The 57,179-nt window shown below is 59.4% G+C and carries 49 protein-coding genes and 4 tRNA genes (2 of these 53 only partly in view); 28 read left to right on the top strand and 25 right to left on the bottom strand.

Going from position 1 to position 57,179, the window contains the following annotated elements:
- The 4 genes from sdhA to RDK48_RS03320 all read right to left on the bottom strand — a co-directional run.
- A protein-coding gene (gene sdhA / locus RDK48_RS03335; RefSeq protein ID WP_298997873.1) for an 8-methylmenaquinol:fumarate reductase flavoprotein subunit crosses the window boundary here: on the bottom strand, positions 1-1,697 show its 5' portion. The gene continues 136 nt to the left of window position 1, outside the view; the window shows 1,697 of its 1,833 coding nt (coding positions 1-1,697); it begins with the start codon at positions 1,695-1,697; its stop codon lies off the left edge, out of view.
- Between the two features lie 347 nt (positions 1,698-2,044).
- Positions 2,045-2,719, bottom strand: coding sequence for a phosphoribosylglycinamide formyltransferase (purN, locus tag RDK48_RS03330; RefSeq protein WP_298997875.1), 675 nt, complete (start codon positions 2,717-2,719; stop codon positions 2,045-2,047).
- A 3-nt stretch (positions 2,720-2,722) separates the two neighbouring features.
- Positions 2,723-4,240, bottom strand: a complete 1,518-nt coding sequence (gene cobA, locus RDK48_RS03325) for a uroporphyrinogen-III C-methyltransferase (RefSeq protein ID WP_298997877.1) — start codon at positions 4,238-4,240, stop codon at positions 2,723-2,725.
- Entirely contained in the window at positions 4,240-5,742 is a 1,503-nt protein-coding gene (locus tag RDK48_RS03320; RefSeq protein WP_298997879.1) for a leucyl aminopeptidase, read from the bottom strand. Before RDK48_RS03320 ends, cobA begins: the two co-directional genes overlap by 1 nt.
- Positions 5,743-6,042: 300 nt before the next feature.
- Between RDK48_RS03320 and hemW the strand changes: the two genes are divergently transcribed.
- Both hemW and RDK48_RS03310 read left to right on the top strand, forming a co-directional pair.
- Positions 6,043-7,332 (top strand): radical SAM family heme chaperone HemW, encoded by a 1,290-nt coding sequence (gene hemW, locus RDK48_RS03315; RefSeq protein ID WP_298997881.1) that lies wholly within the window; start codon positions 6,043-6,045, stop codon positions 7,330-7,332.
- A gap of 378 nt (positions 7,333-7,710) precedes the next feature.
- Positions 7,711-8,394, top strand: coding sequence for an Mpv17/PMP22 family protein (locus RDK48_RS03310; protein ID WP_022659083.1), 684 nt, complete (start codon positions 7,711-7,713; stop codon positions 8,392-8,394).
- A gap of 120 nt (positions 8,395-8,514) precedes the next feature.
- Here RDK48_RS03310 and RDK48_RS03305 read toward each other — a convergent pair whose 3' ends face one another.
- From RDK48_RS03305 to RDK48_RS03275, 7 genes are all read right to left on the bottom strand, one after another.
- Positions 8,515-8,817: a hypothetical protein gene (locus RDK48_RS03305; protein WP_298997884.1), complete on the bottom strand. Its 303-nt coding sequence runs from the start codon at positions 8,815-8,817 to the stop codon at positions 8,515-8,517.
- Positions 8,818-8,820: 3 nt separating this feature from the next.
- Positions 8,821-9,981, bottom strand: a complete 1,161-nt coding sequence (locus RDK48_RS03300) for a glycerate kinase (RefSeq protein WP_298997886.1) — start codon at positions 9,979-9,981, stop codon at positions 8,821-8,823.
- Positions 9,982-10,076: 95 nt separating this feature from the next.
- Positions 10,077-11,438, bottom strand: coding sequence for a gluconate:H+ symporter (locus RDK48_RS03295; RefSeq protein WP_298997888.1), 1,362 nt, complete (start codon positions 11,436-11,438; stop codon positions 10,077-10,079).
- 151 nt (positions 11,439-11,589) lie between these two features.
- The gene (gene pdxA / locus RDK48_RS03290) at positions 11,590-12,585 is read right to left on the bottom strand and encodes a 4-hydroxythreonine-4-phosphate dehydrogenase PdxA (RefSeq protein WP_298997890.1); all 996 of its coding nucleotides are present in this window, start codon (positions 12,583-12,585) and stop codon (positions 11,590-11,592) included.
- Between the two features lie 48 nt (positions 12,586-12,633).
- The gene (locus RDK48_RS03285; RefSeq protein ID WP_298997892.1) at positions 12,634-13,965 is read right to left on the bottom strand and encodes a four-carbon acid sugar kinase family protein; all 1,332 of its coding nucleotides are present in this window, start codon (positions 13,963-13,965) and stop codon (positions 12,634-12,636) included.
- A gap of 37 nt (positions 13,966-14,002) precedes the next feature.
- Entirely contained in the window at positions 14,003-14,773 is a 771-nt protein-coding gene (locus tag RDK48_RS03280) for a DeoR/GlpR family DNA-binding transcription regulator (protein WP_298997894.1), read from the bottom strand.
- A gap of 359 nt (positions 14,774-15,132) precedes the next feature.
- Positions 15,133-15,438 (bottom strand): hypothetical protein, encoded by a 306-nt coding sequence (locus RDK48_RS03275; RefSeq protein ID WP_051135428.1) that lies wholly within the window; start codon positions 15,436-15,438, stop codon positions 15,133-15,135.
- A gap of 192 nt (positions 15,439-15,630) precedes the next feature.
- Here RDK48_RS03275 and mutL point away from each other — a divergent pair, with 192 nt between their 5' ends.
- Entirely contained in the window at positions 15,631-17,649 is a 2,019-nt protein-coding gene (gene mutL / locus RDK48_RS03270) for a DNA mismatch repair endonuclease MutL (protein ID WP_298997897.1), read from the top strand.
- Positions 17,650-17,735: 86 nt separating this feature from the next.
- Here mutL and RDK48_RS03265 read toward each other — a convergent pair whose 3' ends face one another.
- A complete protein-coding gene (locus RDK48_RS03265) occupies positions 17,736-20,552 on the bottom strand; it encodes an FAD-binding and (Fe-S)-binding domain-containing protein (RefSeq protein WP_298997899.1) in 2,817 nt (938 codons plus the stop codon).
- 367 nt (positions 20,553-20,919) lie between these two features.
- Between RDK48_RS03265 and RDK48_RS03260 the strand changes: the two genes are divergently transcribed.
- Both RDK48_RS03260 and RDK48_RS03255 read left to right on the top strand, forming a co-directional pair.
- Positions 20,920-22,668 carry a dipeptidase gene (locus tag RDK48_RS03260; protein ID WP_298997901.1) on the top strand — a complete coding sequence of 583 codons (1,749 nt, stop codon included), beginning with the start codon at positions 20,920-20,922 and terminating at the stop codon, positions 22,666-22,668.
- Between the two features lie 17 nt (positions 22,669-22,685).
- Positions 22,686-24,170 (top strand): L-serine ammonia-lyase, encoded by a 1,485-nt coding sequence (locus RDK48_RS03255; RefSeq protein ID WP_298997903.1) that lies wholly within the window; start codon positions 22,686-22,688, stop codon positions 24,168-24,170.
- Positions 24,171-24,319: 149 nt separating this feature from the next.
- Here RDK48_RS03255 and RDK48_RS03250 read toward each other — a convergent pair.
- The 4 genes from RDK48_RS03250 to RDK48_RS03235 all read right to left on the bottom strand — a co-directional run bounded on the left by RDK48_RS03250 (position 24,320) and on the right by RDK48_RS03235 (position 27,079).
- Positions 24,320-24,409, bottom strand: a tRNA-Ser gene (locus RDK48_RS03250).
- A gap of 132 nt (positions 24,410-24,541) precedes the next feature.
- On the bottom strand, positions 24,542-24,817 hold the full coding sequence (locus tag RDK48_RS03245) for an HU family DNA-binding protein (RefSeq protein ID WP_022659096.1): 276 nt from the start codon (positions 24,815-24,817) through the stop codon (positions 24,542-24,544).
- A gap of 349 nt (positions 24,818-25,166) precedes the next feature.
- On the bottom strand, positions 25,167-26,009 hold the full coding sequence (gene murI, locus RDK48_RS03240; RefSeq protein WP_298997908.1) for a glutamate racemase: 843 nt from the start codon (positions 26,007-26,009) through the stop codon (positions 25,167-25,169).
- Positions 26,010-26,158: 149 nt separating this feature from the next.
- Positions 26,159-27,079, bottom strand: coding sequence for a sulfite exporter TauE/SafE family protein (locus tag RDK48_RS03235; RefSeq protein WP_298997910.1), 921 nt, complete (start codon positions 27,077-27,079; stop codon positions 26,159-26,161).
- Positions 27,080-27,369: 290 nt separating this feature from the next.
- Between RDK48_RS03235 and hisH the strand changes: the two genes are divergently transcribed.
- The 12 genes from hisH to RDK48_RS03175 all read left to right on the top strand — a co-directional run bounded on the left by hisH (position 27,370) and on the right by RDK48_RS03175 (position 40,082).
- The gene (gene hisH, locus RDK48_RS03230) at positions 27,370-28,008 is read left to right on the top strand and encodes an imidazole glycerol phosphate synthase subunit HisH (RefSeq protein WP_240823335.1); all 639 of its coding nucleotides are present in this window, start codon (positions 27,370-27,372) and stop codon (positions 28,006-28,008) included.
- Entirely contained in the window at positions 27,998-28,777 is a 780-nt protein-coding gene (gene hisF, locus RDK48_RS03225; RefSeq protein ID WP_298997913.1) for an imidazole glycerol phosphate synthase subunit HisF, read from the top strand. Before hisH ends, hisF begins: the two co-directional genes overlap by 11 nt.
- 49 nt (positions 28,778-28,826) lie before the next feature.
- Entirely contained in the window at positions 28,827-29,708 is an 882-nt protein-coding gene (locus RDK48_RS03220) for a PP-loop family protein (RefSeq protein ID WP_298997915.1), read from the top strand.
- Positions 29,709-30,103: 395 nt separating this feature from the next.
- Positions 30,104-30,496: a zinc ribbon domain-containing protein gene (locus tag RDK48_RS03215; RefSeq protein ID WP_298997917.1), complete on the top strand. Its 393-nt coding sequence runs from the start codon at positions 30,104-30,106 to the stop codon at positions 30,494-30,496.
- Between the two features lie 7 nt (positions 30,497-30,503).
- Complete coding sequence (purB, locus tag RDK48_RS03210; protein WP_298997919.1) at positions 30,504-31,820, top strand: adenylosuccinate lyase; 1,317 nt, start codon at positions 30,504-30,506, stop codon at positions 31,818-31,820.
- 9 nt (positions 31,821-31,829) lie between these two features.
- Positions 31,830-32,411 (top strand): orotate phosphoribosyltransferase, encoded by a 582-nt coding sequence (gene pyrE, locus RDK48_RS03205; protein WP_374042246.1) that lies wholly within the window; start codon positions 31,830-31,832, stop codon positions 32,409-32,411.
- Positions 32,412-32,547: 136 nt separating this feature from the next.
- The gene (locus RDK48_RS03200) at positions 32,548-34,680 is read left to right on the top strand and encodes a L,D-transpeptidase family protein (protein ID WP_298997921.1); all 2,133 of its coding nucleotides are present in this window, start codon (positions 32,548-32,550) and stop codon (positions 34,678-34,680) included.
- A 139-nt stretch (positions 34,681-34,819) separates the two neighbouring features.
- Positions 34,820-35,596 carry a hypothetical protein gene (locus RDK48_RS03195; RefSeq protein ID WP_298997923.1) on the top strand — a complete coding sequence of 259 codons (777 nt, stop codon included), beginning with the start codon at positions 34,820-34,822 and terminating at the stop codon, positions 35,594-35,596.
- Between the two features lie 105 nt (positions 35,597-35,701).
- Entirely contained in the window at positions 35,702-36,745 is a 1,044-nt protein-coding gene (locus RDK48_RS03190) for a glycosyltransferase family 10 domain-containing protein (protein ID WP_298997925.1), read from the top strand.
- A complete protein-coding gene (locus tag RDK48_RS03185; protein WP_298997927.1) occupies positions 36,742-37,692 on the top strand; it encodes a glycosyltransferase family A protein in 951 nt (316 codons plus the stop codon). The genes RDK48_RS03190 and RDK48_RS03185 overlap by 4 nt, the downstream gene beginning before the upstream one ends.
- 60 nt (positions 37,693-37,752) lie before the next feature.
- The gene (locus RDK48_RS03180) at positions 37,753-38,928 is read left to right on the top strand and encodes an iron-containing alcohol dehydrogenase (protein WP_298997929.1); all 1,176 of its coding nucleotides are present in this window, start codon (positions 37,753-37,755) and stop codon (positions 38,926-38,928) included.
- 143 nt (positions 38,929-39,071) lie between these two features.
- Complete coding sequence (locus RDK48_RS03175; protein WP_298997931.1) at positions 39,072-40,082, top strand: glycosyltransferase; 1,011 nt, start codon at positions 39,072-39,074, stop codon at positions 40,080-40,082.
- Between the two features lie 239 nt (positions 40,083-40,321).
- On the opposite strand, the gene RDK48_RS03170 is transcribed toward RDK48_RS03175, so the two are convergent.
- Positions 40,322-40,909, bottom strand: coding sequence for a hypothetical protein (locus RDK48_RS03170; protein ID WP_298997933.1), 588 nt, complete (start codon positions 40,907-40,909; stop codon positions 40,322-40,324).
- A gap of 181 nt (positions 40,910-41,090) precedes the next feature.
- A tRNA-Arg gene (locus RDK48_RS03165) sits at positions 41,091-41,167 on the bottom strand.
- Between the two features lie 186 nt (positions 41,168-41,353).
- On the opposite strand from RDK48_RS03165, the gene RDK48_RS03160 reads away from it, so the two are divergent.
- The 4 genes from RDK48_RS03160 to cysK all read left to right on the top strand — a co-directional run bounded on the left by RDK48_RS03160 (position 41,354) and on the right by cysK (position 44,363).
- Positions 41,354-41,932 carry a UbiX family flavin prenyltransferase gene (locus RDK48_RS03160; RefSeq protein ID WP_298997935.1) on the top strand — a complete coding sequence of 193 codons (579 nt, stop codon included), beginning with the start codon at positions 41,354-41,356 and terminating at the stop codon, positions 41,930-41,932.
- Positions 41,933-42,037: 105 nt separating this feature from the next.
- A complete protein-coding gene (locus RDK48_RS03155; RefSeq protein ID WP_298997937.1) occupies positions 42,038-42,724 on the top strand; it encodes a metal-dependent hydrolase in 687 nt (228 codons plus the stop codon).
- Between the two features lie 43 nt (positions 42,725-42,767).
- Complete coding sequence (locus RDK48_RS03150) at positions 42,768-43,205, top strand: Rrf2 family transcriptional regulator (protein WP_298997939.1); 438 nt, start codon at positions 42,768-42,770, stop codon at positions 43,203-43,205.
- A 201-nt stretch (positions 43,206-43,406) separates the two neighbouring features.
- Entirely contained in the window at positions 43,407-44,363 is a 957-nt protein-coding gene (cysK, locus tag RDK48_RS03145) for a cysteine synthase A (protein WP_298997941.1), read from the top strand.
- Positions 44,364-45,197: 834 nt separating this feature from the next.
- Here the strand turns inward: cysK and RDK48_RS03140 are convergent.
- Both RDK48_RS03140 and gmhA read right to left on the bottom strand, forming a co-directional pair.
- The gene (locus RDK48_RS03140) at positions 45,198-46,871 is read right to left on the bottom strand and encodes an acetolactate synthase large subunit (RefSeq protein WP_298997944.1); all 1,674 of its coding nucleotides are present in this window, start codon (positions 46,869-46,871) and stop codon (positions 45,198-45,200) included.
- A gap of 102 nt (positions 46,872-46,973) precedes the next feature.
- Positions 46,974-47,546, bottom strand: a complete 573-nt coding sequence (gmhA, locus tag RDK48_RS03135) for a D-sedoheptulose 7-phosphate isomerase (protein WP_298997946.1) — start codon at positions 47,544-47,546, stop codon at positions 46,974-46,976.
- 153 nt (positions 47,547-47,699) lie between these two features.
- On the opposite strand from gmhA, the gene RDK48_RS03130 reads away from it, so the two are divergent.
- Positions 47,700-49,043 (top strand): deoxyguanosinetriphosphate triphosphohydrolase, encoded by a 1,344-nt coding sequence (locus RDK48_RS03130; protein WP_298997948.1) that lies wholly within the window; start codon positions 47,700-47,702, stop codon positions 49,041-49,043.
- A gap of 123 nt (positions 49,044-49,166) precedes the next feature.
- On the opposite strand, the gene RDK48_RS03125 is transcribed toward RDK48_RS03130, so the two are convergent.
- The gene (locus RDK48_RS03125) at positions 49,167-49,760 is read right to left on the bottom strand and encodes an adenylyl-sulfate kinase (protein WP_298997950.1); all 594 of its coding nucleotides are present in this window, start codon (positions 49,758-49,760) and stop codon (positions 49,167-49,169) included.
- 260 nt (positions 49,761-50,020) lie between these two features.
- A complete protein-coding gene (locus RDK48_RS03120) occupies positions 50,021-51,010 on the bottom strand; it encodes an MBL fold metallo-hydrolase (protein ID WP_298997952.1) in 990 nt (329 codons plus the stop codon).
- 213 nt (positions 51,011-51,223) lie between these two features.
- Here RDK48_RS03120 and RDK48_RS03115 point away from each other — a divergent pair, with 213 nt between their 5' ends.
- The 5 genes from RDK48_RS03115 to RDK48_RS03095 all read left to right on the top strand — a co-directional run bounded on the left by RDK48_RS03115 (position 51,224) and on the right by RDK48_RS03095 (position 55,262).
- On the top strand, positions 51,224-51,571 hold the full coding sequence (locus tag RDK48_RS03115; RefSeq protein WP_298997954.1) for a helix-turn-helix transcriptional regulator: 348 nt from the start codon (positions 51,224-51,226) through the stop codon (positions 51,569-51,571).
- Positions 51,572-51,800: 229 nt separating this feature from the next.
- Complete coding sequence (locus RDK48_RS03110; RefSeq protein ID WP_298997957.1) at positions 51,801-52,397, top strand: TetR/AcrR family transcriptional regulator; 597 nt, start codon at positions 51,801-51,803, stop codon at positions 52,395-52,397.
- Between the two features lie 78 nt (positions 52,398-52,475).
- Entirely contained in the window at positions 52,476-53,600 is a 1,125-nt protein-coding gene (locus tag RDK48_RS03105) for an FtsX-like permease family protein (protein WP_298997959.1), read from the top strand.
- A gap of 10 nt (positions 53,601-53,610) precedes the next feature.
- Positions 53,611-54,306, top strand: a complete 696-nt coding sequence (locus tag RDK48_RS03100; protein WP_298997961.1) for an ABC transporter ATP-binding protein — start codon at positions 53,611-53,613, stop codon at positions 54,304-54,306.
- Positions 54,307-54,431: 125 nt separating this feature from the next.
- Positions 54,432-55,262, top strand: coding sequence for an HlyD family secretion protein (locus RDK48_RS03095; RefSeq protein ID WP_298997963.1), 831 nt, complete (start codon positions 54,432-54,434; stop codon positions 55,260-55,262).
- A 132-nt stretch (positions 55,263-55,394) separates the two neighbouring features.
- Here RDK48_RS03095 and RDK48_RS03090 read toward each other — a convergent pair.
- Positions 55,395-55,471: transfer RNA gene (locus RDK48_RS03090), tRNA-Asp, on the bottom strand.
- Between the two features lie 11 nt (positions 55,472-55,482).
- Positions 55,483-55,558: transfer RNA gene (locus tag RDK48_RS03085), tRNA-Val, on the bottom strand.
- Positions 55,559-55,863: 305 nt separating this feature from the next.
- Here RDK48_RS03085 and RDK48_RS03080 point away from each other — a divergent pair.
- On the top strand, positions 55,864-56,898 hold the full coding sequence (locus RDK48_RS03080; protein WP_298997965.1) for a polysaccharide deacetylase family protein: 1,035 nt from the start codon (positions 55,864-55,866) through the stop codon (positions 56,896-56,898).
- Between the two features lie 187 nt (positions 56,899-57,085).
- On the opposite strand, the gene nspC is transcribed toward RDK48_RS03080, so the two are convergent.
- Positions 57,086-57,179, bottom strand: partial view of a carboxynorspermidine decarboxylase gene (gene nspC, locus RDK48_RS03075; protein ID WP_298997967.1) — the end only. It continues 1,127 nt past the right edge of the window; 94 of the gene's 1,221 nt are visible here — the last part of the coding sequence; its start codon lies beyond the right edge, outside the window — the gene reads right to left on this strand; it ends in the stop codon at positions 57,086-57,088.

The raw sequence follows: 57,179 nt of genomic DNA, 5'->3' as shown, positions 1-57,179 counted from the left end.
CGGGTGTGCGCGCCGCGCGATTCCTTGCGCTCTGAGGCGGCAAGGCAGGCGGCCTGGGCCAGTTGCAGCATGTTGCCCAGCTCCACATATTCGGTGAACACCGTATTGTAGACGGGGTTGGCGTTGGGGACGCGCAGGGCGTCGTAGCGCGAACGCAGGTCGGCCAGGGTGCTGCTCAGGGAGTCAAGCTTGGACTGGGTGCGGAAAATACCCATGTTGTCCCAGAGCTGTGCGCCCATTTCTTCGCGGATGGAGTACATCTGTTTGGCATCGCCGCCGTTGGTGGTGTTGCGGAAGCGATCCTGCCAGCGGGCGGTCAGGTCGGTGAGGCGTTTGCCCGCGCCAAAATCGGCATGGCTGGCAAAGGCCGCCGCGCCGTTACCGGCGATTTTGCCCGTTACCACCGCATCGGCCAGCGAATTGCCGCCAAGGCGGTTTGCGCCGTGGATGGACACGCACGAAGCTTCACCAGCGGCAAACAGGCCGGGCACAACCGTGGCCATGTCGTCAAAGGTGTTCACGTCAATGCCGCCCATGGAGTAGTGGGCCGTGGGGCGGATGACCATGGGCTTGTCCACAAGGTCGATATTTTCAAAAAGCTTGCCCACGTGGCGGATCTGCGGCAGATCGTGCACGATCTTATCCTTGCCGAGGTGCCTCAGGTCAAGCAGCACATAGGCTTCCAGGCCCTGACCGTAGCCGCGCCCTTCGCGGATTTCCGTCTCAATGGCGCGGGCCACGATGTCGCGGGGTCCAAGTTCCATCTTGGCGGGGGCGTAGGTCTTCATGAAGCGCTCGCCCTTGTTGTTGAGCAGATAGCCGCCTTCACCGCGCGCCGCTTCGGTAATCAGCACGCCGCCGTGCACCACGCCCGTGGGGTGGAACTGCACCATTTCGGCATCCTTGAAGGGAATGCCCGCGCGCAGGGCAGCTGCAACGCCGTCGCCTGTGGCAATGTAGGGGGTGGAAGTGCGGTTCCAGAAAATGCGGGTATAGCCGCCGGTGGCAAGCACCACGGCCTTGGCGCGCACAGGGGCGATTTCGCCGGTGCGGATGTTGCGCAGCACGGCGCCTTCGCAGCGGCCATTGTCCACGGCCACATCAAGCAGCTCGTGATCCATGAGGAATTTGACGCCGTGGCTCAGGGCATCGTCCAGGCAGGTGTGGGCAACGATGTGGCCGGTTTTGTCGGCGGAGTAGTTGCAACGTACCTTGGATGCGCCGCCAAAGGGGCGGGCCTTGACCTTGCCTTCAGCCGTGCGCGAGAAGGGCATGCCCAGATAATCCAGTTCAAGGATGGCGGGGCCTGCCTGCTCGCAGAATTTGAGCGTGGATTCCTGGTCAACCAGATAGTCGCCGCCCTTCACGGTATCAAAGCAGTGCAGCTCGTAGGAGTCGCCCTTGCTGAAATCGGTGACGCCGTTGATGCCGCCTTCGGCCATACAGGTGGCGCTACGCGAAGGCATGCACTTGCTGACCACAACCACGTTGAGTTTGGGATTTTTTTGCAGGGCTGCCACGGCGGCTCGCAGGCCAGCGCCACCTGATCCGATGATCAAGATGTCGCAGGTGGCCAGGGGGCCGACACCAGCGGCTGCGGCAAGAGCTTTTTCAATGCCGCTCATGTTCACCGTCAGCGCGCTGATGGTGATGCAGGCCGATTGCAGAAATTTTCTGCGGGTAAACTGCTGCGTCATAAGGGTTTCCTCAAAAGTAGGTGATTTTGCCATTATTTCAAGCTATTGCGCGAGAAATTGCTTGTGGCCGAAAGAGTGGCAAAAAACTGATTGATTGAGCAAAGAATAAAATATGCTCTGTTGATATTAGAAAAATAGCACATCAAATTGCGCCTGAGCAACGCGGATTCTAGATTTGTAAGTTTTGAAACTTTTGTAAGTAATGAAATCAGCCGAGGGCGACAGGTGGCAAGGCGGGCGACAGCGGAACATTCAGCACCGCCGGTTTTGAAAACTGTCAAAAAAAGGAGACCCTTTGTTAAAGGGCCTCCTCATCATTTCGTTAAAGGACCTACCGTTGGCAGCAATTAAAATCCCTGCTCCAGCGGCGGCCACACCAGCCAGTCGCCATCGTGCTGCGCGCGGGGGCTATTGCCGGGCTTGAGGTGCACCTGCCGCCCCTGCACATCTATGCGCCCCTGCGCCAGCCACTGGATTGCCTGGGGATAGATGCGGTGCTCCATTACATGGATGCGGTTCATGAGGTCGTCCTCGCTTTCGCCAGCGTTGACCGGCACAACGGCCTGAATCAGCACTGGGCCGCTGTCCACCTTTTCTTCCACAAAATGCACGGTGCAGCCGGAAACCTTGACGCCATAGTTGACGGCATCGGCACCACCGTGCACACCGGGAAAGCTGGGCAGCAGCGCCGGGTGGATATTGATGACCTTTCCGGCAAAGGCCTCAAGGAACACAGGGGTCAGCAGACGCATATAGCCCGCCAGCACCACAAGCTCAGCCCCGGCTTCACGCAGGGCCTCAACCATGCGGGCGTCAAAGCTCTCGCGATCGGGGAAGCTTTTGTGATCCAGTACAAGGCAGGGGATGCCCGCCTTTTCCGCACGGCTCACAACTCCCGCACCGGGGCGGTTACAAACGATCAGGGCAATGTTCACGTCAAGCACGCCCTGGGCGGCCTTGTCGATCATGGCCTGAGCGTTTGTGCCGCTGCCGGAGGCCAGTATGGCGATATTCAGGGGCATGTTTTATCTCGCAAAGTACGTTTTCAGGGCGTCCACCAGTGCCGGGATGGTGTAATCCATGGGCATGATGTTGCAGGTAAGGCCATTTTTTTGCAGCGTTTCTGCCGTTACCGGCCCGATGGCGGCCAGCTTCACTTCCGGGTGCGTCTTGAGGATTGCAGCCGGGATAAGGGAGAGGAAGTTCTCCACTGTGGAGGAGGAGCCGAAGGTCACGCAGTTCAGGGTGCCAGCGTTGATGCGTTCGAGGACTTCATCCCTTTTGTGCGCTGCGGGTACGGTTTCGTAGGCGGAAATAACGTCCACCACTGCTCCTGCCTTGCGCAGTTCTTCGGGCAGCACTTCGCGGGCCTTGGCGGCGCGGGGCAGCAAAAAGCGCATGCCAGCCACGTTGCCGTTTTCAAGGGCCATCAGGCCTTCAAGCACACCCTCGGCCATGTAGCGCTCGGGAATGAAATCGGGGATGATGCCGCGTTCGGTCAGAGCGTCGGCGGTGGCGGGGCCGATGGCGGCCACCTTGCAGTTGCCGAGGGCGCGGCTGTCCTTGCCCGTTTTTGCCAGCCGCAGCCAGAAGTGCTTTACGCCGTTGACCGAGGTAAAGATAACCCAGCCGTAGCTGGCAAGATTGTCCAGAGCCGCGTCAAGTTCCGCATAATCGGCAAGAGGGCTGATTTCAATGGTAGGGCACTGGATGACCTCGGCCCCCAGCGCCGTAAGGCTCTGGGCGAGACCGCTGGCCTGCTCGCGCGCGCGGGTTACAACAACGCTGCGGCCAAAAAGCGGCTTTTTCTCAAACCAGCCAAGGGTGTCGCGCAAGGTGGCAACCTTGCCCACAAGAATGACCGAAGGATTGGTGAATTTGGCTTCAACCGCCGCCTGGGGCAGACGGGCCAGGGTATCCACAAGGCTGCGCTGATAGGGCGTTGTGCCGCGATAGATAAGCGCCGCCGGGGTGTGCGGATCCATCCCTGCTTCAAGCAGATTGCGGGCGATGTCGGGCAGGTTTTTCATGCCCATCACAAAGACCAGAGTGGAGGCGCTGGCGGCAAGGGCCTTCCAGTTGTGCACGGAGCCGGGCTTGTCCGGATTTTCGTGCCCGGTGATGATGGTCACGGAAGAGGCAAAATCCCTGTGGGTCACGGGAATGCCCGCATAGGCGGGGGCGGCGATGGTGCTGCTGATGCCGGGCACCTCTTCAAAGGGAATGCCCGCAGCCGCCAGTTCTTCGCCTTCTTCGCCGCCGCGACCGAAGATGTAGGGGTCGCCGCCTTTCAGGCGGGCCACAACGTTGCCTTCCTTGGCCTTGCTGACCAGGAGGGCGTTGATCTGATCCTGCGGCAGGGCGTGGTTGCCCGCCACCTTGCCCACATAGATTTTTTCCGCATCGGGGCGGGCGTAAGAAAGCAGGCTGTCGTTTGCCAGGGCGTCGTATACCACCACATCGGCGGCGGCCAGGGCGTCACGCCCCTTGATGGTCAGCAGTCCCGGATCACCGGGTCCGGCTCCGATGAGAAATACCTTCATTATACGCCTCCCCTGGCGAGATCGAGCAGCGTACGCGCGCCAAAGGCCGTGGGCCCTACCGGAGCAATGGGCGTGGCCTTGGCGGCCCAGTCTACCCCGGCAATGTCCAGATGGGCCCAGCGCACGCCCTCTTGAATAAAGTGTTGCAAAAAGAGCGCGGCGTTGATGGCCCCGCCTTCACGCGGGCCCATGTGGCAAATATCGGCCACTTCACTTTTGAGCGATTCAGCATAGGGCTTCCACAGCGGCAGGGGCCAGTACTCTTCGCCGCAAGCGCCGCCTGCCGCGCGGATGCGCTCGGCAAGGTCGGCATCATCGCTGAACAGGCCCGCAAGCTGGGTTCCCAGCGCAACGGCGCAGGCCCCGGTGAGGGTGGCAATATCAACCACAGCAGCCGGAACCCATGTTTTCTGGGCGTAGGCCAGTGCATCGCACAGGGCAAGGCGGCCTTCCGCATCGGTATTCTGAATTTCAACGGTGTCGCCATTGGCGGCGCGCACCACATCGCCGGGGCGCATGGCGCGGCCACCGGGCATGTTTTCGGCGCAGGCCAGCAAGCCCACCACACGGCGGGGTGCGTCCTCCTGCGCAAGGGCCGCCACCGTGGCCAGCACCGTTGCGGCACCGGTCATGTCGGCCTTCATCTGGTGCATGTTGGCGGCGGGCTTGAGGCTGATGCCGCCCGTATCAAAGGTGATGCCCTTGCCCACAAGCACGAGGGGCTTGTCCTGTTCATGTCCGGCAGGAGCGTGCTCCAGCACGATGAGGCGGGGCGGACGGCCCGACCCCTGGCCCACGGCCATGAGGCAGCCCATGCCTTCCTTTTCCAGATCGGTTTCGTCCAGCACGGTGCAGGCAAAGCCTTTTTCGCGCGCCAGTTCCTGCGCTTTCTGGGCCAGCATTTCAGGGTAGAGCAAATTGGGCGGCGTGGTGGCAAGGTCGCGCGCAAGGCTCACGGCCCAGGCGGCGTTTTCGCCCCTGCGGGCGGCGGCATGGGCGGCGTCCGGCACTTCTTGGCCGTCAAAGGCCACGGCCAGCCACTGCGGGTCGGCGGCTTCGTCCGTATCGGCCTTTTTAAGGGCCGTAAAGCGGTACAGGGCAAGCTGGGCGGCGCATACGCATTCTTCCACCAGCCGTTCACGGCCTCCGGGCAGTTTTGCCAGAGCCGGTTCGGGCAGCACTATGGACGTGTAGCCCTGCTTGCGGCACAGTTGCACTGCGGCGGCAATGGCCTTGCGGATGTCGGCGGTGGAGACCTTTTCCCTCGGGCCAAGGCCCACGGCCAGCACACGGGGAACGGAAAGGTCGGGATGTCCGTGCAGCAGGGCCAGTTCGCCCGTCTTGCCCTTGAAGTCACGCAGGGCAGGGGCTATGACCAGCCAGGGAGCAACCTTGTCCAGCTCAGGAATCTGCTCAAGCAGAGTTTCATCCTGGCAGACGGGGGCCAGCAGAACGTCCCCCTTCCATTGTTCCGGTCCGAGATTCTGAAAGCGTATATCCATAGAGCTGCTTCTCCTGAAAGTGCGTTGCGTACAGCCGCCAGCGCGGTGAAAGATGCGGCAGAAGGCCGCAGGGCGCTTGCGCCGTGTTCCAATTGGTGAATATACTTCGCCGCCGCGTTTTTGCCAAGGGCGGGCAGCCGCCCGCGCGCGGAATTCCCGGCACGGCGGCGGATGCGGGCATATTCCTTGCAGCTCTTGTTCAAATCTGTTGCCAGCTTGCTGCAAAACTGGCTTTTCCTTGTTCCGCAGGGCCTTACGCACAGGCGGAGCGTCGTTTTTTTGTCACTCACAGGATCGCTTATGCTGCTTTATATACATGTTCCCTTTTGCTCCACACGCTGCCGCTACTGCGCCTTTCATTCAAGCCCGCTTGGGCGCGGCGTTGATGCGGCCAGCTCCCCCGCCGTGCGCGACTATGTGGATACCCTGTTTCTGGAACTGGCCCACTGGGGCGACCAGCTTGGCGGCAGCGAAGTGCAGTCTGTCTTTTTTGGCGGGGGTACGCCCAGCCTGCTTTCGCCGCGCATCATCGGCCTGACCATGGAGCGCATTAACAAGTATTTCAGGCTCGTTCCCAAGGCCGAGGTGACGCTTGAGGCCAATCCGGAATCCCTGCGCGGCGGGCACCGCGCGGCCCAGTATCTGGATGCGGGCATCAACCGCCTTTCCATCGGCGTGCAGAGTATGGACGAAGGCATGCTGCGCATGCTGGGCCGTCCGCACAAGGCGCAGGACAGTCTGCACGTGGCCTTTTTGGCGCGCGAGGCGGGCTGCGCCAACATCAATCTTGATCTCATGTGGGGCCTGCCGGGGCTGAGCGTGCGCCAATGGCTGCAAACGCTCAAAGATGTTATCCGCATGACCCCCGACCATATTTCCGCCTATGGCCTCACGCTTGAGCCGGGAACCCCGCTGGAGCTTGATGTGGAAGAGGGCCGCCTGACCCTGCCGCCGGAGCGCGACCAGAACATCATGTTCATGGAAGGCGCTGCCATGCTTGAGCAACACGGCTACCTGCACTATGAAATTTCCAATTTCGCCCGCATGGGGTTTCAGTGCCGCCACAACATGGGCTACTGGGAGGGGGAAGACTATCTTGGTCTTGGCCCTTCGGCCACGTCCACCATCAACAACCGCCGCTGGACAAATCCGTCAAGCCAGGCCGCTTGGAACGCCCGCACCCGCGAAGGCAAACTGGCCCAGACTGTGGAAGAACTCACGCCCGAAGCACGCGTGCTTGAGCTTTTGATGCTGCGCCTGCGCACAGCGCGGGGTCTACGCGTAAAAGAGTACCGCGAAATGACCGGGCGCGACTTTGTGCGTGATCACCAGCGGCTGGTGCAGGCCCTGCACGAAAACGGGCTTATCCGCATCCGGCAGGGCTATATGCGGCTGACCCGTAGCGGTATGCTGGTTTCCAACTCCATTCTCAGCAACATGTTTGCCCGCACCCGCGAGGTGCTCAAGCAGGCGGCGCTTTCCGGCGGGCTGAAGCCCCAGGCCGTTGAATCTCCCGAAGGAACAGTAGAGCAGAGCGCGCTGCATGAAGACAGCCCGGAAATCCGCCCGGTGCGCTGGCCCAGCGCCTGATTTCCGGTCAGGAATAGGGCCGCTGTGCAGGTTTGCGCAAGGCCGGTGTTTACGCGGGGCAAAAATGCCACTAGTATGCGGCAGCCGGTCTTGACGGTACCCCCCTCCGTCTGCTCGGCTGATGCGAATTGCCCGCCTTGCGCGGCTATGGCTGATCCTTCCCCGCCGCCTGCGGTTACGCGCGGCGCGGGACCAACCGATTTGGGCCTGTTCACGCTATGGCTCTTTTGCTCCCTGCCTGCGTCAGAAAACCTTTTTATTCCAGTTGAGTACCCAACGGACACTCCTTTCATAAAAAGGCTTCCATCCCTGGCAGAGAACAAAATTTCTCACAGCGTCAACACTCCCTGAGCGTCAACGAGAATACGGAGAGAGGGTATGCGGCAAAAGGATTTTGTGGTTTTAGGCGTTTGTTTGGCGGCGTTCGGTTGGCTGGCTTTTGGGCCAGGGGCGCTTGAGGGCTTTATCAGCCTGACTGCCCAGTATCCTTTTGGCATGAGCTTTCTCAAGTTTGCCATTCTGGCTACCCTTGGCGAATGCATTGCCCTGCGCATTACCGCAGGTGTGTATAACAGGCCTGGTTTTGGCGTTTTGCCCAAGGCGATTATCTGGGGTTTTCTGGGCATAGGCATCAAGATTGCCTTTACCGTGTATGGCGCGGGCACGTTCAAGCTGCTCAACGAAATGGGTCTGCTTTCGGGCGCTCCCACGACCTTTGGCGCCAAGCTGCTCATGTCTTTTTCCATCAGCGTGCTCATCAACACGTTGTTCGCCCCGGTGCTGATGATTACCCACAAGCTCACCGACCTGCACATTGCGGCCACCGGCGGCACGCTCAACAGCTTGTGCACCAAGCCTGACGTGGCGGCCCTGTTCCGCACCATCGACTGGAATTCCATGTGGAGCTTTGTGCTCAAGAAGACCATTCCCTTCTTCTGGATTCCCGCGCACACCATCACCTTTATGCTGCCCGCCCACTTTCAGGTAGTGTTTGCGGCGGCGTTGGGCATTGCCCTGGGCGTGATTCTGGCCTTTGCGGGCCTGCGCGCCAAGAAGGCGTAAACAGAAAAGATATCTTTGCGGGGTGAGCTCCGCAAAAGATCATAAGCATAATAAAAGACGGCCACTCCCAACGAGTGGCCGTCTTTTATTATGGCGTGCGCCTCGGGGCGCGGTGGCACATCAGAAAAACAGGCCGCTCTGCCGGATAATCTCCTGACCGTTGGGCAGCGAGGGCAGCAAGGTGGCCGCCATTATGGCGTAGTGTGTTACCGTAGGTTTGAAGCCGTATCGTGGCGTGACAAAGATAAATAGCATGCACAGGGCAGCCGCAACAAAGACCAAGACGTTGGCTTGGTTCGAGCCCAATGGCAAGGCAGTGACATACAGCAGGGCATACATGCCCCACGCCGCCAGCATGGCGCAAACAAAGAAAATATTGAAGCCGGGGTGTGCGCGCCAGCTTTGCCTGTAGGCGGTCAACATATGCTATTCCCTTGCGCCCGAAGCGCCAATGCCAAGTCCCATGGAAAGGATGGCGGCTATGTTGCGCGCGGCCCTGCGCAGATTTTCATTGCCCTCGGTAAGGGCCTCGTCAATGGTGCAGGGGCGGTAGAGTACGCTTGAAACCGCGTCGATGCCGTGGGCAAAGACAGCGTCCACATCGGCCCGCAGCGAACCGCCAATGGCGATCACCGGCTTGTTGTGGCGCTTTGCCACGCGGGCAACGCCCACAGGGGTCTTGCCAAAGGCCGTCTGCCCGTCAATGCGGCCCTCGCCGGTAATGACGATATCAGCGTCGCGCACGTGCGCGTCCAGCCCCACGGCTTCGGTCACAATCTCACTGCCGGGGCGCAGCCGCCCTTTCAAAAAGGCAAACATGGCCGCGCCCATGCCGCCAGCAGCGCCAGCGCCGGGCAGGTCCGCCATGTCCACGCCAAGGTCGCGGCGCGCAATGGCCGCAAAATTCTGCAAATATCCGTCGAGCTGCTGCACCATTTCAGGCGTGGCCCCTTTCTGCGGGCCAAAGATGGCCGATGCGCCGCGCGGGCCGCACAGGGGATTGTCCACATCGCAGGCAACATCAATGACGCAGTCGGCAAGGCGGGCGTCAAAGGCAGACATGTCTATGCGCGCAAGCCTGCCAAGGCCCATGCCGGTGGGCTCGATTTCCTGCCCCTGGCCGTCCAGCAACCGTACTCCCAGAGCCTGAAGCATGCCAGCGCCGCCTTCGTTGGTGGCGCTGCCGCCAATGCCCAGAATGAACTTGCGCGCGCCGGCATCCAGCGCGGAGCGGATAAGCTGGCCCGTGCCGTAGCTGGTGGTATTGAGGGGATTGCGCAATTTGGGCGGCACAAGGGCCAGACCGCTGGCTGCGGCCATTTCGATCACTGCGGTTTTGCCATCGCCGGTCAGGCCGTAGAAAGCATCCACCGGGTCGCCCAGCGGGCCGCGTACCGTGGTGTCCACCCGGCGGCCTGCCGTGGCTTCAACCATGGCTTCCACGGTACCTTCGCCGCCGTCCGCCACAGGAACCTTGACGTAGACCGCATCGGGGAAAACCTCGCGGAAGCCGGATTCGATGGAAAGAGCCACTTGCAGGGCAGACAGGCATTCCTTGTACGAGTCGGGCGCGATGACGATCTTCATTGCTGATTCCTTGCTGGGGCTGGCGGTGGAAGACAGGGCACTGATCTATAATAGCGCCGGGGCCTGTGAAATACCAGACCCCGGCGCAGCGGTTCTTACAGGAACATGGAGAGCAGCAGCGTGCCGAACAGGCCAAGCACGGAGGCTATGGTAGTGCCAGCCGTATAGGTGGCGTACATGGAACCCATGGGGATACCAAGGGATTCCTTGACGAACCAGAAGCCGGAGTCGGTCACATGCGAAGCGCCGGTTGCGCCAGCGCCGATGACAATGGCCATGAGGGCCGGGTCAATGCCGGGGTTGCTGCTGAGCACGGGCAGGATAAGCCCGGCGGCGGTCATCATGGAAACTGTGGCGCTGCCCAGGGCAAAGCGCAGGGCAATGGCGATAATCCAGGCCAGGATCAGGGGGCTGATCTGGATGCTGGTGAGCACCTGCTTGAGCACAACGCCCACGCCACTGTCGGTGATGATCTGGTTCAGCGCGCCAGCCGCGCCAATAACCAGCATGATGGAGGCCAGAGGGGCCATGCCCTGCTCGCTGAAACGGCCCAGCTGATCCCAGTTGAAACCGCGCTTGAGGCCAAACACGATGTAGGCCACCACTGCGGAAATGAACAGGGCGATCATGGGCGTGCCAATGAAGTTCACGTAAGGCATGTAGGCGGGCGGATTCTGCTTGTCGATGGTCAGTTCCACCACAGTCTTGGCGATCATGAGCAGCAGGGGCAGCAGCATGACGAAGAGCGAGCTGCCAAAGGGCGGCAGTTCAGATTCCTTGCGGGGTTCGGTATTGGCGTACACGCCGGTCAGCGGCACGGCGGGCAGGCGCTTGGCAATGAACTTGCCGTAGATGGGGCCTGCAATGCTGGCGGCGGGCAGGCCCACCAGCAGACCGAAAAAGATAACCTTGCCCACGTCAGCCTTGAGCAGGTCGGTAACGGCCATGGCGGCAGGGTGCGGCGGCACGATGCAGTGCACCGTGGTCAGGGCCACCACAAGGGCCATACCCACCTGAATGAGCGGCAGCTTGGATTCCTTGACGATGGAGAACATGAGCGGCGTCAACAGGATGATGCCCACCTGAAGAAAAACCGGGATACCACAGATGTAGCCCACAACCATCATGGCCCAGTGCGCTTTTGACTGGCCGAGGATGTTGATGAGCGTCCGCGCCAGCCTTTCGGCTGCGCCGGAAACTTCCATCAGTTTGCCCAATATGGCCCCCAGAGCCAGAATGGGCGCAAGAAAGCCCAGCGTTTTGCCAAGGCCACCTTCAAAGGCCATGACGATCTTGGCCAGTTCCATGTGGTGCGTCAGCGCCAGAAACAGGCTTGCTGCGGTCAGGGATACAAAGGCATGTATTTTGAAGCAGATGCACAGCACAATGACTATGGCGATGGAAATGCAGAGCATGGTCATCGAATAGCCAATGCCGAACGATTGGACGGCAGTCATCTCAACCTCCGTGGTGTGGTTGCGACACGGCCCGGGCAGTGCCCGCGCCGGTAAAAGTTGGGGGAACGGTTGACGCTCTTACTGTTTGTTCTCTTGTTTTACTCTGCTCGTCCTCCGGATGCGGTGCGCAGTTCACATCCTCTGCCGCAAATCAGGCCCTTTTGAAGCTGGGCGCGTATTCCGCTGCAAGGCGGATGGCTTCCACCATGCTCACGGCGCTGACCTTGCCTGTTCCGGCAATGTCAAAGGCTGTGCCGTGATCCACCGACGTGCGCAGAATGGGCATACCCAGCGTAAGTGAAATGGTGCGCTCAAAGTCCACCATCTTGGTCGCTATGTGGCCCTGGTCGTGATAGAGCGAAAGCACGGCGTCCCACGCGCCCTTGAGGGCAAAGTGGAACACAGAGTCCGCCGGGTTGGGGCCGTGCACATTGAACCCCTGACGGCGCGCTTCTTCAATGGCTGGAACCACCTCGGCGTCTTCCTCATTGCCAAAGAGTCCGTGTTCGCCGCAGTGCGGGTTGAGCCCGGCCACCACCATGCTCGGATTCTCCAGCCCCAGCAGCTTGAGGGCGCTGGTGCAACGGCTGATGTAGTCGAGCAAACGGTCTTTTTTGACGGCGCGGCAAGCATCAATCAGCGAGAGATGCCGGGTGAGGAAGAACACGCGCAGGCTGTGCACCTGGAACATGGTCAGCGGATCCTTTGTGCCGGTGAGGTCGCCAAAGATTTCGGTGTGTCCGATATACGGCACGTGGGCTGCCTTGAGGGATTCCTTGTTGATGGGCGTGGTAGCCACGGCGGCGGTTTTGCCCGCCATTGTCAGCTCGATGGAGGCCTTGATGTATTCAAAAGCCGCCTGGCCGCACTGGGCCTGCACCTTGCCGTAGGCAAAGGAGGCCAGGTCCACGTTGTCCATATTGATGATGTTGGCAGCGCCCTCGCGCCAGCCGTTGAGATCCGTATCAACCTCGTTGAAATCGAGGTTGACCTTCATGATTGCGACGGCGCGGCGCATGATTTCGGTATTGCCCACCACCAGCACGTTGGCCATGTCGGTGACGGCAGCATCTGCCAGCGAGGCGGCCAGAATTTCCGGCCCAACGCCTGCGGGGTCGCCCATGGGGGCGCAAATCAGGGGTTTCATTTATCTGTTCCTTGTTGGTTATGAACTTGCGTGGGTGCGGCGCAGCTGTCAGGCGGGCCGCTTGCGGCTTGAAATTTTGGTGAACAGGTATTCCATGCATTCCACAAGGCTGTCCTTGTCGCCCACAAAGCCGCCCTTGGTGATCATGGGCAGGTCGGGGTGTTCGCCGCCGATGATGTGGCCGTACACGGCAAGGGGCAGCACCATGATCCGCACGGAAAAGCCCCCGGCCTTGAGCGTACGCATGACGGAAACCGTCACTTCGCCGCCCGAGGTGTACAGGCCGCCGATGCGCAGATTTTCGTTCTTCAGGGCTTCCTGAGCCACATGAGCCAGAGCCATATTGATGCGGCGCGAGATTTCGCTGGGCGCGATGCCGAGGGTCTGGGACATTTCCTGCATGGAGAAAACGTCTTCCTTGCTGGCGGCGGTGCACACGCCAAGAACCTTGGCTTCTTCGGGCGCGGCAAAGACGGCCTCCAGCACGCGGCGGCACTCCGCCTGTGATTCGGCCTCGCCAGCCAGCACCTTGCGCACATTCATGGACACGATGTGGCAGGGGTGGGCCAGCCGCAGGGTTTCCAGCTGTACTCGGGTCAGTTCGCTGGTGCTGCCCACAGTGAGGAAGATGCGGTTTTCAAATTCCGCACGGGGGGCCTCAATGCGCGCTGCGGCAAGCTCCGATGTGAACGGGCCGGGATCCAGCGACACCAGCGGATAGGGCGCATCGGCCAGCGACTGGGCAATCACGGCAATGTCGTCGTCCGATACGGCATCGCAGACCACGGCGCGGCACCCTTGGGCACGTGCGGCCTCAATGGTTTCGCGCACGGCAGCAGGCCCGGCCAGCACCTTTTCAAGCGACACGAAGCCGCATGGCAGGGAAGTCTGATCGGCGATGATCTTGAGCACTGCCGTGTGGTGCACGGGGGTGGCGGCGTCCTTGGCGATGGGCGAGCGCTCCAGCGGCACGCCATGCACAATCTGGTATCCGCCCACGCAGATGCGCCCCGAATGGGGATAGGACGCCACAAGCACGGCCAGGGTCTGGCTGTGACCGTGGGTATCGTCCATGGCCTTGATGGCGGCCTCAAGCTCCGCACCCACATTGCCACGCAGGGTGGAGTCTATGCGCTTTGAAACAAGCGCGGGCTTTTCCTTGTTGAATTCTGTTACGGCGTCATACACCGCTTTATAGGCGTCTTCGCGGTGCAGAAGGCGGCTCTCGGCATTCAGACAAACGGCGTCGCACTGTGTAAATTCTTTGGGGTTCCAGTGGGCAAGGCCCAGGCAGGTGGCGCTGGAAAAGCCCTTGGCGGCAAGCAGCGCACCATTGTCGTTGGCTCCCGTAAAGTCGTCGGCAATAACAGCTATGATCATACAGACACCTTCCGGTGATTTTGTGACGGCGGCGGGCTTAGTCGGCGAGGCACAGGCGCGCGCCTGCTTCTTGCAGGGCGGCGCGGGCTTCGGCGGTCAGGCCGCTGTCGGTGATGATGTGGTCAAAGCGATCCACCCCGGCCACCAGCCAGGGGCTGAACTTGGCATACTTGGACGCGTCCGCAAGCAGAAATGTTTTGTCGGCGCTGGTCATGAGCTGGCGCTTGTAATGCATTTTGGCGGAAGTGCTGGTGGTGACGCCGTGGTGCGCGTCCCATACGTTGGTGCCCACAAAGGCCATGGTGAGGCGCAGGCCGCGCAGGTAGGCCACGGCATCACTGTCGTTGCAGGCGCGGCTGACGGGGTCGATAAGCCCGCCGGAAAGAAAGACGGAGATACGGTCGCAGCCCGAAAGCAGCAGGGCTATTTCCAGATCAGGCGTGACAACGCCGAGGCTTGTGAGGGGCAGGGTGGGCAGCAGGCGGGCCAGCTCAAGGCTGGTGGTGCCCGCATCCAGGGCAATAAAGTCTTCGTTTTTGATAAACTGGCAGGCGGCTCGGGCTATGGCCTGCTTGGCTTCAAGCATGGAAACGGCCTTGCGGGCGCGGGGGATGTCGTTGGCTTCAAAACACAGAGGCACGGCCCCGCCCCAGGTGAGTTCAAGCTGGTTGCGTTCTTCCAGTACCTTGAGGTCACGGCGCACAGTCATGGTGGAAATGCCCAGCGCTTCGGCAAGTTCGCGAGTATTGACCGCGCCCCGGTTTTTGATGAGGCGGGCCATTTCTCTGCGGCGTTCTGCTGGCAACATGGCGGCTCCGGCGTGTGACGGGTGTGTGTTAATTTTGTTTCAAATTTGTTACTTTGTGTTATGCTCCTGAAAGGAGGCATCGTCAAGGTAGCCGGGATGATTTTGTGATATTGACAAGTATTTTTTATGTGTGTTGTCAAAAAATGTTGTTTTTTGTTAATTTGTGCGGCGACAGCCAGAGCTGTGTGTTCTGCCCCTCAAAGGACAACAAAAAAGCCCAGAGAATCCTCTGGGCTGGAAAAAATAGCGCTGGCTGCCTGTGTACCGTATTGCCTGCGGCAGAACGCAAAAAGGCTGCCGGGCACATGATCCGGCAGCCTTCTGCTAGGGTTTACGCGGGCGGGGTAGACCCGCGCTGGCTATGCGTTGCCGAAGAATGGGGGGCGGCGCGTCTGCGCATCGCCGCTGACCCGGAAAATCTGTACCGTATACTGATCTTTGCCGCTGCACATGGGACAGCCGTCTGTGACCAGCATGCAGGAAGAATCAAGTTCAAGGGGGTCAATGCCCGCCAAGCTGAGGATATGAGTGGCCTTGCCCTGCTCCCACATGACGGGCGAGCCGCAACGGGCGCACTCAACATAGAGCAGTTCAGGGTCAAATCCCGCGGGCACAGGGGTGCCGCGCAGCGGTTCGGCAATGGCTTTCAGTGTGTTGCTGTACATAGAAACCTCCCGGCTTGCTTTGCGTGTTGCCAGAAGCCTGGCCGCGCGCATACGCAGCCTCGTCTTCCATACATAAGCACAGCGTGCGCCGAGGCAAGCCCTGCCACGGGAATTTATTCTCCACGCGCAGCCGCGCATGCGCCGCAGGCGGGGCCGCTTGCCTTGTGGAGCGCGCCCGAATACACTGGGCTTATGTCTGAAAAATATCGTCATATACGTTTGCTACCGCCTGAGTTGCGCAATCAGATCGCCGCTGGTGAAGTGGTGGAGCGCCCTGCCAGCGTGCTCAAGGAGCTGGTTGAAAACAGCCTTGACGCCGATGCCGCGCAGATCGACGTTTGCCTTGAAAACGGCGGGCAAAGCCTTATCAGCGTGCAGGACGACGGGTGCGGCATAGCCGCAGCCGATCTGGAACTGGCTGTCACCCGGCACGCCACGAGCAAGATTGCCAGCCTGTCTGACCTTGAGCACATCAGCTCTTACGGTTTCAGGGGCGAGGCCCTGCCGAGCATTGCCTCGGTTTCCCGTTTTTCCATTACCTCTGCGGTGACTGACCCGGACGGGCAGACACAGGCGCACAGGGTTGAGGTGGAGCACGGCTTGCTGACGGTTTCCGCCCCGGCGGCCCTGCACCGGGGAACGCGGGTGGAAGTGCGCGATCTTTTTTCCAACATACCAGCACGCTTGAAATTTTTAAAGACCCCATCCACGGAGTTCAAACGTGCGCAGGACTGGCTGGCCCGGCTGGCGCTGGCCCGCCCCGCCGTGGGCCTGAGCCTGAGCTCCGGCGAGCGCGAGGCACTGCGGTTTTTGCCGGGGCAAAGCCTTGCCGACCGCCTTGGCGTGCTCTGGCCCCGTTTGATTGTGGAGGCGCTGCGCCCCTTTGACGGCACCCGCCACGGTATCCGCGTGCGCGGTCTGGCCGCCCTGCCCAATGTGAGCCAGCCGCGCGGCGACCGCATGCTGTTTTACGTCAATGGCCGCGCGGTGACGGACAAGCGCCTGCTTGCTGCTGTGCGTGAGGCCTACAAGGGCCGTATGACCAGCCGGGATTATCCGCAGGTAGCACTGTTTGTGGAAATGGACCCGGCAGAAGTGGACGTGAACGTACATCCCGCCAAGTCTGAAGTGCGTTTTCGGGATGAGTCCGCCGTGTTTTCCGCTGTGCTGCATGCCGTGCAGGGGGCACTGCTGACCTCCTACGATGTGGCCGAAAATCTGTGGCCGAACTCGCCAGAAAGCGACACTGCGGAAAGCGTCCTTGCGCCCTCTGCCCAAGAATCAGCCCCGCGTCCGCAGGGTTTTTGGGGCAGGCTGGACAACCCGCCACTTATTAAGGCGCAGGAGCGGGACGACAGGCCGGACGAGGAATCCTCGTGGCAGGCCCGGTTGCCCGAATCAGACGCAGGCTCGGATAGTGGAGCAAGCTGGTGGGGCGATTCTGTTCAGAGTGATGCGGTATCTGCCCATGAGCAAGCGCCCGCGCAGAAAGAAAGCGCCCTGTTTGTTGCCGCGCCGGAAGATATTTCTGGCCTTGCGGAAGCGGCCTCTGCCTATGCGCACCAAACTCCTGACGCTGTCCCGTATCAGGCTGCGAATACGGCGGGCGAGCACAGTGAAGCCATTTTCCCACCCGCGCAGGAACGCCAGCCCTTGAGCGTTGGGCAGTTTGCCTACCTCGGGCAGGTGGCGCTGACCTATCTGGTATTGCGGGATGCATCCGGCGCACTGCTGCTGCTCGACCAGCACGCGGCGCACGAGCGGGTGCTGTATGCCCGTTTGCGGCGCGGTGGATTCGCCGGGTCTGGTCAGTTGCTGGCCCTGCCGCTGGATCTGCCCCTGCACCCGGCTGAAACGGAACGTTTTTTTGAATTGCGGCCCCGGCTGGAATCTCTGGGCTTTGCCCTTGAGGTCAGTGGCGGCAACCTGCGCGTCAACGCCATGCCCCCGGTGCTCTCCCGCGCCGAAGCCAGGGACTTTTTGCGCGAGGCTCTTGCCGGGCGTAAGGATGATCTGGCCGACATGTTCATATCCATGTCGTGCAAGGGGGCCATCAAGGCTGGGCAACGCCTTGCGGATGACGAGGCCGCCGGGCTGTTGCAGCAGTGGCTGGAGACCCCCGACCGCGAATATTGCCCGCATGGCCGCCCCTGCGTCTTGCGCTGGGACGCCGCCGAACTGGAAAAGATGTTCAAGCGGCGGCAGTCGTAAAAGGCAACGCCGTCAGGCGCGGCATCTCCATTTCCTGCACATAAAACAGCGGGCGGCTCTCTCATGAGAACCGCCCGCTTTGCTGTTTATTCGCTGGCTTCGTCAACCAGATAGACGATGGAATAGTAGGGGATGCCGCCGTGCAGCGACAGGCCGATCTGGCAGGTGCGGCTGGATGAATAGCCCACCTCGCAGGTGCTTACCTGCATGCGCAGGCCCTTGAGCGCGGCCTCGTTGAGTTCGGGATGCGTAAAGCCACGGTCGCCCGCCCAGCCGCAGCAGTTGATGCCGTCCGGCACGACCACGGTTTCGGCGCACTTGCGGGCCAGTTCTTCCAGCTTGCCCTCAAGGCCCATCTTGCGCATGGAGCAGGTGGCGTGCAGGGCCACGGTCTTGGGCAGCTTTTTGAGTTTGAGCGTATCCATGAGGTTCTCAAGGATAAACTGCACAGGCTCCATGAGTTTGATGCCGGGGTCGAGGGTCTGCTTCATGTGCAGCAGGCAGGGGCTGGTTTCGCACAGCACGGGGTATTCGCCATTGTTGCTGGCCTGGCGCAGGGCCTTTTCCAGCTCCTGTTCTTTCTTGTGGGCGGCGTCTGCGAGGCCCTTGCTGGCAAAGGCCATGCCGCAGCACAGCTTGTCCAGATTATTGGGCAGAATGACGTCATACCCGCCCTTGAGCAGCACGCTGATGACGGCTTCCGGCTCTGTACGGCGGTCGCTGTGCTCCTCGCCGGGGCCCATGTTGCGGGCGATGCAGCTGGGGAAGTAGACGACCTTCTTGGCGTTGCCCGAGTATGGGGTGGGCAGATAGACCGAGCCCCCGCCCTTGGGCATGTTTTTGTTCCACAGCGGCACCTTGTTGAAGGTCAGGCAGCGCAGAAGGCGCGAGCCGTCGCGCATGATGGTGGTGCCAAGGGCGCGGTGCAGGGCGTCCACGCTGTTGAGCGCAATGGACATGGCCTTGCAGGTTCCCGCAAAATGGTCGGCAATGGTTCCGGCAATGCTCTTGCCGAGGGAACCGGCGTCCTTTTTGCGCAGGCTCTTGATGAACACGCCCGTATCCACGCCTGCGGGGCAGCGCGGGCGGCACAGGCTGTCTGTGGCGCAGGTGGCCTTGCCCATGTATTCGTAGCCCTTTTGCAGCGTTTTCAGTTCGCTGCTATCAGGGGCAACCTCGCGCAGGCGGCAGATTTCGCGGTAAACGGTGATGCGCTGGCGCGGCGTGAGCGTAAGATCGCGCGAGGGACAGACAGACTCGCAGAATCCGCATTCCATGCATTTGTCCACCAGTTCGTCGGCGGGGTGCAGGGGTTTGAGGTTTTTGAGATGCCCCTGCGAATCGCTGTTGAGCAGCACGCCGGGGTTGAGGATGTTCTTGGGGTCGAGCAGGCTCTTGATGCTCTTCATGATGGCGTAGGCCTGGCTGCCCCACTCCAGCTCCACAAAGGGCGCGATGTTGCGGCCAGTTCCGTGTTCCGCCTTGAGCGAACCATCGTACTTTTCCGTAACCAGCTTGCAGAAGTCTTCCATGAATCCCTTGTAGCGGGCCACTTCTGCCGGAGCGCCAAAATCCTGCCAGAAAACAAAGTGCAGGTTACCGTCGCGCGCGTGGCCAAAGAGCGGGGCCACCGTGTAGCCGTGGCGGGCAAAAAGATCCTGCAGGTCTTTGGCGGCCTCGCCCAGCCTGTCGAGGGTAAAGGCCACGTCTTCAATGACAATGGAGGTACCCACGGGCCGCATGCCGCCCACCGAGGCCAGAATGCCCTTGCGGATGAGCCACAGCTTGGTGAATTCCTCGGGTTTGTCGGTAAAGGCGTAGGGCCGCACAAAGGTTACGTTGCTGAATGCCGCATTGATGGTGGCGATGTTCTTTTCAAGCTGCTCGTGGGTGGATGCGCGGGTTTCCACCAGCAGGGAACAGACGTCGTCGTCCAGGGTTTCCAGCCCCTCGGGCAGGCCGGGGGTGCCTTCCACCGAGCGCAGGGATGCCCTGTCCATAAGTTCCGCAGCCGCAACGGGCAGCGTTGCCACGGCAGAGGCCAGATCACAGGCGGCCTTGACGGTGGGCAGAAGCAGCAGGGCTGAGGCCTTGAAGGGGGCCTCCTCCACCGTGCGGTAGGTCACTTCGGCGATAAAGCCCAGCGTGCCTTCAGAGCCGACCATGACGTGCTGCAAAATTTCAAAGGGATCTTCGTAATCCACCAGGGCGTTGAGGCTGTAACCCGTGGTGTTCTTGATCTTGAACTTGCGCCGGATGCGGTCGGCAAGCTCGGGATTGTCCATGATCTGTTTGCGCAGGTCGGCAAGGCCGTTGAGAATATAGGCGTGTGTTCTGGCAAAGGCGGCGCGGCTTTTGGCATCCGCCGTGTCCAGCAGGGTGCCGTCTGCCAGCACCATGCGCGAGGAAACAACGGTCTTATAGGAGTTGTCGGAGGTGCCGCAGCACATGCCGCTGGCGTTGTTGGCAAAGATGCCGCCGATAAGGCAACTGTCGATGGAGGCCGGGTCAGGCCCGATTTTTTTGCCAAATTCCGCCAGAATCTTGTTGGCCCCGGAGCCGATGATGCCGGGTTGCAGGGTGATGCGCTCGGCGTTTTCACCCACGCGCCAGTTGCGCCAGCCCTTGCCTATGCGCACAAGGACGGAATCGGACACCGCCTGACCGGACAGGCTGGTGCCGGCAGCGCGAAAGGTAACAGGTACGCGCATGCGGTCGGCCAGGGCCACCAGTTGCACCACTTCTGCCTCGTCCAGCACGTCCACCACGATCTTGGGGATCAGGCGGTACACGCTGGCGTCTGTGCCGTAGGCCAACAGGCGCAGGGGATCAGTATGGATGCGGTCTTTGGGAATAAAGTCCAGAAGGGCTTCTTTGAATTCTTTGTAGGGAGAAGCAAGCATGGACAAACCTCCGTGGCGGTTCATGCCGTCATTGGGTGGGCGCCTGAAACAGCGCTGGGCGGGGAATTGCTGCCGTTGAAACCTGGACGGGAACCCCGGCATTTTTACAAATGCGGGATGTGCTGATCTGGAGATGACAATGGATTACCAATAACAATTCTCGGCTCGGATTGCTACTGTTTTACAATCAAAAAGCACTTCGGCCTGCGCAATCCTTGTGCCCCTGCCGCCCCTGCGTTACAAAAAAGAAAAACAGTTTGCTGATTTGATTTACAGCATTCCAGCGTCTACCGCCGGGGTCGCTGGCGTTTTTGCGTATCGGTTTGAACATGCGGGATGTTACGGTCTGATTTTTTATGGAGGTTCCATGAAGCGGCTGATCGTCTTATGCTGTGTTTCTCTGGCCCTGCTGCTGCCCCAGGCAGCCCTTGCCTGCACTACCTTTATTGTTACCAGGGGGGCCAGCGCAGACGGCTCCGTGATGGTAAGCCATTCTGACGACAACGACCTCAACGACCAGTCCATTGTGTATGTTCCCGCCCGTGACTGGCCGGAAGGCGCGCAGCGCCCTGTGTACGATTCCGCCGTGGCGGTGAAGGAAAATCCCGCCACCAATACCTTTCTTGTTCCCCGCCTTTCAGACCCCAAGCGCGCGCCGGGTTATAACCACCCGGATACGCCGCGCACGATTGCCATCGGTTTTATCCCGCAGGTGCGGCACACCTTTGCCTATCTTGACGGCAACTACGCCATCATGAACGAGCATGGCCTCATGTTTGGCGAATGCACGGATGGGGCGCACAATACCTGCACGGCAGAGCCGGGCAAGCGCATTTTCTATTCGTCCGAGCTGGCGCGCGTGGCGCTGGAACGCTGCAAAACCGCCCGCGAGGCCATTGAGCTGATGGGCGCGCTCATTGAGCAGTATGGCTACTACGGGACGGGCGAAACCCTGCCCGTGGCCGACACAAACGAAGCATGGGTTATGGAAATGGCTCCCTCCCCGGCGGGTACCGGCGGGCTGTGGGTGGCCCAGCGCGTGCCGGACGGTCAGTTTTTTGTGGCGGCCAATGAATTTCGCATCCGCGACATCACGCCCGGCAACCCTGACCAGATGTACGGCAAAAGCCTGTTTGCCACGGTAGACAAGTACAACATGCGCAGCCCCAAGGATGCGTCCAAGCCTCTGGACTGGCTGACCACCGTGAGCGATGGCGAATACAACCATCCGTATTACTCGCTGCGGCGCGTGTGGCGGGCGCTCTCTCTGGCGGCACCCTCGCTGAAACTGCCCGCCTGGGTGGAAAGCGGCGCAACACGCGCCTATCCCTTTTCCGTCAAGCCGGACAAGCTGCTGAGCCTGAACGACATCAAGCGCATGCACCGCGACCACTACGAGGGAACGGAATTCGACCTTACCAAGGGCGTTGCGGCGGGGCCGTTTGGCAATCCCAACCGCATTATCGGTCCCAAGGACCCCAGCGGCGACGTAAGCCCAACCACCAAGCTTGAAGGCGCGTGGGAACGGCCCATGGGCATGTATTATGTGGGCTACACAACCATTGCCCAGTATCGGCCCGATGTGCCGGAACCGCTGGCGCTGGTGTGCTGGGTTGCGCTCGCTCCGGCGGCGGAATCTGTCTTTGTGCCGCTGGCGGTCGCCCCCATGCCCGCAGGCTACGAACAAGGCGACACCCGCCGCTTTGCCAATGATTCCGCATGGTGGGCCTATTCCCTGGTGAGCGATTACGCCAACATCCGTTACGACCTGATTTCTCAGGAGATTCAGACCAGAGCTGCCAGCATGGAAGCCGCCTTTGCCGCCCGCGTAGCCGCGCTGCAAAAGGAACTGGCCCCCAAGGCGGCATCATCCCCGGCGCAGGCGCAGGCTGCCTTTGCCAAGGCCCTGCGGACGCAGGCGGAGGGAGCGTTGCGCGACTGGCGGGAATTTTTCCCCCAACTGGTGGCGCGGCACTGTCAGGGTTTTCTCAACAGCCCGGACAAAATGGCCCAGAACATCGGCTATCCCGATGCATGGCTGCCCCGTACCAACTATTCCACCGGCCCGGTTTCGTACCAAAAGCCCCGGCAGTCGGCTTCGCAATCTGCCAGATAACTCAGGAGGATGCATGTATGTACTGTAATCGTCGGCGTTTCCTGCAATCAATGGCTGTGACGGGCGCGGGCCTGTGCCTGCCCTCGCTCACGTGGGCAGGCTTTGACCCTCTGTGGAAGCCTGGCTCCGTGTGCGCCAATCCCATTGATGTGACTGTGTTCGAGATGTTCAAGATCGGCCCTGGCCCTTCCAGTTCGCACACCATTGCGCCCATGTCGGCGGGCAATGACTTTATCCATCTGTGCGCCCAGTTGCCGCAGGAGCAGCTTGCCCAGGCGGACGCCGTCAAGGTGCACCTGTACGGCAGCCTCTCGGCCACGGGCAAGGGGCACGGCACTGACCGCGCCGTGGCGGCGGGCCTGCTCGGGCAAAAGCCCGATGAATGCAAGGCCGAATTTCTGGACAATCTTTTTGTAAAGCCGGACGACACCCGCACAGTGGTGCTTGGCCCGGCCCGGATTCCGCTCAAGGATTCGGACGTGATCTTTGAGCAGGGCACCATCGAGGCTCCGTTCAGCAACGTGCTGATCATCGAGTTGCTGGGCAAGGGCAAGCAGCTTGCCTCGCGCGAATACTATTCCGTGGGCGGCGGATTTTTGCAGTGGAAGGGCTGGAAGGCTCCGGACAAAGGCAAGCCCGTGCATGCATTTGATTCCATGAACGGCCTGCTTGAAATCGTGAAGACCACGGGCAAGAGCATCCCGCTCATTATGCTTGAAAATGAAATGGCCATCACCGGGCAGTCGGAACAGAACATCCGGCAGGGCGCGCAGCGCATCATCCACGTGATGGACAGTTGTGCCGTTACGGGCCTTGGGCTGGAAGGCAAGCTCAAGGGGCCGTTTGGTCTGGAGCGCCGGGCCAAGCTCATGCTGGAGCAGGCCGCCAGCTCGCCGGAGCCAGCCGATGCCTTTGCGGCGCGGCTGTCGGCCTACGGGCAGGCCGGGTCGGAAGAAAACGCCATGGGGCACCCCATTGTGACAGCGCCCACGGCGGGTTCGGCAGGGGTTATGCCTGCGGTGGTGCACATGCTCATCAAGGAGCGCGGCAAAACAGAGGCCGACCTTGTGGACGGCCTGCTGGTGGCCTCCATGGTGGGGACGCTTATCAAGCGGCACGCCAGTGTGGCGGGCGCGGATGTGGGCTGTCAGGGCGAGATCGGTTCCGCCTCAAGCATGGCGGCTGCCATGCTGTCGCAGGTCATGGGCGAAACACCCGACGTGGTGGAAAATGCAGCGGAATTTGCGCTGGAGCACCATCTGGGCATGACCTGCGACCCTGTGGGCGGCTATGTGCAGATTCCCTGTATTTCGCGCAATGCCATGAGCTCCGTGAAGTCGTGGAACGCCTGGATGATGGCCCGCACCGGGCAGGGCACCAAGCACCCTGTGGGGCTTGATCTCTGCATCCGCACCATGAACCAGACAGGCCGCGACATGAAGGACGACTACCGCGAAACCGCGCGCGGCGGGCTGGCATTGTTCTATACGCAGGGGTGCTAGAAAATTTAAATGCCTTTTGCCCTAGCGCAGATGGTGGAGTAACTGCTTGGCTAATGCGTGTGGGCTGCATGCTCAGCATTTTTTTGACAACCAAACAAAAAGCGGCTGAAATCCTGTGGGATTCCAGCCGCTTTATAAGCTTCTCAAACTGGCGGAGGGGGAGGGATTTGAACCCCCGGAAGGCTCACACCTTCAACGGTTTTCAAGACCGCCGCGATCAACCGCTCTGCCACCCCTCCGCAGGGGTGTTTTCTCCGGCTTTATGCAGAGGCGGCCAAAATGCCGCGTACATGGCAGGAGAAAATATCGACGGCGCGATTACCCTGTGTGAAGGCAATAGCGCCGCCGAAAAAATTGTGCTGCTACGCCACTTACTTAATGGCGTCTTTCAGGCCCTTGCCGGGCGTGAACTTGGCAACCTTGCTGGCAGGAATGGTGATTTCCTTGCCGGTGCGGGGGTTGCGACCCTTGCGGGCGGCGCGCTCAACCACCTTGAAGCTGCCGAAACCGGTAAAGGTCACGGATTCGCCAGAGGCCAGGGCTTCGCGCAGCGAGGCCACCACGGCGTCAAGAGCTTCTTCGGCTTTGGCCTTGGTGGGCAGGCCGGCTTTGGCATGGATCTTTTCTACGAGCTCAGCTTTGGTCATGATGCTACTCCATAAAGGATTTCGGTTATTCCCTGCAAGCCGGATCGGGTCGACATGCCAGAAGTCTGGTGCCTGAGCCCGATTCGCCGCACTCAAAAGAAACAGCCGCAAAAAAGCCGCCAAGGCTTTTTCACGTCATGGGGGAATCGTAAGCAAAACCGCTTCTGCTGCGGTCAGAACTTTTGTTTCCTTACGTTAGGGGCGGTTTCCTGTCAACGAAAAAGCGCAGAATCCCGCGTCTGCTCTAGCTTTTCACGAAAAACCGTTTGGGCAAACAGGCTCGGTGCAAGAGTCTGCCCCTTACTGGAATTTTTTTATCTGCCCGAAATATAATGATTAAAAAATACTGTTACAGATCAACCAGGCAAACTTCGGCATCGCCGAGGTTTCGGCCCAGAAAGAGGCTGCCTGTCCGGGCAAAGCGGGCGGCATTGTCAGTGGTCAAAAAGCGGTAGTGCGCGCCGCTATCCGCAGATCGCAGCAGGTTGGTGGCCCTCAGTTCGTCAGCCACGCACTGTGCCGTGGTGGCGGCAGAATCCACTATCCGCACCTGTGGCCCCACCACGTTTTGCAATGCCTCCTGCAACAGTGGAAAGTGCGTGCAGCCAAGCAGCAGGGTGTCTGGTTCCAGATTCCCGGTGGGGGCGGCTCCCTCAAGCGGAAAAATATCAGCCAGATAGCGCCTTGCAACGCCTTCCACAATAGGGCCGTTCATCCAGCCTTCTTCGGCAAGGGGCACAAAGAGGGTGCAGGCACGCCCGGTCACAACGGCGTCAGGCCGAATGCGGGCAATGGCCTTTTGGTATGCGCCGCCGGAGATGGTGGCCTCTGTCGCCACTACAACTATATGACCGTTGGCGCTGGCTGCGGCGGCCGCCTGCGCGCCGGGATCCACCACGCCCATGACCGGCAGCGGGGCAAACTGCTCCCGCACTGCGGAAAGCGCCGCAGAGGTTGCCGTGTTGCAGGCAATAACGAGCATTTTAACGCCCATGTCCACCAGCTTTTGAGCGGCCTTGAGCGTATAGCGCGTGATGGTGTCGCGCCCCTTGGTGCCGTAGGGCAGGCGGGCGGTGTCGCCAAGATAGAGCAGATCTTCGTCGGGCAGACATTCTGCAAGGGCCTTGAAAACCGTGAGGCCGCCCATGCCGGAATCAAACAGGCCAATGGGCAACCGGGAAGAATCATTCATTGCAATTTCCTTTACAGTGCCGCGCGCGATACTGCAAAACGCGCGCCGTGGGGGCTTTGCTGCCCGCCCAAAACAGGCGAAGCGCCTCCGGCGCTGCCCTGTGGCAGGTCGAAAGCGCTCCGGCCAGAAAAACTCGGGCGGCAGCGGCGCTAGAAACCTTGGCCCAAATAGCGCACGGCTGTAAAGAGCAAAACTGCGGTCAAAAGGGCCTTCAAGGCAATGGAAGGCACAAACTTCTGGCAACGCGCCCCGGCATACATGCCGCACATGCCGCCAAGGCCCACCAGAACGCCCATGCGCCAGTCGGGCGCAACGGCCATATCCGGGTAAAAGGGCGCGAGCAGGGCGTAAAATGACACGCCCGCCACGGATGTTACAAATGTGGCAAAGAGCGTGGAGCCTGCAACAACATAGACAGGCAGCCCGAAAAACGAAACCAGAAACGGCGCCATGATGGCCCCGCCGCCGATGCCGTAGATGCCGCCCACAAGGCCCACCACAAGGCTCAGCAGTATAAGCGCCCGGGTGGCGACAACATACTTGGTTTCCTGAAACACAAAGGCCACTTCCTTCATGTTCCAGTAGAGCACGTGACAGCACATGAGCCTGCCGTTTTTGTCCTCGCAGGTGGGCATGTTCTCTTTCTTTTCCTTGCGCGACCACAGCGAGGCCCTGCCTTGCCATGTGGTCATGGCCATGCGCCCGCCGATGTACAGCAGCACAAGGCCTGCAAAGATTTTAAAGCTCTGGGGATTGGGCAGCAGATTGATGCGCACGATGGCCCCGATAAACACGCCAGGCAATGTGCCCAGGGCAATGGTAACGGCCAGCGGCCACACAAGCCGCCCCTCGTGCCAGTAGCGCCATACGCCCGAGGGGCAGGCCAGCACGTTAAAGAACTGGTTGGTGGCGCTGACGCTGGGGTTGGTATAGCCCAGAACGCTCATCTGAAACGGCAGCAGCAAAAAAGCGCCCGAGATGCCGCCCATGGATGTGAAAAAAGAGATGCCAAGAGCCACCGCAAAAGGAACAAAAGGATTGCACTCAATGCCTGCAGTGGGAAAATACATGCTGGCCTCCTGCGCAAATGGCGTGATAAATGCCGTAAAATATTAAAAAAATTTTTTGCATGGGAAGTTCTAATGTTCACGGTTTCTATAATAATCGTGAACATTGAAATTGTCACGTCATTCCGCAAAAGGTTTGCCGCCGCCGCTTGCCAGTGCGCTGATTTTTCCTGCGATGCCGGGGCATCATGCCAGCCTGCGCGTTGCCTGCGCAGCGGCAAAAAGGTATGATCCACCTTTCAAAGCCACCAGCCGCCAATCCCCCCACGGCAACAACAAGCAGAGGATGCACCATGCTGGCCATTCTGGACTACAAGGCAGGCAATCAGACGAGCGTGCGCCGCGCCCTTGAACATTTGGGAATACCTTGCGCCATCACGGCGGACCCCGCAACACTGGAGCGCGCCCACGGCATCATTTTTCCCGGTGTGGGCGCTGCCGGGCAGGCCATGCGCGCCCTGCACCCCACGGGCCTTGACGTGCTGCTGCGCGAGGCCGTCAAGCGCGGCCAACCCCTGCTGGGCATCTGTCTGGGCTGCCAGATTCTGCTTGACCGCAGTGAAGAAAACGACACCACAACCCTTGGCATCGTGCCGGGACTTTGCCGCCGTTTTGAAGACAACATGCGCGAAGAGGACGGCACCCCCGCGCCCATCCCGCACATGGGCTGGAACAGCCTGAAAGTATCCGCCCCCTGCCCCCTGCTCGCGGGCGTTGCCCCCACAGCGGAATTCTATTTTGTGCATAGCTATTATGTGGAGCCGGACCCCACTTTTGTGATCGCCACCACCACCTACGGCAAAGAATTCTGCTCCGTATACGGGCGCGACGGCCTGTGGGCCACCCAGTTCCACCCCGAAAAAAGCGGGCGTCCGGGGCTGACAATTCTGCGCAACTTCTACGACTACTGCGAGGCGCGTCATGCTCAGTAAGCGAGTGATTCCCTGCCTGGATGTGCGCAACGGGCGGCTGACCAAGGGCGTCAAATTTGTGGGCAACGAAGACATCGGCGATCCGGTTGAAACCGCACGGCGGTATTATGAGGAAGGCGCGGACGAAATCGTGTTCTACGACATCACGGCCTCTGCCGAGGCGCGCGGTATCTTTATTGATGTAGTGGAGCACGTGGCGGAGCAGATTTTCATTCCCTTTTCTGTTGGCGGCGGCATTTCCAGCGTGGCAGACATGCGCGCGGTGCTGCTGGCCGGGGCGGAAAAGGTTTCGGTCAATTCGGCGGCGGTCAAGGATCCGCACATCATCAGCGATGGCGCGGATGCCTTCGGCTCCCAGGCTATCGTGGTGGGCATGGACGTGCTGGCTGTTCCGGTAAGCGCAGAAATTCCCTCCGGCTACGAAATCGTCATCCACGGCGGTCGTAAACGCATGGGGCTGGACGCCATTGCCTGGGCGCGCCGCTGCCAGGAGCTGGGCGCTGGCGAACTCTGCGTCAATTCCATTGATGCGGATGGCACCAAGGACGGCTACGAACTCAAGCTGACCCGCGCCATAGTCGATGCCGTGTCCATCCCTGTAATCGCTTCCGGCGGAGCGGGCGAACCGCGTCACATGCTTGAGGCTGTTACCGAGGGCAGGGCCTCCGCTGCGCTGATCGCGTCCATTGTTCACTATGGGCAGTATTCCATCCGGCAGTGCAAGGAATATATGGCCGGGCACGGGGCCAAGGTGCGCATGACCTGGTAGGCTTCGCCCCAGTTTTGTGCGGCCTTTTGTTGCACCAAGAGTAGAAGATATGAGTAAAAATCCTTTCCGTGCGGATCAGGTTCCATCTGCGCTTGCCACTGTGCTGCGCGATCTGCCCCGCGTGGCGGTGGCTTTTTCCGGCGGGCTGGACAGTCGTTTTTTATGTCACACGGCCCTGTTATGCGGTTGCGACGTGCTGGGCGTGCATGTTTACGGCCCGCACATTCCCCCGCAGGAAAGCGCCGGTGCCGCAGCCTGGGCGAGTGAGCGCGGCCTGCGCCTGCATACGGCGCGGTTTGATCCTCTTGCCTTGGCGGAGGTGGAGACCAACAGCCCCCAACGCTGCTACGGCTGCAAAACCGGGCTTGTGGCTCTGTTGCGTGGCGAGCTTGCTCCCATGGCGGAAGCTCATGACCGCGTGCTCTGCGATGGCACCAATGCGGATGATTTGCAGGCCTACAGACCGGGCTTGCGTGCACTTGAAGAAGGTCGCGTGCGTTCCCCCCTGGCCGAAGCCGGGCTGACCAAGGCGCAAGTGCGCGAGGCTGCCCGATCCACTGGGCTGGACAGGCCGTGGCAGCGCGCACGGCCCTGCCTGCTGACGCGGCTGGCCTATGGCATGAGGCCCGAGGCCGACACGCTGACGCGTCTGGCAGCGGCGGAGGCCGATCTTGCAGAATTGGGAGCAACCGCCCCCGCACAAGGGGAGTCGCAATGTGTTGTGCTGGAGGAGGGCAGCGTGGGCGCGCTGGGGGATTTTCGTCTGCGGCTCACGCCGGAGCCTGTGTTGCAGGCTGAAAAACTGCCGGAAGACCTGCTCCCGGAATTGCGGAACACCCTGATCCGTCATGGTTTCTGGCCGTGCGGACTGGAGGCTGGCGGTAATATCAGCGGCTTTTACGATGCGGGCAACCGCACCGGAAGGCACTAGGCGAGGCAGATATTTTTCCGCCTGCGGTCAGTGTTTTCGACCCGGAATGTGGCTCGGGGCTGGACTTTGCCGATCAAAGAGCATATGAATACCCACTTATATTAACGGGGCTTGCCCCTGGAGGGAATCATGGCACATAAGAAAATTGAGCGTAAGAAAGAACTGGATCGCCGCCGTAAGCGCCGTGAAGAGCGTCTGAAGCAGCGCGTGCGCGAAGCCAAGGCTGCCAAGGCCTAAGCTTCGGACACGGGAAACCGGCGTTCCGACGGCTGCGAATTGACGCGCCGTCACATATGGTGCTCGGCCCGGCTGCCTCTTGGCAGCCGCGCGGGGCGCAAACAAGCAGCAGCGGTCAGCGCGGCAGCATGCCGTGTCATGGCCTTTTTAGTGTTACCATGCCTATCTACGAATATCAGTGCCCCAAGTGTCAGCATACGTTTGAGGAATGGGTCAAGGTATCGGAATCCCACGGGCAGGAACCCTGCCCCGAGTGCGGTGAGCCTTCGCCCCGCATCATGTCGCACACATCGTTCGTCCTCAAGGGCGGCGGCTGGTATGTGAGCGACTACGGCTACCGCAAGGGCGTCACGGAAGAAGGCGGCTCAACGGCCTCCTCCGGTACCTCCGGCGGTTCCTCTGCCCCCGCTTCCAGCGGTACGGCAGGCGAAAAAGCCTCCGCATCTGCATCCGATTCTGGAAACAGCGCCGCCAAGGCGGCCTCCGCCCCTACGCCAACCACAGGGTCCGCAGCGTCGGCACCCACCAAAGCCGCCAGCTCGGCTTCATGAGGCAGCCATGATTGATCGCTACACCCGTCAGGAAATGGGCCGTATCTGGACCCTTGAGAACCGCTATCAGGCATGGCTTGATGTGGAAGTTGCCGTTTGCCGGGCCTGGAGCGACATGGGCCGCATCCCAGCCGCCGCGGTGGAAAATATTCAGGCCAAGGCTTCCATTGATGTGGACCGCATCCTGGCTATCGAAGAAGTGACCCGCCACGACGTCATCGCTTTTTTGACCTCGCTTGAAGAAAAAGTTGGCGCGGAAGACGCGCGCTACATCCATCTGGGCTGTACCTCCTCCGATATCGTGGATACGGCCAACGCCCTTCTGCTCATGCAGGCCGGGCGTCTGATCCTCAAGGACATCCGCGAGCTCCTGACCGCCATTGAAAGTCTGGCCCGCCGGCACAAGGGTGTGCTGTGCATGGGCCGCACCCACGGCATCCACGCGGAACCCACCAGCTTTGGACTCAAAATGGCCGGATTCTACGCCGAGTTTGAGCGGCACCTTGCCCGGGTTGGGGCCGGGATTGAAAGCGTGCGCGTGGGCAAAATTTCTGGCGCGGTGGGCACCTATGCATTTTTGTCGCCCGAGCTTGAGCAGCGCGCCCTGAGCTATCTTGAGCTTGAGGTTGATCCACACTCCACCCAGATCATTCAGCGCGACCGTTACGCCCACTTCTTCACCTCGCTTGCCGTACTGGCTGGCGGCGTGGAGCGCCTGTGCGTTGAATTGCGCCACCTGCAACGCACGGAAGTGCTTGAGGTGGAAGAAGGCTTTGCCAAGGGGCAGAAGGGTTCGTCGGCCATGCCGCACAAAAAGAACCCCATTTCGGCAGAAAACATGAGCGGTCTTTCGCGCCTTTTGCGCACCAACGCTCTTGCCTCGCTGGAAAATCAGGCCCTGTGGCATGAGCGCGACATCAGCCATTCTTCAGTGGAGCGAGTCATCATGCCCGATTCCACCATCCTGGCCGACTACGTGCTGACCCGCCTCACCAAGCTGCTTGAAGGTCTGGTGGTCAAGCCCGAGCGCATGCGTGAAAATATGGAGCGTTCTTACGGCCTGTATTTTTCGCAGCGTGTGCTGACGGCTCTTATTGCCACCGGGCTTCCGCGTCAGCAGGCTTATGAAGCCGTGCAGCGCCTTGCCATGCAGAGCTGGGAAAGCCGCACGCCCTTCCCCGATCTGGTGCGCAACGATGCCGACATGAGCGGGCGGCTGGGCGCAGCTGCGCTGGCCGAGCTTTTTGACCCTTCGTACTATCTGCAACACGAAGATGAAATTTTTGCCCGGGTGTTCAAGAACGCTGCGGCCAACAAGGCGTAAGGATCTGTCATGCAAATTCTTTCTTCTGAAGAACTGCTGGCGCTCAAGCGCCGCCTTGCCCGCCTGCTGGTAGAAAAATCATACCGTGAGGGAGATTTTGTGCTGGCATCAGGACGCAGAAGCGATTATTATTTTGATTGCCGCGTCACGGCGCTCCATGCCGAAGGATCGTGGCTTATTGGAACACTGTTCAACCACATGCTCCGCGAGATGGATATCAAGGGTGTGGGCGGCATGACCATGGGCGCTGACCCTCTGGTTGCAGCCACCACGGTCATCTCTCACGAACAGGGCAGACCGTTGAACGGCCTTTTGGTCCGCAAGGAAGCCAAGGGGCACGGCACAGGGCAGTTTGTTGAAGGGCTGGGTAATTTCTGCGCGGGCGACCGCGTGGCAATGCTTGAAGACGTTGTTACCACCGGCGGTTCTCTGCTGAAGGCCTGCGATCGTATTGCTGATGCTGGCCTGTCCATTGTGGCGGTTTGCGCCATTCTGGATCGGGAGGAAGGTGGCCGGGAAAAGCTCCGTGAGGCGGGATATGACCTGCTTGCGCTCTTTACCCGTGCGGAATTGGTGGACCTTGCGCGTTAAGGTCCCCACCGGCCCGCGCGCCTTGCCCCTGGCATTGACGCAATGCTTGATGGGTTCTGCGGCCAGTTCCATTGTCAGGCCTTTGGTCAGTTGTCTGGCCAATTGCCTTGTCAGATGCATGGCCTCGGGGCTGCTGATGGCCTTTGGCATTGGTTGTCCCCTCGCCGCTCCACATCTGGCGCAGGCCGAAGAATGGCAAGCCTCTCTGTACAACGAGGGGCTTCCTACGCATTTGGTGGCTGTGGACAAAAAACGTCAGACCTTCATGTTTTTTGAGAAGAAAAGCCCCCTCAAGCTCAAATACACCTTTCCCTGCACCACAGGCCAGTTGCCCGGCGACAAGCAGGCGCTCAACGATCTGCGTACGCCTGAAGGCATCTACTTTGTGGAATACAAAATTGCCAGCGGGCTGGATTTCAAGGAATACGGCGGCATTGCCTATACCCTGAATTATCCCAACCCCGTGGATCGTCTGCGCGGCAAAACCGGCCACGGCATCTGGATTCACAGCAAGGGGTTTGGTATTGAACCGCTTTCCACACGTGGCTGCGTGGCCATTGGGCTTAAGGAAATCGACGAGGTCGGGCCGCAGCTGACGCCCGGTACGGCAGTGGTTCTGGCCGAAAATATGGACGAGACCGCCCAGCCCCGGCCCGACAGCAGCACCGCCAACGAACTGCGCCGCCTGATGCAGAACTGGAGCACCGCCTGGGCCTCCCGTTCGGTCAAGATGTTTGATTACTATAATCCCGATGCCTATTCCAAGGCTATGACGGAAAATTTTACGGCCTTTCGGCAGAACAAGGAGCGTCTGTTCAAGTCGCTCCAGTTCATCAAGATTTTCAATCGCAAGATCAATGTGCTGGAAGGGCCGGGGTATTGGGTGACCTGGTCAGAGCAGCTCTATACGGCATCCAATCTTTCCACAGAAGGTGTGCGCCGTTTGTACTGGCAGCGCGGTAACGACCAGAAGTTCCGCATTGTTGGAATGGAATGGACACCGCGCGATCTGGGTATGCGCGCCGATTTCCAGAAAGGCCAGCTTGTGGCCGAAGCGCCTTTGCAGCAGGTCAGCGATGCTTCTTCCGAAGCGCCGCAGCGCCCCCGGCTGGATATGCCAGAGGCCGCGCCTGAAAAGACGGAGGGCACGGCCCTCGCCGCGCCGCAGCCCTCGCAGGACAAAGCCGCTACCGCCAGGGCTGGTCAGGGCGACAAGCTCATGGCGGCCAATGATCCCCTGGTGCCCCGCCGCAGCAGTGCAACACCCCCGGCAGAAGTAAACTGGGGCGCGCGCCCGGCAATGGAAGAAGCGGCCCGCAGCGAAGCGGAATCCGCCCCCAAGGCCACACCAGTCAAGCCTGCCGATCAGGCGGTAAAGTCCGCAGAAGCCCAGCAGGCTGTTAACTTGCCTGCACCGACATCTGTTCAGGCTCCCATCGCAGCTCCGGCACAAGCCAACGCTCCCGTGGCAGCGGCAGCCCAGCAGCTGACCCTCACACCGGAAGTTCGCGCCGCTCTGGAAAAGGCCGTGCAGGCCTGGAATGCGGATTTTTCCGCGCGTTCGACCAACATCGCCTCTCTTTACGATCAGGCCAAGTACAACCGCGAAGCCGGAACCCCTCGGGGATATTCCTACAGTTCGACCATGCGCGAATTTGATCGCCGCTTTGCGGTGCCGTGGCTGCGTCTTATAAGCCGCAAGCCCAAGTTGGAGATCCAGGGTTCACTGGCTGTGAGCCATTGCGAACAGCTTGTAGTGGCCCCCAACGGCATGGAGCAGGGTGTGCGTTCCTTCTGGTGGAGCCGGGACGACAAGGGTGATTTCCGCATTGTTGCTTCGCAGTTCAAGCCAGAAGAACTTGGCCTTGCTGCGGATTATCTGGATCAGGTCAGCGACGCCGCCAGCGCTATGGTTGAAAAATGGCGCAAGGCCTGGGAAGCTGGACGTCTGGACGAGTACATTGAATACTATGCGGACGATGCCATCCAGCAGGGGCGTTGGGGCGCAAAGAACATTCAGAAGCAGAAGGAACTGCTCTGGCAGCGTGTGCAGCCCACTCTGGTTCAGATCACGGGCCTGCGGCTGGTGGCTGACAAGCAGGGCCTGCGCGCCGACATGAATCAGGTCTACGCCGACAGCTCCGGTCACACTGACCGGGGCACCAAGACCATTTTGCTGCGCTTTGACGGCAAGGGCTGGCGTATCGCCCGCGAAGACTGGGCACCTCTTGGCGCGCCTGTTGCGCCCATTGGAGAGGCCGGTCAATAGGGACTTCTGCCGTTTTGCCTCATTGGACAGGGGGCAAAGGCTGGTCAAACAGTTTGCCCGGTTTTATGGCGAGGTATCATAACAAGGTGTTGTGTGCGGCCATCCCGAAATTTCAAACGCCAAAGTTCGTGAGGACCGTTTGAAGTACCGCGAAAATCTCAGCATAATCCTGATGCGGGATAACGGCCCCAGGCGCAGCTTTCGAGTGCGCAGGGGGCGGTTTGTGGGAGTCCTTGGGGTTATGGCCTGTCTGCCTGTTGCGTGCGCTGTTCTGGGCTGGCTGTGCTGGACTTTGTGGCAGCAGAACGTGCAGTTGCGGGACAATGTGCTGCGCTTTGAAAGCGATTCGCAGACGGCGCAGGCCAATGCAGAGCGGCTGGAACACCTTGAAGAACTGTTGCGCGAAGAAAATATTCCAGGCCGGGAGCTTGTGCTGCGCAGACTCAGCACAGGCGGCGCAGCTGCGGAGGCACCTGGTGAAGGCCCCGCAATTACAGGCGGGGCTGCGGCCGAAAAGCCTCAGGGCGGGGCCAGCGATGCGGCCCGCACCACCGAAGGGCCGGGGCATGAGGACTTTCCCTCCATTGACCTTGATTACGTCAAGGTAGGGAATGTGCAAGTGCGTGAAATACGAGGCGGCAAACTGCGCGTCGCACTGGATTTGCGCAATGCCGACAACCAGAAGATACTTTCGGGTGTAGTTAGCGGCACATTGCTGACAGCCGATGGCAAAAAATATTCCCTGCGCTTTGAGCCCGAAGATGTGGGCAGTTTTCGTATCAGTCGGTTCAAGCGCGCCGTCATGGTTGCTTCTGCCGAGCACCCCATGAGCCTCACCAACGCCCAGGTCATTCTTGAAGTGCGAAGCCAGGAAAATGGCGTTGTGTTCCGCAATATCTACGCAGTTGAGCATTAAAGTGATTTTCAACATCCGTTGCCGATGCGCCCTGGGCAAAGGGTATTGCTAACCGGCCTCTGACCAGAAAAAAGCGGGCCGGGGCCTTGTCATTGCGAGGCTTTTGTGGCTGAAAGTTCGACCCTGTTGTGCTATTTTGCCACCATCCCCGAGGCCTGGCCCTGGATGCGGCAGACAGAAGACGGCAACGGCGCTATGGGCCGTGTGCAATTTGTGCTGGCCTCGCCAACCCCCCGCTCCTTTTCCTCGCTTCCCACTTCGGCAGAAACTTCCAGCACATGGCTCGTGGTTTTTGACGAAGCCCCGGCGGGTTTCAGCACCACAGTGCCCCGTGAACGACGCATCCTCTTTGTCACCGAGCCGCCTGAGATCAAAAAATATCCCCGATCCTTCCTCGGCCAGTTCGGCACGGTGGTGTCTCCTTATGACTTGCGCGGTGTCGAGCGGCGCAGCATGGTCATCAGCAACCCCTGTCTGAGCTGGCACTACGGCGTCGAACGCTCATCAGGGAAAAACATAAGTAAATTCAGCAGCCTTAACGAATTGCGCACATTTCCCATGCCAGAAAAAACAGGCTTGATTTCCGTAGTCTGTTCCACCAAGACGGCAACGTCGGCACAGCGTGCACGACTTGCACTGGTAAGTATGCTCAAAGAGAGGCTTGGGGACGCGCTGCACGTGTACGGGCGCGAATTCAATCCCGTGGATGACAAAATGTCGGCCATTGCGCCCTATAAGTACCATGTGGTGCTTGAGAACAACTACCTGGACAACTTCTGGACAGAAAAACTGTCCGATGCCTGGCTTGGCTGGGCGCTGCCGCTCTATCTTGGAGCACCCAACCTTGGCGCTGTTTGCCCCGCACCCGGATTTGTGCCCTTGCCGCTTGGCGATCTGGAAGCCTGTGCGCAGAGCATTCTGTCTGCAATCAAGAGCCGTTTGTGGGAGGCCCGGCAAGCAGAGCTTGCCCAGTGCCGCAACTGGATACTGGAAACCACCAACGTTTTTGCCCGCGCAGCCCGGATGATGGAAACAGCGCCGGATTATTGCCGCAGACAGCCTGCGCTCGGCAGACCGGAACCCATATTTGGCTCGGGGCGCGATGATGTGGCCGCCATGTACAGGCAGGTGAGGGGGGAACGCCTGTGAGTTCGTCCACTCCAGAAATCACTGTGGCAATGCCCGCCTATAATGCCGCCTCCCATCTGCTTGAAGCGATAGAGTCCATCCTGGCCCAGAGCTTTGAAGACTTTGAGCTGCTGGTGGTGGACGATGGCTCCACAGACAATACCCTTGCCCTCGCACAATCCTGCGCCGACAAGAGGGTTCGCGTTGAGCGCCTGCCTGCCAACAAGGGGCGGGCCACGGCGCGCAATATGGCCATGGGCCGTGCGCGCGGCAGGTATCTGGCCTGGATGGACGCGGACGACATAGCCATGCCCCATCGGCTGGAAGCGCAACATGCCTGCCTTGAGGCCAAGCCCGACATCCACATCTGCGGTGCGGGCATCCAGTACTTCGGGCAGTCCAGCGCACTTGAACTCTTTCCAGAACAGCCGGATGCCGCCCGCGCGGCCGCGCTCTTTGGGGTCCCCGTGCCCAACTGCTGCGTCATGGTGCGGCTGGACGCGGTGCGCGCCTTTGGCTTACGCTATGACGCGGCGCTTGCAAGGGCGGAGGACATGGGCTTTTGGGCCGATGCCCTGCTCAAGGCCGGATTGCAGGCAGTCAATTTGCAAGAGCCGCTGCTACACTATCGTTATACGTCAGCAGCCCATGCCCGCCAGTGGCATATGCGCGCTCTGCTTGGGCATGTGTTTCCTCCGCTGGGTATCCGGGCGACAGGCGCACAGGCGGCACTGCACGCAGGGCTGATCTATGGCGGGCTGACAGAGCCGGGAGCAGCGCTACGCTGGCTTGATACCCTCTGGCAGGCCTGGGCAGCCCGTTATGGGCACGATGAATATATGCAACGCCATATGCTTGTTTTTATGGCGCGCATTCTGCGCGAAGCCTCGGCGGATGCAGCACAGGCGGATCAGACAGGCAGGCTCTTGCGTACACTTTCGCTCGCGGCGCTGGCAGAAAATATCTGATGCTCACGCCCTGGCAGGGCGCTTTGGGCCCGCGCGTTCTTTACAGTCAGGAGGATTACCATGCACGATTTTACGTACTACACGCCCACCAGGGTTGTTTTCGGCAAAAATACAGAGCAGCAGACCGGTGCACTCGCCAAAGCCTGCAAATGCCGCAAGGTGCTTATACACTTTGGCGGGCAGAGCGCCCTGCGCTCGGGCCTTGTGGCCAGGGTCAAGACCTCTCTCGAGGCTGAAGGTCTGTCCTTTGTGACCCTTGGCGGTGTAGTGCCCAACCCCCGGCTTTCGTTGATCCGCGAGGGCATTGAACTGGCGCGCAGAGAACAGGTGGATTTTGTGCTGGCAGTGGGCGGCGGCAGCGTTATCGACTCGGCCAAGGCTATTGCTTACGGCGCAGCCAACGAGGGGGACGTGTGGGATTATTACATGGGCAAGCGCAAGCCGGACGCATGCCTGCCCATTGGCTGCGTGGTGACCATCGCCGCCGCAGGCAGCGAGATGAGCAGTTCGACCGTTGTGACCAACGAGGAAAACGGCTTCAAGCGCAGCTTCAAGACGGATATGGCCCGTCCGGCCTTTGCCGTCATGAATCCGGAGCTGACCATGTCGCTGCCGCCCTTTCAGACGGCCTGCGGATGCGTGGATATTCTCATGCACACCATGGAACGCTACTTCGGGCACGGCTCGAACATGGATATAACGGACAGCATCGGCGAGGGCCTCATGCGCGTGGTCATGCACCATGCCGCCGTACTGCGCGATGATCCGGCCAACTACGACTCCAGAGCCGAAGTCATGTGGGCCGGCAGCCTTTCGCACAACGGACTGACCGGCTGCGGTTCTGACGGCGGCGACTGGGCCACTCACATGATTGAACACGAGCTGAGCGGCATGTTTGACGTGGCTCACGGTGCGGGGCTGTCTGCCATATGGGGCAGCTGGGCGCGCCATGTGCTGCCCCTGCGGCCTGACCGCTTTGCCCTGTTTGCAGAACGGGTCCTGGGCATTGCCCCGGCGGAAACGGAAACCATCACGGGCTTGCGGGGCATTGAGGCCATGGAGCGGTTTTTCCGCTCGCTGCACATGCCCACCTCGCTGAAAGAGCTGAATCTCGCGCCTACTGATGCGCAGATTGCCGAAATGGCCGAGAAGGCCCTTGTGGGCAAAACCCACATTGGCAGCGTAAAAAAACTGTTGCCGCCCGATATTGTCGCCATTTTTGCTGCCTCGCGGTAGGTGAGACTGGCGTATAAAGCATTGTTGGCCCGTTTCAGGCCGGGGTAACCAGACTACCCCGTCCGAAACGGGCTTTTTCCGGTCTTGTGCCGGGGTCATTGAGGCAGCCTGCGGGCTGCGTAAAGCGACATCAGGAGCCAGCCATGCATGATGCATTTGAAGGCCGCATTGACGTGAGGTTCCCCCGCGCGGTGGTCACAGGCGTAACCGGCAACTGGGCCTTTGCCGCTGGCACGGTGCTGCTGGCGCTTCGGCGGCATAATCCGGGGATGGAGGCCGACATCATCGTTTTTTGCGATGAATCACTGCTGGAAACCGATGCCGCGATACTGCAAAGCCTTGGTGCGCAGCTTGTGCCGTTTAGGCCTGTGCCCGCAGAGCTGACGGCGGAGGCGCTGGAGGTCTTTTCGCCGCTCAGTCTGGCAAAATTTGACTGCTTTGACCTGCTGCAACGCTATACGTCTGTTGTATGGCTTGATGCGGACGTGCTGGTTCAGGATAGTCTGGAAGGCCTGTTTGATTGCGGCCCCCTGGGGTTGGCGCTGGAAGACCCGGAGTTTTCCGACCCTCCGGGGGCCAAACCTGCGCAGATTAATCTGCACGAAGCTATTGAGGGATTTGACGGAGGCGCTGACAACCTGAATTCGGGCGTCATCGTATTCCGTAATGATTTGCCAGCGCCGGAGGCCCTGCGTCAGGGCTGCTTGGAATTTGTGTGTCGGCACGGCGCGAAGTTGCGTTACCCTGATCAGGCGGCCTTTAACCTGTTGGCGCAGATGCTGCTGCGGCAGTATCCGCAGAGCGTTTTTCAGCTACCACAGGGCTTCAACGCGCATCCACGTAATCCAGCGGCGGCCTTTGCGCCTGTGGTTCATGCCTTTGGAGCGTACAAACTGTGGAATGACGGCCTCACCGCCACCTGCTTTCCTGAGTGGCAGCGGGACTATGCCCGTTGGCAACGCTTTGGCGGCAGCCCCTATGCGGGAACAGTAGAAAATGCTGAATTTCTTGAGGGTGGCGCGTTTTCACTGCTCGGCGGGCTGTGCGGTACCATTGAAAAAGCTGAGGCAGCCATTGCCGACTTGCAGCAAAAGCTGGAAAAAGAAGCAATGGTTAGGGCCAGACTCGAAGCGGTGGTCAGCAGGCTCGGGTGAGGGTGCAGCAGCCCGGTAGGCCAGTGGGCTGCGCCAGCCGCGTGCAAAATGGGCGGCTTTGCCATGAGGGTAAGAATTTGCCGTGCCGATAATGCACGGCGCGTAAGCGCATGCATCAAAAAATGGAAGGAATGGCGAGAACATTTCACGCAGGGCGGCTGTAGTGCCGTCTCAAATCAATCCTGCATCACTGCGGCCATGTTTCTGACTACAAAAACAGCCCCATACCAATCCCCTGGTCACAGCGTTATGCGTGAGCAGGGTTCTCCTTCAAATAAGAGTTTCGCAATCTTGCGAAACGCGGGCTGAAAATCTTTCCATAACATCGTGGTGACATCCTGAGGATTAATAACACCCAATTCAAAGCGCACAGATATGGATCGCGGCAAAGAAGAAATTTTTAAATCCATGACCTTTATGGTAACTATCATATATCGTTGTGGGTCTTTTTCATTAAGACGTGAAGTCTGTGCGGTATATAAATACAGGTATACTATATAACGCGCATTGTTGGCCTTAGCCAATTCATTGTCTTTGTACCAAGGCTCGTGTCGATCACCGATAATGGCCTGCCTTGTAAATGGGGTAAAGGATTTCTGGAACATTTTCGCTAACTGAACTTCAATATCTGGATATCGTGTGCTATCTACAGGCATGCCGTAGCCTTCTCTTCGGTCATCGCCATGAAGTATTCCACTATCCGGTACAATATATACAGTTTCACCGCGCTCTATAGTTCCGAATTCAGGCGGACCAAAATCTGTCAGTCGTTTTGTGCATCCACACAATATCAGCAGTATCATTATAATAAAAGATAAGTGGCGCATGCGTCTCCCGCTTAAAGTATTTGAAAGTGACACGTTGAATACTATAGGTAAATGAATGGTTCAATGGGGCCATAAATTATACAAAACCGCGACTTGCAAGAACTGCGCTGAAGGAAAGGCGTGGAGAAGAAAATATACAAAAAGCGGTCAGCTTTTTACAGCTAACCGCTTGAATTCTTGATGGTGCGCCCGGCGAGATTCGAACTCACGGCCTTTGGCTCCGGAGGCCAACGCTCTATCCAACTGAGCTACGAGCGCATAAGAACATTTCTGATATGCTTTGTATTGGCGGCTGTCAAGGCGTAGGGCTGAACCGACTGTCTACCAACTCGCGCGCCCTTTCCCGCAGACACTATGGGAGAGGCAGGTTTGCGCGCCGTAGCAATGTGCGTTAAAAATCAGGATGAGGAGCAATTGCTCTGTGATATTTTATGCGGAGAATGCATGCGTGATATTCTTGTTGGGGTGAGCGGGGCCAGCGGCATGCCCTTGGCCCTGTGCCTCATGCGGCTGCTGGCGGCCATGCCCGAAGTGCGCACCCACTGCGTGGTTTCCGATGGTGCGCGGGCCGTGCTGCGGGCGGAATGCGGCGCGGACGCCGAGCGGCTCACGGCTCTGGCGCACACCGTATATGCTGCGGAAGACCTGGGCGCAGGCCCGGCCAGCGGCTCGTGGTGGCGGGGCGGCAGCGAACCAGCAGCCATGCTGCTTGTGCCGTGCTCCATGGGAACAGTCGGGGCCATTGCCAGCGGCGCCACGCGCAACCTTGTGCACCGGGCTGCGGATGTGGCGTTGAAGGAGCGCTTGCCTCTGGTGATGGTCACGCGCGAAAGCCCGCTTTCCGCCATCCATCTGCGCAACCTGCTTACCCTGCGCGAGGCTGGCGCGGTGATCATGCCGTTTTCTCCCTGTTTTTATCTGCGGCCTGCTGGCGTGGAGGAACTGCTGGAACAGTTCTGCGGCCGTATCTTTGATCAGGTGGGCCTTGCGCATGGTCTTGCCCGCTGGGCAGGTCAGGCCTAGCGCAAGCAAAGGGCGGCACCACGCCGCTCCTCCTCCATTTGCCGTCTTCCGTTCCTCAAAGGCGCGTATGTTTCTGAATTGTTAAAGTCTTACGCTGGAGGCAGCATGAGCGACATAACCTGGTTTGGACACTCGGCATTCAAAATCAGCGCGCCTGACGCGCAGGTGATCATTGATCCTTTTTTTGCTCCCTCTGCGGGGATATCGTCCAGCGCGGCAGGTGATGTGGATATTGTGCTGGTAACCCACGACCACGGCGACCATGTGGGTGATGCCGTTTCCCTGTGCCGCCGCACCGGCGCGCAGCTGGGGGCCATTGTGGGCACGGCGGGCAAGCTGGCCGAAGCAGGTGTGCCCCAAGAGCAGATTCTCAACGGCATTGGCTTTAACATGGGCGGCACCCTGACCCACCAGGGCGTGAGCATGACCATGACGCAGGCCTACCATTCCAGCGATTCGGGCGCTCCGGCGGGCTATATTGTGCGGATGCCCGATGGACTCACCGTATACCATGCGGGCGACACCTGTATTTTCAGCGGCATGGATCTGTGGGGTCAGCTCTACAGCATTGACGTGGCCCTGCTGCCCGTGGGCGGCGTGTTTACCATGGATGCGCGTCAGGCAGCTCTGGCCTGCAAGCTGCTGCGCTGCAAGGCTGCCATTCCCATGCATTGGGGAACGTTCCCTGTGCTGGCGCAGAGCGCAGCAGGGTTCAGGGCTGAGCTTGAAAACCTGCATCTGTCCTGCCGTTGTGTGGAAATGGCCCCCGGCGAGACCGTAAGCTTCGGCTGATTTTTTCCTGCGGTTGCACCGCCTTTTCCCGCAAGGATTACCCATGAGCGTTTCACTCAAATGCCAATACGGCTTGCGTGCCCTGTTTGAGCTTGCCCGGCGCACGGGCAGCGGCCCCACGCGTATTCAGGAGATTGCAGAGGCACAAGCCATTCCCCCGCGTTTTCTTGAGAACATTCTCAACCAGCTCAGACGCGGCGGCTTTGTGGACAGCCGCCGCGGCAAGGCTGGCGGCTTTATGCTGGCCCGTTCTGCCAGCCAGATCACCACGCTCGAGGTTATCCGCTTTCTGGACGGCCCGGTGCATCCTTTTGACTGCGAGGGCGACAGCCCTGTGCGCAAGTGTTCCCTTGGGCCGGACTGCGTGTTCATGCCTTTGTGGCAGCGGGCGCGGCAGGCATTGGAAAACGTATACGGCGGCACCACGCTTCAGGATCTTGTGGACGCTCAGGCATCCGCTATCCCCGATTTCAGCATTTGATACGAGTTTACCTTCGCCTCTTCCGGGCGGGCAGAAATATTTTTGCATCAGGCCTTGCCTTTCAGGAGCTCTGTTATTATCACTTAGTCAGTCGAGTTAATGTATTTAATGCCGGGCCAGGGGTGTCATGCCCGCCGACACGGCTGAACCATACAATCTGGATTGCACGCAGCATCGCCAAGGCGGGCAAGGAGAAAGCATATGTCCAGAATTTATCAGAATAATCCCCTTTCCATCGGCAATACTCCTCTGGTGCGGCTTAACCGCGTGGTCGGCCCCAAGGCCATAGTGCTGGCCAAGATTGAGGGCCGCAATCCCTCCTATTCCGTCAAATGCCGCATTGGTGCGGCCATGATTGCCGATGCCGAGAGCCGTGGCCTGCTACGCCCCGGCGTGGGCATTGTGGAACCCACCAGCGGCAATACGGGCATTGCCCTGGCCTATGTGGCCGCCGCCAAGGGCTATGAGCTTACGCTCACCATGCCGGAAACCATGAGTCTTGAGCGCCGCCGCGTGGTGGCCATGCTTGGGGCCAAGCTGGTGCTCACGCCCGGTGCGGAGGGCATGCCCGGTGCTATCAGAAAGGCCGAAGAGCTGGTGGCTGCCAACCCCAGCGCGTATTTTATGCCCCAGCAGTTCAAGAATCCGGCTAATCCGGCCATACACGAAGCCACAACCGGCCCGGAAATCTGGAACGACACTGATGGGCAGGTGGACGCCATTGTGGCGGGGGTGGGCACAGGCGGCACCATTACGGGTATTTCGCGCTATCTCAAGCACACGCGGGGTAAGAACATTGTTTCCGTGGCTGTGGAGCCTGAGGCGAGCCCGGTCATCAGTCAGCATCTGGCTGGCAAGCCCCTGCAACCCGGCCCGCACAAGATTCAGGGCATTGGTGCTGGTTTTATTCCTGAAACGCTGGATGTCAGCCTGCTGGACCGGGTGGAGACTGTGGGCAACGATGAGGCCATTGAATTTGCCCGCAGGCTGGCGCGCGAAGAGGGTATTCTTGCCGGTATTTCTTCTGGCGCTGCGGCAGCGGCGGCCGCGCGGCTGGCGGACTTGCCTGAATTTGAAGGCAAGACCATTGTGGTCATTCTGCCTGATGCGGGCGAGCGGTATTTGTCGTCTGCCCTGTACGAGGGCATTGGCGAGTAGAAGAGAAAAGAAAGGCAGGAAGGCAGAGAAGGGCTTGGTGGCAGGGGGAGAGCCTGTCGAGCGCATTTACGCAAACCCGACTTTTACGCCCTGAATGCGTCAGCGCCAGGATTTTGATGCTCACGTACTTGAGTACGCTGCGCTCAAAATCCTGGCGCTTCCTTTTCAGGCCGCAAAACGCGTATTTTGCAAATTCGCCCAACACCAGCCTTTAAGGAAGGTTACTCCACGACCAGCTTCTTATGGCGGCTGAAATTTTTGACGCACAAGTGACCTGCTTCTGTGCCCGAATGCGCTTGGTTATTGCTTATGCGTCATGGGATGCATCATGGGAATCGAATTTTTACGCTGCAATTCCCGATAATTCTGGCGGCAATATGCATCAGGGTAAGCGCAAGGTCACAAAGCACTCCCATTAATCGCAAATATTACAGAGGTATTGGGCTGAAGCGGACTTACATTCAAAGCGAAAGCATCCTCTGGCATTAACGCGGCGCGGAGGGAGATCACCTGAGCGAGCGCAGCGAGGGAGGGAAGCTCCCACAGCGGGAGACGCGTTGCCCTCGTAGCCTGACGGAAATTGAAAACGTTTCTTAGGGGGGTGTTCCGGGGGGAGTGCAGAGGGGGCCAAGGAGGGGCGCAGTCCCTAACAGGCCCCCTCTGCACCACGCCGGGGAGGCGAAATCGCACGCCGCGAAGGCGTCCCAAATTCCGCAGGGCGGCGGAATAACAAGCCCGAAGGGCAGAAAAAAATAACCGGATATCGCAAAAGAAACAACAAAGCGGCCACATCCAGCAAAGATGCAGCCGCTCTGTCAAAAGAATATCAACCCCCTACAACTCATCCAGCGCACACAGCGCAGGCGTCAACTCACCCAAACTATTGATAAGCGCCATGTTCTCGCTGTAGTCCACAGGGCAGGCCACCAGCGACACGCCGGGCTCGTCCAGAGCCTTTTGCAAGGTGGGCAAAAGCTCGGCGGCGCTTTCAATGCGGTAGCCCTTGGCGCCAAAGCTTTCGGCATAGGTCACAAAGTCGGGATTGCCAAAGTCCACGCAGTCGTGCGAGCCGGATTCCATGTCCATCTTCCACTTGATGAGTCCGTAGCTGTCATCCACCCAGATCAGTATCTTGAGCGGAATATTCTCGCGGACAGCGGTTTCCATTTCCTGCGAATTCATCAAAAAGCTGCCGTCGCCCATGACGGCCAGCACCTTGCGCTCGGGGCAGGCCAGATGCGCGCCGATGGCTCCCGGCAGGGAAAAGGCCATTGTGGAAAGGCCGTTGGAAACAATGCAGGTCAAGGGCGCATAGGTGGGGTAGAGGCGCGCCATCCACATTTTTATGGCCCCGGTGTCGGCCAGCACAATATCTTCATCGCCCATTGCAGCGCGAATGTCGCTCACGATGCGCTGCGGCTTGAGGGGGAAGGCATCGCTCTGGCGGCCCTTGGCAAGTTCGGCCTCCACCAGTTCGCGGATTCTCGCCCCGCGTCCGGCGGAAAGCAGAGGTTCCGCCCCAAGCTCCTTGGCCAGAGAGGCCAGGGCAAGGCCCACATCGGCCATGATGCTGATCTCGGGAATATAGTGGGCGTCCACATCGGGCATGAATGTGTTGATGTGGATGATGCGCTTGTTTGAATGCGGATTGATGCGCATGGGCGTGAATTCCTGCAATTCGTAGCCAATGGAAAGAATCACGTCCGCTTGATCGAATGCGCAGTTTTCGTAGTCGTGCCGCATGAAGCCAATGACGCCCAGCGACTGCGGGCTGCGGTCGCTGATAACGCCCTTGCCCATGAACGTTGTCGCCACGGGGATTTTGTAGCGCTCGGCAAAGGCGGCCAGCACTGCGGCATTGCCTGTGCGGGCCACGCCGTGCCCGGCCATGATAACGGGCTTGCGCGCGCAGCGCAGCAAGGCTGCGGCTTCCGCCACCGCAGCGGGCGATGGTATGGCCTTGGCGCAGGGTGCCGCCTTGAGGGGCAAGGCCTCGGGCATGGGGGCCGCTTCCACATCTTCAGGAATGGCAAGGTAGGTCGCGCCGGGGCGCTCCTCCTGCGCTACCTGAAAGGCATTGCGCACCATTTCGGGCACTGCCTGGGGCGTCAGCACCGTATCCGCCCACTTGGTAACGGGCTTGAACATGCCTACAAGGTCAACAATCTGGTGCGATTCCTTGTAGATGCGCTTCAGCCCCACCTGGGCGGAAATGGCCACCAGAGGGCTTGAATTGGTCTGCGCGTCAGCCGCGCCCAGCAACAGGTTGATGGCTCCCGGTCCGAGAGTGGCGGCGCACACGCCCGCCTTACCTGTCAGGCGGCCATAAATATCGGCCATCAGGGATGCGCCCTGCTCATGCCGGGCAAGAATAAAGCGGATGTCGCCGGAGGCGGCCACAGCCCGCACAAATTTGATGTTTTCCTCACCGGGGATGCCGAAGACGTACTTAACTCCCTCGGCCCTGAGGCATGAAACAAGGAACTGGGCTACGTTCTGCTGATCCATGGCTAACCTCGTTGGGGGCGTTTGCCCAAGGCTCATTCCCTGGGATGACTGGCCGGAAAGGGCATGGTGTAATCCTGCCGTGCGCCGATTTTGCGGTCGGGCCTATTTTTGCGTCACGGCGCGTTCAAGCACGTCGGCCCAGTGGTGCAGAATGAAGATATGGGCCTCCTGAATGCGGGCCGTGACATCGTGGGGCACAATAACAGCCATGTCGGCCAGGGATTCCAGCTTGCCGCCGTCGCGCCCCAGCAGGGCGATAGTGGCAATGCCCTGAGCGCGGGCCTCGTTGACGGCTGCGATGATGTTGGCCGAATTGCCGGAGGTGGAAATGCCCACAAAAACATCGCCTGGGCGGGCAAGGGCCTCTACCTGGCGAGAAAAAACATCGTTGAAGCCGTAGTCGTTGCCGATGGCCGTGAGGTTTGACGTGTCCGTGGTCAGGGCGATGCAGGCCAGCGCCTTGCGGTTGCACTGAAAGCGCCCCACAAGCTCTGCCGCAAAGTGCTGGGCGTCCGCCGCCGAGCCGCCATTGCCGGCAATAAGCACTTTGCCGCCTGCCCCAAGGGCCGCGCCAAGCCTCTCTGCCGCCGCTTCCACGGCGGGGCGCATGGTCTGTAGCGCGCCAAAAAGCTCCAAATGGGCGGAGAGGGACATATCAAAAAGCGAATTCGTCATGATCTGGCCTTGCTGCACGGTTTGGTTTCCCCGTAGGACATCGGTTTTGAAAACGTCGTGCAAGCCTAGCAAGGGTGGGAACAAAAGAAAAGCATCAGACGCCCGCGCTTGCGGCACTGGCGCGCATGCCGTACATGCAGGGGAGGAGGCATTATGAGCACATTCAAAGAGCAGTGGGCGCAACTGCTGGCCCCCAACCGCAAAACCGGCGCGGGCATGAAGCTCGACACGCTGGACGCGGTGCGTAATCCCTTTCTGGTGGATTATGACCGGATCATCTTTTCCAGCTCCTTCCGCAGGCTGGCAAGAAAAACCCAGGTGCACCCGCTGGTGCGCAACGATCATATTCACAACCGCCTTACCCATTCGCTTGAGGTGAGTTGCGTGGGGCGATCCCTTGGCCTTGGCGTGGGCGATGCCTTGCGGCAGCGCGGCGACCTGCCCGAGGGCTGCACACCTGACCACTTGGGCCAGATCATTCAGGCCGCCTGCCTGGCGCACGACATAGGCAACCCGCCCTTTGGGCATGCGGGCGAGGAGGCCATCCGCGACTGGTTCAAGGATTCCGTCAACAAAGAGCAGTATTTCAAAAATCTGCTGCCCGCAGAGTGGGCCGATTTTACGGCTTTTGACGGCAACGCCCAGGGCTTCCGCGTTATCAACGCGCTTGAAAACAACAAGGACAGGGGCGGCTTTCGCCTGACATTCCCTGTCATTGCGGCTCTGGTGAAGTACCCGCGCTCGGCCTATGAAGCGCAGGGCGTGGGCAAGAGCAAGTTCAATTTCTATACGGCGGAACGGGATCTTTTCGCCGAAATCTTCGGCGCGATGGGGCTGGCGGAAGGCGCTGGCTGGCGCAGACATCCGCTTTCGTATCTTTTGGAAGCGGCGGATGACATTTGCTACCGCATTATCGACATGGAAGACGCGCGCGAGCTGCGCATCATCACCTATGCCGATTTTAAGGCCGCCATGACGCCTCTGCTGGATGTGAACTGTCTGGACGATCCGCGCCTTGATTCCATGGATTCCGACCGCAGACGCACCAGCATGCTGCGCACCACGGCTATGGGCCGCATGATTCCGTCCATCACGCAGACGTTCATGGACAATTACGAAGCCATCATGGAAGGGCGGCTTGATGGCTGCCTGCTGAACCACGCCCGCGAGGATGTGGCCGGGTTCATGCGTGAGGCGGGGCGGGTTTTTAACAGCAAGATAATGAACAACCCGCAGAAGACGGCGTTGGAAATAGGCACCTACACGCTCTACCGGCGGTTGCTCGACGTGTTCATTCCTGCCTGCTTCAACTTCACCAAGGGCAATGCCATGAGCTATCAGGAAACACGTGCCCTCACGCTCATGGGGGCCAATGCCCCGAGCAGGGAAGACAGCCTGTATATGGCCTATCTGCGGGTGCTGGATTTTGTGTCCGGCATGACGGACGACTACGCTGCGTTCATTTCGCAGCAGTTCTCCGGCACAGCGGGGCGGTGAACCTCCGCAGTCGAGAGCGCAAGCTCACTGATAATTAAGGATGCCGCGCAACGCGTGCCTTGGGCATGTGCTGCGCGGCATCTTTCGCCGAACCTGTCTATGCAGGTTGTCAGGTGCGCCCCGTTAAAGGGCTATGGCGGCATTCATAAACGGTCCCGAAGCCTGCGGCAACATGCGGCGCCCGGTGTCTGCCCATTCGCGGTCTTGGGCAAGGGTGTCAAGCGTGAGGTCGCGCAGCTGCTCATAGCATTCCACCAGCGAATACCTGTCGGTATCAATGATGCAGTGGGGGCTGCGGGGTTCGTCAAAAGCGTCAAAAACTGAATCCAGGGTCGAAAGGTCGCCGCGTTCAGCCTTGGCATACAAGCCCTTGGCATCGCGCTGCACCAAAGCTTGCAGCGAGCAGCGCACCCATACCTCGCGGTACATGGGCAGCATGGCCCGGTTGCTCTGGCGCATGTTCTCATATGGGGTGGCAGCTGCGACCACGCATACTTTGCCCTGCGCCTGCATGCTCAGCGCGTAATCGCGCAGGATATCGGTATTGCGCACGCGATCCTCAGGGGTAGCGGCGGACAGTCCGTTGCTGCGGCAGAAGGTGTCGGCGTCGATGAATTCAACGTCAAATCCCTGCCCGTCAAGATACAGGCGCAGCAGTGAACCAAGGGTGGTTTTTCCACTGCCGGAAAGTCCCAGCAACCAGATTGTCGGCGTCATACTGTCCTCGCTTGCTTGCAGTGCGGTTATGCGTGTGGCAAACCTGCAATAATGTATGCAAATTTCCGGCCAGTATTAAATTTTTTTAGTAAGTTTGTGCTGTTAAGAATATCCAATAATTGGGGAGTGCGGCAATTTTGACAGTGTTGGCCCCATTCCACCTTGGGCAATCCCTCGCGGGATCACCCAAGGCGTTTACGCGGGCAAACACAAGCTGCGGGGTGTGAGGTTGGTGTGTGGCTGGCGAGAGAAGAGCATTGTTATTTTGCAGGGCGTTGAACGGCATCGTTGACATAGGGGATGGGGAACCACTGATACCCCTGCCCCGCCTTGCCCACGTGCCCAATGCCGGGAAAGGAAATGTGCGCTCCAGCCACAAGGTGCCCCTTTTCTGCGGCTTCTGCAAAAAGACGCTGCCTTTGTCTGACGGCTCCCTCGGGGTCAAGGTCGTACTCAATGGCCGTATCCGGCAAGGGAAACTGCGCCTCAGCAACATGAACCGTATCTCCCCAGAACAGCAATTTTTCACCGTTGCTTTCAAGCAGGTAACAGGTGTGACCAGGAGTGTGCCCCGGTGCGGCCACGGCGTATATCCCGGGCAGCAGCATTTGGCCCGCTTCAAAACGTGCCACCTTGCCTGCGCTGAGGTAGGGGGCCAGAGATTCCTGCCCCTTCACAAACATGGGCCTGAAATACTCCGGCGATTTTTCCATCTGGGCCGAACTGAGCCAGAATTCGGCCTCAACGCGGTTCACATGCACGGTGGCGGTGGGAAAAACCCTTTTGCCGTCCACCGTGAGTCCGCCAGAGTGGTCGCCGTGGATGTGCGTGAGCAGTACGTCCGTGATATCGCCGGGCTTGAATCCGGCCCCCTCAAGGCTGGCTGCAAGTTTGTTTACGGTCGGGCCGAGCAGCTTGCCGGAGCCAGTGTCCACGAGTATGCGCCGGTTTTGGGCGAGGATAAGAAAGGCGTTGACTGAGGTAGGTCTGGGCGAGGGCACATACGCTTTTTTAAGGGCGTCTTCTACCTGATCCTGTTTAGGGCTGATCAGCCTTGCGTTGCTGTTCAATGTGCCATCAGAAATTGCCGCCACATGCACATCCCCCAGCTGCAACCAATAGTAGCCCGCCTGTCTGTAAAGCGGCGCGGGGGGCGGCGTAGCTGCAAGCGAAGGCTGCGGCAACAGTGCCGCGCCGGGCAAAACAAGTGAAGCGACCGCTGCCTGTTGAAGAAACTGGCGTCTGTTCATACGACCTCCTGTTGCGCTGGGATCACCTGGGGCAAGGATGCAGCGCATGCATGCTTGAATGCCCTCTAGCCCCAGTATATGTTTGGTTTAGCGGAATGCATACGCGTATTGTTCGTTAGTTCCGTTTTTATGAACAATTGGGGCGGGTGTCAATACATCTGTACACAGGTTGACGTCTGAGTCGCCCTCTTGCCTTTATACCAGGAAAAAATGATGAAAACCCTGCACCATCCGGCTGTTGAAGACGTAACGGTCGAAGGTCTCCTGCACGCCCTTTCTGACCCTGTGCGCGTACAGATTCTCAAGGAAATCATACGCTCAAGTTCACCCAAAACGTGCTCTGACTTCCTGAACATGCCGGACAGGGCCATACCCAAGTCGACCCTTTCGCAGCATTTCAGGATATTGCGTGAGGCCGGTCTGATCCGCAGCGAGAGAAGCGGTGTTGCGCTCAAAAATACTCCGCGTTGCCAGGAATTGCAGCCCAGATTTGGCCGGATGATCGCTGAGATTCTGGCGGCGTATGCCGAGGAGTACGGCAAGAAAAATGCGGATGAATAGAGGCGGATGGAAAGACGGCATCATTGAAGGCTGACATCGGTTCAACCGTTAGCCATCAATCATTTTCATATAACAGACTGGACCCCCTCGGCGCGAGTCAGTTTTCGCCAATCAGCGAGCTTTAAATGGTATTGTCGGTTGGATGAAGTATGGCTGTTGACATGCGGGTAAAGAATTTATAATAGGAGTGAACACTTCGTTTATTAATAAAAGGTGCAGGAGACTTCCCATGGCCCGACCAAAAAATGAAAAGCTTGAAATCCAGCGGCGCGAGGAAATTTTGCAGGCTGCGGCCCGCGTGTTCCGGGCCAAGGGCTTTCATCTTGCCAGAACGGAAGACATCTGCACCGAGGCCAAAACAAGCGCGGGAACACTGTTTCGTTATTTCAAATCGAAAAAAGAAATCATCGAGGCTATTATTGAGGCAGAAATGAAGGCCAACGATGAGGATTTGCTGGCTCTGGCCCAGCGACAGTCCGTAGAGGGATTGGCCACGCTGACGGCAGAAGAATTGCACGAAATGCTCCGCCCCAGTGGGTACGGGCTGGCAACAGAGAGCTGGCTTGAACTCTCTCGCAGTCCGGAAGGCAGAAAGGAGCTTGCCGCTTCATCTGCCAAGCTGGAAGCGGCCCTTGCTGCCCTGCTGGCGCAAGGGCAGGCCGAAGGCTGGGTGCGCTGTGATCTCAACCCTAAAGGCGCTGCCAACTTGTTGCTTATTTTGTATACCGGGGTGCAATTTGATGCAGACCTCGGCATGGATATCGATTATGAAGCCTCGGCTCAGGCCATTTCAGACCTTATCAAAAGCTTTATTCTGGCAGCCTAGGGTGTCCCACAGCATTTTGTGCTGTGCGAATGTTCGTTTAATAAAATGACGGAGTACTCCGTTTATGGTGGGGCATACATGGTTTCCATCGCGCGTTCGAGCCTTTTATACGAGTGGCGGCGCTATCTGGCCGCAGTGCTGGCAGTTACCTTTGCCGGGCTTTTGACTGTGGTACAGCTGGCCCTATTGCTCGGTTTGTTCAATACGGTGTCTGTTCCGCTGGATCAGTCAACGGCAGAACTGTGGATTGGTTTTCGCAACACGGCAAGTGTGGATCTTGGCCGGGCTGTGAGCCAGAGCGCCGACATCAGAGCCTGGATGCATCCGGGCGTTGCCTATGTTGAAAGGTTTGTCAGCGCTTACGGCGATCTGCGAAGGGCAGATGGCGTGCCCGTCTCTGTGATTATCAACGGCATTGATACCAGCGGGGAGGCCTCGGCCTTTTCGCGGCTGCTCACGCCAAAACAGCGTGCCTTGCTGCGCGAACCAGATGCCGTGTTCATTGACGTAGCAGATGCAAACAAACTTGGCGCAGACGGCAGCACCCTGGTGGAAATCAACGGCAAAAGGGTGCGTATCGCCGGCACAATCAAGGGGCTGCGTGCCATTGGCGGTGTGAACATGCTGGCCTCGCTTGCTACGGCACGGCGGCTTGCTCCAGAAACTGCCAACCAGACAACGTATTACATGGTGCGTCTCAAGCCTGGCTTTGCCGCAGAAGAGGTGCAGAAGGAAATTGCTGATTCTGGTCTTGTTTCGCGCTACAGCGTGTGGCAGGCTGAGGATTTTTCTGTTCAGTCTCAGGTTTACTGGCTTTTTGAATCAGGCAGCGGTGTGGGGACCGGCTTTGCTTCCTTGCTGGCCCTGCTTGTGGGCGTGGTAATCACCAGTCAGACCCTTTCAGCGGCCATCACCGCATCCATCAAGGAATTTGCGGCCTTGCGGGCTTTGGGAGTGTCCAGGCGCAGCCTGCGTTGCGTGGTCATCGAGCAGGCTGCCTGGATTGGCTTTATTGGACTGCTGCTCACGGCTGCGCTCACCGTTGCCATTGCCCTCCTGGGCGAGAGCGCCAATATCGCCATGGCTTTTCCTGTGTGGCTGCTGGCAGGAAATGCTCTGATCATGATGGCCATTGCAGCAGGTTCCGGTCTGCTTGCGCTTAAACCTTTGCTCAACACCGAACCGGTCACGCTTTTGCGCTAGGAGCCTTGCAGTGTCCAAAATTCCCACATTACAGGCCATGGACATATCAAAGGCCTTTGTTTCGGGCAGTATTTCGCAGCAGGTGATCAAACAGAGTTCGCTCAACGTGTTCTCAGGCGAACTCACCCTGCTTGTGGGGCCTTCAGGTTCAGGAAAAAGCACCATGCTTTCCATACTGTCTGGTTTGCTGCACCCAGATACCGGAAGCGTTATGGCTCTTGGCACTAATTTGTGGAGCTTGGGTGAAGAGGAACTGGATATGTTTCGTCTGGAGCATTGCGGGTTCATCTTCCAGGGCTTCAACCTTTTCGGCTCGCTAAGCGCATTGGATAACGTAACCCTGCCTCTCCAGTATATGGGCATTCAGGGGGAGGAGGCCAGAGACAGGGCGAGGCAGGCTCTGGAAGAAGTTGGGCTTGGCGGGCGTTGCCATTTACGGCCCTTTGAGCTTTCTGGCGGCGAAAAACAGCGCGTTGCCATAGCCCGCGCGTTTGTCAAAAGGCCGCAGATGATTTTTGCCGATGAACCAACTTCCGCTCTTGATAAGGCCAACAGCGAAACCGTCATAACCCTGCTTCAAAGCATTGCCGGACAGCACAATGCAACCGTGCTAGGCGTCACGCATGATCCGCGTCTGCTTTCCCACGCCGACAGGGTTATTCATCTTGAAGACGGCATTTTAAAGCAGGATCACCGTAATCCGTAAGTAATTTCCGTGGAGTACAAATGAACAGTCTTACCGTGCGTGCAAAAAAAATGTGCGGAGTCGTGCTTTGCATCATACTGTGCGTGTCCTGGGGGTCTTTGCTGGCAGCCGGTCAGAGGCGGGAAATGCCCTCAGCCCCAATTGCGGAAGTGCTGGCCAGCGCCAAGGGTCGTGTGGATGTGGAAGGAGGCGTGATCAAGCTTGCTGCCCGCAGGGACGGCGTAATTACCGCTGTGATGGCCGAGGAAGGGGAAACGGTGCAGGCTGGCCGCGTGCTGGCTTGTCTGGATGACAGCCTCGCGCGCAACAGGCTGAATCTTGCGGAGCAGGAGTTGAGGCATACAGAGCTTCAGGTGCGGCGTAACGAAATCGTGTTGCGCGCGGCGCAGAGGGAGCTGGAACGTCTGCGCCCCATGATCAAAACCAGGGCTGTGGCCATGCGAGAATTTGATCAGGCGGGGGATACCCTTGTGGTAGCTGAAGTCGATCTGCGCAGTAGTATTGCCGCAGTGGAGGTGGCCCGTGCCCGCGTAGTGGTCGCGCAGAATGAAGTCAACGAGTACAGGATTGTTGCGCCGCTTGATGGCCGCATTGTGCAGCGGCAGGCGCGTCCGGGTAACGGGGTGAGTACCCTGAATGTGACCCCCCTGTTCAGCTTTGTGCCCAATAGCCCGTTGATTGTTCGGGCAGAATTGGACGAGCAGTATCTGTCGCAAGCCTCGCCGGGGCAGCGTGTGCTTATTGTGCCCGAGAGCGATCAGTTTCACACGATGAGCGGCACTGTGCTGCGAATCGGACGGGTAGTGGGCCAGCGCCTGCCGCCGGAAGATCCGGCAGAAAAGCAAGACACAAGGGTTGTAGAAGTGGTGACGACCCTTGAGGCTGGCAGCCTGCTGATAGGACAAAGGGTCGTTGTGCGGTTCCTTGCAGACGGCGGGAGCCGTCGCAAGGACTGACAGCGAGGCCTCAGGGTTTTCATAATGGATAAAAACAGGGCCGCCCGCAGTTGCGGACGGCCCTTGAATTATTGCGCGTGGGCTACAGATAAAAGAAACGGGAGGTCAGTGATCTGACCTCCCGGTGACTTCTGGCGGAGCGGAAGGGACTCGAACCCTCGGCCTCCGGCGTGACAGGCCGGCGTTATAACCGACTTAACTACCGCTCCGTTTTTTGGGATGGTGGGCAGTACAGGACTTGAACCTGTGGCCCCCGCCGTGTGAAGGCGGTGCTCTACCAGCTGAGCTAACTGCCCTCCCGGCGAAAATGAGTTCTACGCAAACACCCCCTCAGAGTCAAGCGAAAAAAATAAAGTAAAAAAATTTTTACAAAGCAAAAATTTTAACATGCTGATTTTTAAGAAAAAGTTAAAAAAATGCCCCATTATGTCCTTTTGCTTGTGTTGCGGTGCTTCTTGGGGAGTGCTAGACCTCCCTTAGCACATTACAGATCGCTGAACGCCGCTGTTTTCGCGCTTCCGGCGCAAAAGCAGCACAGTGGACGCGCCGCCGTGGAGGCGGTTTTCTGTTTTGGGCAATTCGCTGTTGAGGCACAAGAAAAATGAGATTTTTTTTCAAGCAGATATGCCTGGCGGCCTGCTTTTTTGCAGTTGGGCTTGCTGCCCAGTCGGCGCAGGCGCGTGTGGTGGAAGGCAACGTCATCATGGATCAACCCATGCGGGAGAACCTGTGCGCCCTTACCTTTGATGACGGCCCGTCGATAAACACGCCGCATCTGCTGGACATGCTGGGAGAATACGGCATCCCCGCCACGTTTTTCATGTTGGGCAACCAGGCCGAGCGCCATCCCGACATAGTAAAGCGCGTCATTGCCGAGGGTCATGAAGTGGGCAACCACTCCTATTCGCACCCCAATCTGCGCGTAGTCAGCCTTGCTCGCAAAGAAGAAGAACTGCGCCGCACAGATACCATATTGCGCAACCTTGGGGCCTCGCCCCAGTTCATGCGCCCGCCCTATGGCTCGTATGACGCCGCTACTGAAAAAGTTGCGGCCGGTCTTGGGCTTTCCCTCATGCTCTGGTCCATGGACAGCCGCGACTGGCAGCGCCTGCCAGACAATTACGCCACCCTGCGCAACAACAGGGGCACGGTCTACGCGCCGGGTACCCTACGCGGTATCTTTTTGTTCCACGATTCGCACAAGCGCACTGTGGACGACCTGCCGCGCATCATCCGTGATCTGCGCGCTGGCGGTTGTCAGCGTTTTGTGACCGTGACCGACTATCTTGAGGGGCTTATGGATCCCGAACCCGGCCTGCTCATGACGCGCGTCAAGCGCGGCGCACCCGGCATGGATGAGCCTTCCATGGTCGCCCGGCATCAGGTTGAAGGTGTGCATCAGTCAGAAGAACTGCCGCCGCACAGCTTCCCTGCCGGTTCGGCTGATATCCCTCTGGCGCGCAGCAGCACCCCTTGGCAACTGGAGGAAAGCCCAAGCCCTGAGATGGCCGGGCAAGCCGCATTGCCGGGCACTGCCGCGCATCCCGCGCAGGATGCTCCCCAGCCTGCTGGCAGCAGTGCAGTCCAGCCGAGAGAAGGCTCCGCTCTTTCCCCGGCGCAGGCTCCGGCCTCCTGATACGGGATTAATGTTTCTTTTGACATTGCTCTGCCAAAGGCGTGTAATTCAGCTATGGCATGAGAGCATGCCTCCAGATTTTCCACTGTCCTCCCCCCCACAGGGAAGTACAAATGAAAGGCCCGGATCAACAATCCGGGCCTTTCTGCTTTCCAACAGAGAATGATTCGTGGACAGTTCTGTCCGCTTATGAAAGCCGCGTTCTAAAATCCTGGTAGCCAAATTCCCGCAACATGCGAAAGCGCGTGTCGCCCGATGCATCAGCTTCGCAAATGCCGATG

The sequence above is a fragment of the uncultured Desulfovibrio sp. genome (assembly GCF_902477725.1).
In the GTDB taxonomy this organism is placed as follows: domain Bacteria; phylum Desulfobacterota; class Desulfovibrionia; order Desulfovibrionales; family Desulfovibrionaceae; genus Desulfovibrio.
This window is presented reverse-complemented; position numbering and strand designations above follow the sequence as displayed.

Excerpts from the sequence above, each read along its gene's own strand:
- RDK48_RS03275 (WP_051135428.1), bottom strand. The coding sequence starts at position 15,438 with ATGTACAGCAACACACTGAAAGCCATTGCCGAACCGCTGCGCGGCACC.
- purN (WP_298997875.1), bottom strand. The coding sequence starts at position 2,719 with ATGCCCCTGAATATCGCCATACTGGCCTCCGGCAGCGGCACAAACGCT.
- RDK48_RS03125 (WP_298997950.1), bottom strand. The coding sequence starts at position 49,760 with ATGACGCCGACAATCTGGTTGCTGGGACTTTCCGGCAGTGGAAAAACC.
- RDK48_RS03105 (WP_298997959.1), top strand. The coding sequence starts at position 52,476 with ATGGTTTCCATCGCGCGTTCGAGCCTTTTATACGAGTGGCGGCGCTAT.
- RDK48_RS03320 (WP_298997879.1), bottom strand. The coding sequence starts at position 5,742 with ATGGATATACGCTTTCAGAATCTCGGACCGGAACAATGGAAGGGGGAC.
- RDK48_RS03305 (WP_298997884.1), bottom strand. The coding sequence starts at position 8,817 with ATGTTGACCGCCTACAGGCAAAGCTGGCGCGCACACCCCGGCTTCAAT.
- RDK48_RS03215 (WP_298997917.1), top strand. The coding sequence starts at position 30,104 with ATGCCTATCTACGAATATCAGTGCCCCAAGTGTCAGCATACGTTTGAG.
- cysK (WP_298997941.1), top strand. The coding sequence starts at position 43,407 with ATGTCCAGAATTTATCAGAATAATCCCCTTTCCATCGGCAATACTCCT.
- RDK48_RS03095 (WP_298997963.1), top strand. The coding sequence starts at position 54,432 with ATGCCCTCAGCCCCAATTGCGGAAGTGCTGGCCAGCGCCAAGGGTCGT.
- RDK48_RS03255 (WP_298997903.1), top strand. The coding sequence starts at position 22,686 with ATGTACTGTAATCGTCGGCGTTTCCTGCAATCAATGGCTGTGACGGGC.
- pyrE (WP_374042246.1), top strand. The coding sequence starts at position 31,830 with ATGCAAATTCTTTCTTCTGAAGAACTGCTGGCGCTCAAGCGCCGCCTT.
- RDK48_RS03115 (WP_298997954.1), top strand. The coding sequence starts at position 51,224 with ATGAAAACCCTGCACCATCCGGCTGTTGAAGACGTAACGGTCGAAGGT.
- murI (WP_298997908.1), bottom strand. The coding sequence starts at position 26,009 with ATGAATGATTCTTCCCGGTTGCCCATTGGCCTGTTTGATTCCGGCATG.
- RDK48_RS03285 (WP_298997892.1), bottom strand. The coding sequence starts at position 13,965 with ATGATCATAGCTGTTATTGCCGACGACTTTACGGGAGCCAACGACAAT.
- RDK48_RS03160 (WP_298997935.1), top strand. The coding sequence starts at position 41,354 with ATGCGTGATATTCTTGTTGGGGTGAGCGGGGCCAGCGGCATGCCCTTG.
- RDK48_RS03080 (WP_298997965.1), top strand. The coding sequence starts at position 55,864 with ATGAGATTTTTTTTCAAGCAGATATGCCTGGCGGCCTGCTTTTTTGCA.
- RDK48_RS03155 (WP_298997937.1), top strand. The coding sequence starts at position 42,038 with ATGAGCGACATAACCTGGTTTGGACACTCGGCATTCAAAATCAGCGCG.
- gmhA (WP_298997946.1), bottom strand. The coding sequence starts at position 47,546 with ATGACGAATTCGCTTTTTGATATGTCCCTCTCCGCCCATTTGGAGCTT.
- RDK48_RS03140 (WP_298997944.1), bottom strand. The coding sequence starts at position 46,871 with ATGGATCAGCAGAACGTAGCCCAGTTCCTTGTTTCATGCCTCAGGGCC.
- RDK48_RS03295 (WP_298997888.1), bottom strand. The coding sequence starts at position 11,438 with ATGACTGCCGTCCAATCGTTCGGCATTGGCTATTCGATGACCATGCTC.
- hemW (WP_298997881.1), top strand. The coding sequence starts at position 6,043 with ATGCTGCTTTATATACATGTTCCCTTTTGCTCCACACGCTGCCGCTAC.
- RDK48_RS03120 (WP_298997952.1), bottom strand. The coding sequence starts at position 51,010 with ATGAACAGACGCCAGTTTCTTCAACAGGCAGCGGTCGCTTCACTTGTT.
- RDK48_RS03245 (WP_022659096.1), bottom strand. The coding sequence starts at position 24,817 with ATGACCAAAGCTGAGCTCGTAGAAAAGATCCATGCCAAAGCCGGCCTG.
- RDK48_RS03110 (WP_298997957.1), top strand. The coding sequence starts at position 51,801 with ATGGCCCGACCAAAAAATGAAAAGCTTGAAATCCAGCGGCGCGAGGAA.
- RDK48_RS03300 (WP_298997886.1), bottom strand. The coding sequence starts at position 9,981 with ATGAAGATCGTCATCGCGCCCGACTCGTACAAGGAATGCCTGTCTGCC.
- hisF (WP_298997913.1), top strand. The coding sequence starts at position 27,998 with ATGCTCAGTAAGCGAGTGATTCCCTGCCTGGATGTGCGCAACGGGCGG.
- mutL (WP_298997897.1), top strand. The coding sequence starts at position 15,631 with ATGTCTGAAAAATATCGTCATATACGTTTGCTACCGCCTGAGTTGCGC.
- RDK48_RS03200 (WP_298997921.1), top strand. The coding sequence starts at position 32,548 with ATGGCCTTTGGCATTGGTTGTCCCCTCGCCGCTCCACATCTGGCGCAG.
- RDK48_RS03130 (WP_298997948.1), top strand. The coding sequence starts at position 47,700 with ATGAGCACATTCAAAGAGCAGTGGGCGCAACTGCTGGCCCCCAACCGC.
- RDK48_RS03260 (WP_298997901.1), top strand. The coding sequence starts at position 20,920 with ATGAAGCGGCTGATCGTCTTATGCTGTGTTTCTCTGGCCCTGCTGCTG.
- RDK48_RS03170 (WP_298997933.1), bottom strand. The coding sequence starts at position 40,909 with ATGCGCCACTTATCTTTTATTATAATGATACTGCTGATATTGTGTGGA.
- RDK48_RS03175 (WP_298997931.1), top strand. The coding sequence starts at position 39,072 with ATGCATGATGCATTTGAAGGCCGCATTGACGTGAGGTTCCCCCGCGCG.
- RDK48_RS03220 (WP_298997915.1), top strand. The coding sequence starts at position 28,827 with ATGAGTAAAAATCCTTTCCGTGCGGATCAGGTTCCATCTGCGCTTGCC.
- RDK48_RS03180 (WP_298997929.1), top strand. The coding sequence starts at position 37,753 with ATGCACGATTTTACGTACTACACGCCCACCAGGGTTGTTTTCGGCAAA.
- RDK48_RS03265 (WP_298997899.1), bottom strand. The coding sequence starts at position 20,552 with ATGCTTGCTTCTCCCTACAAAGAATTCAAAGAAGCCCTTCTGGACTTT.
- pdxA (WP_298997890.1), bottom strand. The coding sequence starts at position 12,585 with ATGAAACCCCTGATTTGCGCCCCCATGGGCGACCCCGCAGGCGTTGGG.
- RDK48_RS03280 (WP_298997894.1), bottom strand. The coding sequence starts at position 14,773 with ATGTTGCCAGCAGAACGCCGCAGAGAAATGGCCCGCCTCATCAAAAAC.
- cobA (WP_298997877.1), bottom strand. The coding sequence starts at position 4,240 with ATGAAGGTATTTCTCATCGGAGCCGGACCCGGTGATCCGGGACTGCTG.
- RDK48_RS03235 (WP_298997910.1), bottom strand. The coding sequence starts at position 27,079 with ATGTATTTTCCCACTGCAGGCATTGAGTGCAATCCTTTTGTTCCTTTT.
- RDK48_RS03310 (WP_022659083.1), top strand. The coding sequence starts at position 7,711 with ATGCGGCAAAAGGATTTTGTGGTTTTAGGCGTTTGTTTGGCGGCGTTC.
- hisH (WP_240823335.1), top strand. The coding sequence starts at position 27,370 with ATGCTGGCCATTCTGGACTACAAGGCAGGCAATCAGACGAGCGTGCGC.
- purB (WP_298997919.1), top strand. The coding sequence starts at position 30,504 with ATGATTGATCGCTACACCCGTCAGGAAATGGGCCGTATCTGGACCCTT.
- RDK48_RS03150 (WP_298997939.1), top strand. The coding sequence starts at position 42,768 with ATGAGCGTTTCACTCAAATGCCAATACGGCTTGCGTGCCCTGTTTGAG.